The organism is Acidimicrobiia bacterium, assembly GCA_009694375.1.
Taxonomy (GTDB): domain Bacteria; phylum Actinomycetota; class Acidimicrobiia; order Acidimicrobiales; family VFJN01; genus VFJN01.
Map to the genome: position 1 here is coordinate 1 of SHVB01000012.1, position 57,460 is coordinate 57,460.

Sequence of the window (57,460 nt, forward strand, 5' to 3'; positions counted from 1 at the left end):
GTCGAGGTACTTGGCGAACACCTCAACGTGGCGGGCTTCGTCCATCACCTGGGTAGAGGCGTAGTACTTGGCGTCGATCCACGGCACCGTCTCCACGATCTTGGCCGTGCACACCAACGCACCCTGCTCACCGTGCATGAACTGGCTGATGGTCCAGTTCTGCGACTCGATCTTGAACTCGCTCCATTCCTTCTCACCCCAATGATGAAGCGGGCCAGATGGAGCGGTGGCGGCCACGAAGACGGGGTCGGAGGCGAGATCTAGGGGGGCGTTGGCCGCCACCTGCTCGATGTCCACCTCGAGGTGCCAGGGCAGGTCGGTCTCGCCGTTCCACTGCGAGTTCTTGGCCTTCTCGTAGAGCTTGTTGAGGGCTGGACGTTGACCCTTCTCGTAGTTCCAGGTGAAGATCGCATCGGCGTTGTCCTTCACCGCATGAATGACCTCATGTTTGTCCTCGTTAGTAATCGAGAGGATTGCCTCTAGATCGTTTACCTCGGCCCGTCCGAGCATCTCTTCGTTGGTGGTCATGCACTTCCCTTTGGATTGGTGGTCGGAGTTGGTGGTCGGAGGTGGCGGTCGGAGGTGGCGGCGGGCGCAAGAGCGGCCACGAGGCGTGCGATGAGGTCCTCCCATGGCCCGGCCGCGGGGAGGTCGAGTTCGACGGCCCGGAACAGCAAGAAACCCAGGCCCAGGGCGTGGCAGAACCGCACCACCGCCTCGGTGTCCAAGCCAACGTCGATAGCGCCGGTGGCTTTGGCTTCGCTCACGAGGGCGGCCAAGCCATCGCTCCGGAGATCGAACAGGCCTTGCATCAGCAGCCGCACCTCAGGGTCGCGCCGAGAGGCCACCAAGGCTTCCAACAGCAGGGCGCTCTCGGGGTCGTCGTCGGTGACCAAGTGCGAGCCCACGGTGGTGAGGATGTCGGTGACTGCGCCGTCGAAGCGATGCTCGTTGAACAACCGGTCCAACTCACTGTCGGACCTGGCCTCAATGGCGGCGAGGAGCAACTCGGCTTTTCCGGTGAAACGACCGTAGATCGCCCCGGTGGTGTACCCGGCTCGACGGGAGATCTCGGCTACCCCGGCACCCTCGTAGCCCTTCTCGGCGAATACCTCGGCCGCCGCGTCGATCAGCTTTTGGCGGATCAGATCGGTGCTACCGGTGTGGGGCAGGAGTTGTGTCGCTGTATCCATATTGGCCCACAATAACGAGTATTATCCGCACTGTCGAACACTCCGCCTTCAGCCCTCGGCGGCGCGCTCACGCTGAGATACCTCCACCAGGGCGGCGAGGGTGCCGGCGGCGGCTCCAGAGTCGATGGAGTGGCGAGCGAGATCGATCCCCTGTCCCAACTCCGAGGCCAGGCCCGCCGTCATCAAGGCGGCCCCCGCGTTGAGCAGAATAATGTCGCGGTGCGGACCGGACTCCCCCGCCAGCACCCGGCGCGCCAGCGCGGCGTTGAGGGTGGCATCGCCGCCCACCAATTCCTCGCGCTTGGCCGGGGCCAGTCCTAGTTCTGTGGGATCAACCGACCAAGTGTGGACGGCCCCGTCGCGTAACTCGACCACCGACGATGGACCGGTGGTGGTGAGTTCATCGAGCCCGTCGCCGCCGTGGACGATGAGCGCCCGTTCCGCCCCGTTGGCCCGCAGTACGCCGGCCATCCGCTCCGCCATGGTCACGTCGGCCACTCCGATGAGATACCGACGCACTCGCCCGGGGTTCGAGAGCGGACCGAGAATGTTGAACGCGGTGGGGACCCCCAACTCGCGTCGGGTCGGGCCGGCGTGACGCATGGCGGGGTGATAGCGAGGAGCAAAACAGAAGCCCATTCCTGCCTCGGCCACACACGCCGCTACCCCCGCCGGACCGAGGTCGATGGCGACCCCGAGTGCATCGAGTAGGTCGGCGGCGCCACACGCCGAAGAGGCCGCCCGATTCCCGTGTTTACAAACCTTGGCCCCCCCGCCCGCCGCTACGAGTGCCGACAGGGTGGAGACGTTGATGGTGTGCGACAGATCCCCGCCGGTGCCCACCACGTCGATCACGGCGCCCTCGGTGTCGATCTCCACCCTGGTGGAGGCGGCCAGCATCGCTTCCACCATCCCGACCAACTCGTCGACGGTCTCGCCTTTCATCCTCAAGGCGACGATCAGCGCAGCGATCTGCGCGGAAGTGGCATCCCCCGCCAGGATCGCGGTCATGGCGGCGTGCGCCTCGACACGACTGAGTGAGTCGCCGCCGAGTAGCGATTGCAACGCCGGCGTTAGTCGTCCCGGACCGGCGGGTTCTGAGGTGTTCATGCCGTAAAGATAGCGGGCGGAAGTTACGAGGCCCGGCGACGTTGCCGGAGCATGCGGCGCCGTTCCTTCTCCGTGGCACCGCCCCACACACCCTCTTTTTCCCGGCCGTGCAACGCAAATTCCAAACAGATCTCCCGGACTGAGCATTCGGTGCACACCAACTTGGCGACGGTGGCCTCCTCATCCGGGGCGGGATAGAAGATAGCCGGATCCAAACCGGAGCAGGCCGAGTGTCGACGCCAAGTGAGTTCCATGGTTCCGGGGGGCTGCTCTTTAGGTCAAGGGGCAGGGACAGGTCGAAGTATCCGCGCCGGACCCCTGCGGAAGCAAAACGGGGCCCGGCCTGCGGCGCTCCTTACCCCTGAAGATCGATCAACAACTCGCCCACCGTAGCCACATCCAGGATGTGGCTGTGCTGGTAGGCGGAGTGATCCACCACCAGCGACACGGGCCCGCTCGCCACCAAGTCCACCTCGGCGGGGGTGAGTTCCCAGCGCACGTAATGGACCGAGGCGGTGATCTCGTCGCGAGTGAGTTGTTCGGCATGCCCTTCGTCGGCGATGGCCCGCCGACGGGGAGCGTTATCACCCGCCCCTAGTTGCAACAGCAAGCACCCCTCGATTCCCACGAGATTCGGCAGCCACTCCCGCCACTCCTCCTCGCTCGTCAGTTCGATGAAAACAGTGGCGCAGAGTTCACCGTTGGAGGGCACCAGTGGGTTGTAGGTGTCCAACTCGGCCTGAATCGCAGTATCAGTGGTGAGTTTCTCGACGCGCGCCATCTCTTGGATCTGAAAGCGAATGGTGTCGCGATTTTCGAACACGAGGGTAAGCACCGGTCCAACATGAACCCGGCGCCGCTTTTTTAGCTCGATGATCTGGGACCGAAATTCCTGACGCTCGCGCTCGTAGGCACGTTGGTCGGCGATATCGGACAGAACGAGTTTGATGGTCATGGGGGGGGCTACTCCTTGGGGATTCCGTAGGCACGGGCAACGAATGAGATGGGGTGCACGGGCTGGCGCCCGGTTTCTTGGAGGATGCCGCCGTTGGCGAGATGGCAGTCGCCCGCCACGACCGCCCCGTCGGCTTTGGTGATGGCGACCGCCATTTTCTTGGCCACCTGGCGGGCGCGGTCATAGTTTTGCGCTCGATAGCCCCAGGTCCCGTCGATCCCGGAACATTCCGCCACCACGGTGACCTTTGTGCCGGTGAGTCTCATCAGATCCCGTGATTTCAGACCGATGTTCTGGGCCCGAAGGTGACAGGGGGCGTGGTAAGTGACCGTCTCGGGTACCGAGCCGGTGAAGTCGGTATCGAGACGGGTTCCCTCGGCCTTGTGGATCCACATGAGATATTCGGCAGCGTCGTAGGTGTGGGAGGCCACCAGTTTGGCATCGTCGCTCCCGAGGTAGTCCGTGTAATCGTTCTTCAGCACATAACTGCAGGTGGGCTGCGGCACCACCACGGCGGGTTCCTCCCCGCGGGCCAGCGCGTCACGAATGGCCCCGGCCAACAAGGCCACGTTCTTGCGTCCGTGGCGGCGAAAACTTCCAACGTCGCCCGAATGCAACCACGGAGCGCCACAACAAATCTGCCCTTCCGGCACTGAGCACTCAACGCCATTGCGCTCCAGCACCCGCACCAGATCTCGGCCAACCTCCGGAGCCTGATATTCCACCATGCAGGTGGGAAAAAGGATGGCGCTGCCTTGCTTATCACGGAAACGCAGGGCCGACCGGCGCTTCCACCAGGTGGAGAACCGCACCCGGGTAAACGGCGGCAGGAGGCGCTGCGAGGCGATGCCGGCAACTTTCTCAATGACCTGCCGAGCCGCAGATCCCGGCGTGCCCAACGCCCAGTTGCTGAGCGGCGCCAACGCCGAACCGCCAATGCCAGCGAGGTCGGTACGACCGAGGGCCTGGTGGTGAGCCCGCTCGGTGATGGTGGGCTTGGTCCCCTTGAAGATCACTTGCTCCGCTCGAAGCATGAGGCGGGGGAAATCCAGCTCCCACTCGTGTTGGCCGGGGATGTACGGGCAATTCACATAACAGAGTTTGCAGTTGAAGCACTCGTCCACCACCTGGTCTTGCTCACCGTGGGTCAGGCGGGCGGAGTCTTGGTCATCGTGCTGGTCGATGGCTTCGAAAAGGGTGGGGAAGGCCGAGCAGTACTTGAAACAGAGGCGGCAGCCGTGACAGAGGTCGTAGACCCTCGTCATCTCGGCTCGCAGGTCGATCTCGTCGAAATACTTTGGGTGAAATGGGTCGTAGGTGGTGGTCATGATCAAATCCTGGGTGGGGAGATGCGATCCGCACCTCCCCACCCAGATCAACGTCTCAGGAGACGTCCTCCAACCCACGGGAGAATCGACCGGCGTGGCTCTTCTCAGCCCGGGCCAGTGTCTCCAGCCATTCGGCGATCTCCGAGAAGCCCTCATCGCGGGCGGTCTTGGCGAATCCCGGGTACATCTCGGTGTACTCGTAGATTTCGCTGGCGATCGCCGAGCGAAGGTTGTCTTCGGTGGCGCCGACTGGCTCACCGGTGGCGGGATCTCCCACCTCGGCGAGGAAGTCGAAGTGCCCGAACGCATGGCCGGTCTCGCCTTCGGCGACAGATCGGAACAGCGCAGCGGTATCGGGGTACCCCTCAATGTCGGCCTTCTGGGCGAAGTAGAGGTAACGGCGATTGGCTTGGCTCTCGCGCGCAAAAGCTTCTTTGAGGTTCTCTTCGGTTTTAGTGCCCTTGAGTTCAGGCAAGGGTGTCTCCTGGGTTGGGTTGTGGGTTGGAATTAGACGAGGTTCCGCAGTCGCGGCAATGACCACGGAACACGATCTCAGTGGCGGTGACCTCGAACCCGTCAGCGCCCTCCGCCGGGAGTGAAACACCGGGGAAGCAGGCGTGGAGGTCCTCGATGCGGCCGCAGGCGTTGCACACCAGATGATGGTGAGGCTGAAGATTCGGATCGAACCGGGTGGATCCGGTTCCAATGTCGAGCGTGCTCAACTCGCCCATCAAGGCAAGGTCGTTGAGCGTTTGGTAAACGGTGCGCAGGGAGATGGTGGGCATCTCGACGCTCACCGCGGCGTAGACCGCCTCGGCGTTGGGGTGGGCACTCGATACCGACAGCGCCCGGAAGATCGACTGGCGCTGGGGCGTGACCTTGCGCCCGTTGGCCCGAAACTCCTCGGTCAGTGCCTCCACGGACTTCATGAGCAGCACCCTATCGGCAGATCTTGCTAATCGACAATTGTTGTTAGGTATTTGTTGGTCGCCACGGTCCGCTTCGCTCCCGCACCACCGAACGGGAGATGCGGCGACGAGCCCGCCCCGGGTAGCGTCACCGTCGATGGCAATCTACGAGTACCGGTGCTGGCCCTGCGAGAGAACCTTTGAGCTCTCGCGCCCTATGGCCGAGGCCGACTTACCTGCTCAGTGTCCCCTCGGCCACCGCAGCACCAAACGCCTCCTGTCGGTATTCGCCTCCACCGGTGCTGCCGGAGCATCCGCCTCCCCGACCATGGCTAGCGGGGGGTGCTGCGGAGGCGCCTGTGGCTGCGGCTGATGTCCTCCGGCACCTTTGACCGCTCCGCCAACCTGAGGAACTTGGCCGACACCACCTTCGATGTGCTCGTGATCGGCGGCGGGATCACCGGCGCCGGGGTGGCCCTGGATGCCGCCTCGCGGGGCCTGCGCACGGCGCTGGTTGAACGCGACGACTTCGCCAGCGGAACGTCGTCAAAAAGTTCGAAACTTGTCCACGGGGGCCTGCGTTATTTGCAGAACGGCGACATCCGCCTCGTGTACGAGGCCCTACGCGAGCGGCAACGACTCCGTCATAACGCGCCTCACCTTGTGCGCATGCTCCCGTTCCTCATCCCGATCTTCTCGAAGGACGGCCTGATCAACCCGAAGGTGGCCCGAGCACTCGGGAGCGCCATGTGGATGTACGACCTGACCGGTGGTGCGCGCATCGGAAAACTCCACCGGCGCTTGAGAAAAGCGGCGGCGGTGAAGCACATGCCCACCCTGCCGGTGGATCGGCTCGCCGGCGCCTATCTCTACTACGACGCCGCCGCCGATGACGCCCGTCTCACCCTGGCCCTGGCCCGCACCGCCGCCCTTGACCACGGCGCGGTGATCGCCAACCACACCAACGTCGTGGAGATTCTGCACACCGACGGTCGGGCGAGCGGGGCCATCGTGGAAGCCGACGGCACCCGCATCACCGTCCGGGCGCGGGCCGTGGTGAACGCAGCGGGCGTCTGGAGCGACGATGTGCGTGCTCTGGATGAAGGCGACCACCCCGACAGCATCCGACCGGCCAAGGGCATTCACATCACCGTGCCCTGGAGCAAAGTGCGCAACGACATCGCGGTGGTGATACCGGTGCCCAAGGACAAGCGCAGCGTGTTTGTCGTGCCCTGGCTGCCGAAGGACGACGGCGGGTTCCATCTCACCTACATCGGAACCACCGACACCGATTACGAGGGCACCCTCGACGAACCGCAATGCACCCCCGACGACGTGGCCTACCTACTCAGGGCCATCAATGCCGCCGTAACCGAACCGATCACCACCGTCGATGTCGTGGGCACCTGGGCCGGGCTGCGCCCATTGGTGAAGGCGGCCGCCAGTAGCCGCACCGCCGACCTCTCCCGCCGCCACAAGGTGTCGGTCTCGGCCCAAGGCGTCGTCACCATCACCGGCGGCAAACTCACCACCTATCGAGAGATGGCCGAAGACACCGTCGACGCCCTCCTGAAACATGAAACGGGCCTCCCTCGGGGCACCCGCCACAGCCGCACCGCCAAGCTGAAACTGCGCGGCGCCATGGTGCCGAACGCCAAGATCACGGGCCGCCATCGCCACCTAGCCGAACGGTTCGGCTCCGAGGCCCCCTCGCTGCAGGCCCTCATCGACGAAGACCCTTCCCTCGGCGAACCACTCGTACCCGGCCTGCCGTACGTGAGGGCCGAAGCCATCTACGCCATCCGCCACGAAATGGCCACCACGGTGGACGACGTGCTCTCCCGGCGCACGCGTGCCCGCCTCCAGGCGCGCGATGAAACCGCCGCCGTGGCCGGTGCCGTCGCCGCCCTCATGGCCCCCGAACTCGGGTGGTCCGCCGCCGAGGTCGAGGCCCAGGCCGCAACCTATGTGGCCCTCGTCGTCGCCGAACGAACCGCCCCGGGGCTTCCCCTTATCGAGGTCAGTCTCCCGTGAGCGAGCCGTATCCCCTCCCCGAGCCCGGACCGGGCGCGCCGACGGCTCCCATTGCCTTGCGCGACGGAGCCGGGGCCGCCGCCGCCCACCTCGATGGTGCCTTCGTCCCCGTCCCGACCGAGATCGTGGACCAACTCGCCGCCATTGCCCCCACCACCATCGATGGTGATGTGGTGGGCGAGGCCAGCCGCGACTGGTGGCCCCAGGCCATGATCTGGGCGCTCGACGGCCAGGTGGCCGCCCGGGCCGCCGCCGTGGTGCAACCCCACCACGCTGACCAGGTGGCGGCCATCCTGGCGCTGTGCAACGAGGCCCGTATTCCCGTTACCGCGGCCGCCGGGCGCAGTGGTGTGTGCGGCGCGTCGGTGCCGGTGCACGGTGGCGTGGTGCTCGATCTATGCGGGATCACCGGCATCGTGGAGGTAGACGAAACCTCGCTCGTGCTTGATGTCTTGCCCGGCACGTTCGGGGATCACCTCGAGCACACCCTGCGTTCTGATTACGGCCTCACCCTCGGCCACTGGCCGCAATCGGTGGCACTGTCCACGGTGGGTGGGTGGCTGGCGTGCCGCTCGGCCGGCCAACTTTCGGGGCGGTACGGAAAAATCGAGGACATGGTATTGGGTCTGGACGTGACGCTGGCTGACGGGAGCCGTATCTCTACCGGTGGGGCACCCCGGGCGGCGGTTGGCCCGGATCTCAACCAGATGTTTGTGGGCTCGGAGGGCACCTTGGGCATCATCACCGGCGCCCGTCTCCGCCTCCATCCTGCCCCTGTGGCGGAGCGTCGGGCCGCCTACAGCTTCGCCAGTTTCGATGAGGGACTCGGCGCCATGCGCCAGATCATTCAGCGGGGCGCCCATCCGGCTGTGCTGCGCCTCTACGACCCCGCCGAAGCTGACCGCACCTACACGACGGGCGACCGGGCGTTGTTGCTCGTGCTCGACGAAGGCGACACCGCCCTGGTGGACAGCACCATGGGTGTTGTCGAGCACGGATGTGAAGGGGGGCGAGCGGACAACGTGGAGCATGTGGCCCATTGGCTCGAGCACCGCAATGACGTGGCCGCGCTGGAGGCACTCATCACCCGTGGCTATGTGCTCGACACGATGGAGGTGGTCGGCCGCTGGCGCGATCTCCCGGGCATCTACGCCGCCGTCATCGCGGCGCTGACCGGCGTGGAGGGCACCGTATCGGCGTCGGCACATCAGTCGCACAGCTACCCCGATGGCGGCTGTTTGTATTTCACCTTCGCCGCCAAGGTCGAACCGCACGACCGCGACCGCTACTACCGAGCCGCCTGGGACGCCGGCACGCAGGCGGTCCTCGACGGCGGCGGGGCCCTCTCGCACCACCACGGCGTGGGCCTCAATCGCAGCCGCTTCGTGGCCCAGGCCCTGGGGCCGGCCTTCGCGGTGCTGGCGGCCACCAAAGCGGCGCTGGATCCCCGGGGCATTCTCAACCCGGGCAAGCTCGGACTCCCGTCTCCGTTCGGCCCCTCCGGCTACTGACGCACAGGCCCGGGAGAACGCCGCCATGAGCATCCTCGTGATCGATGTGGGCACCAGCGGCCTCAGGGCAGCCGTGGTGCGCCCCGACGCCACCATCGCCGCTGAAGTTCATCGCCCGTTGCTCCCCTACTCCCCGGCTCCGGGCCTGGTGGAGTTCGACGCCAGCGCCATGGCGGCCGCCGCCGTGGAACTGGCCCGGGCGGTGCTGGCCGAAGCGGGCCCGGTGGATGCTGTGGGCATTGCCAACCAGCGCGCCTCCACTATCGTATGGGACCGCGCCACCGGCGCGCCCGTGGGGCCGGGGGTGGGCTGGCAAGACCTGCGTACCGTGGGCACCTGCCTCACGTTGCAAGCCAACGGCATCCGGGTACCGCCGAACGCCTCGGCCACCAAAGCGGCCTGGCTCCTCGACGAGGCCGATCCTGAACGCACCCGCGACCTCTGCGTCGGGACAGTGGATACCTGGTTGGCCTGGCACCTCTCCGAGGGGGCGGTGCACGTCACCGATGCCTCTAACGCGGCCGTTACCGGCCTGCTCCGGCGTGACGCCACGGGATGGGACCAAACGGTGCTCGAGACCTTGCGCATCCCTTCGGCCGCGATGGCCACCGTGGTGGATAGCGCCGGCGTGCTCGGCCGAGCAACGACTTTGGCGGGGGCTCCACCCATCGCCAGCCTGATCGGCGACCAACAAGCCAGCCTCATCGGCCAAGGCGGGGTGCGGCGCGGTCTCGCCAAGATCACCTTTGGTACCGGCGGCATGCTCGACGTTCATCTCGGTGAGGAACGACCTCGGTTCGACCGGCAGGGACACCACGGCTGCTTCCCAATCGTGACCTGGCGCAAAGACGGCATCACCACCTGGGGGGTGGAAGCGATGATGCTCTCGGCCGGGACCAACGTGGAGTGGTTGCGAGACGACCTCGGGATCATCACCACTGCGGCCGACAGCCACACGGTGGCCAGTGCCTGCGAGACCAGCGACGGCGTGGTCTACGTTCCCGCTCTGCTCGGGCTGGGCACGCCGCGCTGGGATTACGGTGCTCGCGGCGCGCTCTTGGGACTCACGCGCGGTAGCGGTCGGCCAGAGATCGTGCGGGCGGTGCTGGAAGGCGTCGCTCAGCGCGGCGCCGATCTGGTGGAAGCCGCCGAGCAGGACAGCGGCGTGACGATCCCGTCGTTGCGCGTTGACGGTGGGATGACGGAAAATCCCACGTTCCTCCAGGCGTTGGCCGACGCCGCCCAGCGCCCCGTGGAGGTCTCCCCCGTGAGGGAGGCCACCACCCTGGGGGCGGCGTTCCTCGCCGGGTTGGCCGTGGGTACCTGGGGAGGTTGGGACGACATCGCGTCCACGTGGTCGCCCAAGCAGGTCATCGCCCCGGGGGCCCCCACCGATCGTGACCGCTGGCGCGCCGCCTGCGAACGGGCGGCGGGCTGGATTCCTGAACTCTCCGGCCTGGAGTTCTGACACCGTGTTCCCTGCTCGCAAGATGTGGCCCACCACCACCCTGGATGCTGCCCCCGGCTCGCGCGCCCCTGAACCCTCACCGACGGCCACGGCTTGTGCTCACCACCGCGAAACTGTCACCGTCGAGATGCCCCATACCGCCATGCCCACCGTCTCTTATTCCCATCCCACCCAAGCCCCAGGAGGCAGCGCCGTGCCGATCAGCGACCACGAACTCCGTCATCTCGCCCACGATGTCGACGACATGCACCACGAAGCCATGCGGAACTTCGCCCCCGAGGCGGCCGAGTTGCATCTCGGAGCGCGGCGGTCCTTCCTCAAGAAGGCGGGGCTAGCGGGGCTGAGCGGCACCCTGCTGGTGGGGGGCGGTGGCGTTACCACGCTGTCCTACCTTGGCAGCGGGATGGCGGCCGCCCAAGAAGGCCTCACCGACACCACCATTGCGGGGTACGCCCAGGGCATCGAACTGGCGGCAGTGGCGGTCTACACCGCCGTGGCGCCAAAACTCTCCGGCGCGGTGCTCGAGGTAGCCACCTTGTTCGCCCGCCATCATCAGGACCACGCCGATGCCTTCGCCGCTCTGGCGGGCGACGACGCCCAGCCCGAGGCCAACCCCAAACTGATGAAGGGCATCGCCCCGAGTCTCTCGTTGATCGCCGCCGGCCAACCCGGCGACGCGTTGACAACCCAGATCCTCGGTTTTGGCCGGGTGATCGAGAACCAGGTGGCCTACACCTATGTGGGTGCTCTGGCCCTGCTCACCGATCCTTCCTACGCGGCCCGTACGTCCACGATCCTGCCGATCGAAACACAACATGCCACGGTGATCTCACTGGCCCTGGGGGGCACGGCCGACATGCTGTTCCCCACCGGGGCCTTCGAGACCGCCAACCTGGGAGACGGCACCGACCCGTTGGCCGGATTCGACCCGATCCTGCTCTCCTGAGCACCGACGCACCCCCGATGGAAAGGAAGAACGATCAGATGGATCTGAACCGTGACGAGATGCGTCGAACGCTGCAGGCGATCGACGCCGACAACCAGGCGGTTATGCCGAAGTGGTACGACGCCCTCGCCCGCATCCTGAGCGGTGGCAGCAACCTGTCGACCGACGAAAAAGCCGCCGTCCTCGGGGTACCCGCTCCGGGGCGGCGCCAGTTCTTTGCCTTCGGCGCCAGCGCCATTATGGGCGCGGCCGTGTTGGCTGCCTGCGGTAGCGACAGCGATAGCGGAGCCGGTGGGGGCAGCGCCGCGGAAACCACCACGACCGAACTGGCCGACAATCTCGATATCGCTCTCGCCCGCACGGCGGCGTCAATCGAAAAACTAGCGATCGACACGTACCAATCGGCTCTCGACAGTGGCCTGTTGACCACCCCGGCGATCGTCGACACGGCCAAATTGTTCCAGAGCCATCACCAGGCCCACTTCGATGCCGTGAACAAAGTGGTGAAAGCGGTGGGTGGCAAGCCGGTGAGCGACGCCAACGAGGCCATCTTCAAAGCCCTGGTGGAGCCTGCCCTCAACGCCGCCACCACCGAAGCCGCTCTCGTAAAGATTGCGCTGGAGCTGGAGTTGGCGGCGGCCCAGACCTACGTCTACGCCGGAGGGGCCCTGTCTTCGATGCCCTACCGCTCCACCATCATGACCATCGGGGGGATCGAGGCTCGCCACGCCGCCGTGCTCATCGTGGCCGGCCAGAGCCTGCCGGCGCCCGCCGTGTTCCCGGATGATCGGGCCTTCTTCCCCGGTGAGAATCCTGTCGCGTCCATCCAGGGCGCAGTGCTCTCCGGCTGAGCGCGCCGCCGCCCCGGTGTCGCATTGTTGGCGGTGGAGGACCAACCGCGAGAGACTGGCCCCGACGGTGAGTCGGCCTGGTGGCCGCGGCGTGGCTTGACCACGTCGAGGAAGGTCGGGGCTCCGAAGGACAGGGTGCTGGTGCGAGCCAGGACGGGGTGACCTGTTGGTTCAGGGCAACAGAAAGCAGACCGCCGATGGCCCGGGTAACCGGGCACAGGCAAGGGTGAAACGGTGCGGTAAGAGCGCACCAGCGTCGGGGGCGACCCCGGCGGCTAGGCAACCCCCACCCGGAGCAAGGTCAAACGTGGGAGGGCCGGTCCGGCCGATCTCCCCAGGTAGACCGCACAGATGGATGGCCACCCCTGAGGCGCAAGCCGAGGGACAGAACCCCGCCTACAAGCCGACTCACCGTCACCAACCCGCTGAACAGGGATTATGTCCCGGCACCACCCGGAGTGGACACAGTTTGGACACGCGACGATCCGAGTACCGCGTCGATCGCGGCGCGTGTGGTGTCCTCTGAGTCGGGCCAGAGGTGCGCGTAGGTGTCCAACGTCTCGGCGGCGCTGGCGTGCCCTAGGCGGGCCTGTACGACCTTCACGGACTCCCCGTGGCGGATCAGGAGACTGGCGTAGAAGTGGCCGAGAGCGTGGAACCTGGTGCCGGCTGGCATCCCCGAGTCTGAGACGGCTTGACGCCACACGTCCGAGAACGTGGTCCGCCTGATCGCTGTCCCGTCCGGGCCAGTGAAGATCAGGCCGTGTTCCCCCGCCGGGTGTACCTCGAGGTGGGCCGCGAGCGCCAGGCTGACGACCTTCGGCATGGGGACGGTACGAACCGATGCCGCGGTCTTTGGCATTCCGACCGCTTGCCGCACGGGGACAGCGCGGGTCGGACTTGGATGATCTCGGGGCGTCGACACGCGCCCGTGCCCGCCGCGCGGCCGGTGCTGCGCGGCGAACTCAACCTGACGGCCTCACTTCCGGCTAGGCACGCCGATCGTTCGGCCGGGTCCCTCGTGATCGGTGCGGCCCACTGATCGGATCGAAGGGGTCGGCCGGGGTCCGTGCGCCGTGGCCCGAGAAGCGCGCGAACGCGCCGACGGGCTCGCCGCGTCGACCGCATCCCCGCCGGGCGGCTCGATCAGGCCAAAGCGGTGGCCGAGCTCGTGGTTTGCACACGGAGCGAGACGCGTCTAGCCATGACGGCGGACACGACGTGGCAGGACGGGGCGGCGACGTCTCCTCTCGTGCGAACCTGGAGGTTCTTGTGCGTTCTCGACATCTCCCCCGACGGCTGAACCTCCGGCTCGCCGTTGCCCTACTCGTGGTCGGCACGGCCGTCGGCGGCATGGTCCTACCGGCGGAGGCTGTCCCCGGACCGGTGTCGGCGCCGGTCACCGGCACCTTTACGACCCCGACCGCCACGAGCAATCTGACAGACACGGTCTTCCAGGGGACGTGGGACCCGGACACGGGCGATCTGGTGGGCAAGTTCATCTTCCCGGTCACCACGTCCTTCGGCGAGAAACCCGTGCCGGCCACGGTCGGGCTGCAGCTCCAGCAGCCCGTGGACGGCACTGGAGTCGTGGACCTCGTCACCAACGAGGCCACCTTCGACGCGGAGCTCGTGATTGCTTTTCTCACCCTCGATGCATTCGGCAGCGGCCCGGTCAGCGTCGCGCCCTGCAACTACTCGATGCCTGCCCACATGACCGGGGCGTTCGATCCCGTCTCAGAGGTGCTCACTCTGTCGGCCGCCAACCTCGTGACCTCCGTGGTACCGGACCCCAACCGATGCTTCTGGGCGGCCCTCGGCGTCAGCGTCGCCTCCACGATCGATCCGGCCATCCTCAACGCCGAGAACGCCTTCGCTGCCAGCTTCAACGTCGGGGTCACGGATGCAGAGCCCCCACCGCCACCGCCACCGCCACCGCCACCGCCACCGCCACCGCCCACCACCGTGCCCACCGCGCCTCCGGCGGCCGTTCCAGCCGCAGCGGTGCCCAGCTACACCGGCTGATCCCGCCGCCGACGGCTGCCGACTCCGGGGTCGCCCCACCCACCGTCGTGTGATCCCCAGCTCGCCCTGCCGTCTCCGCGTCTGGCCCGTTCGCCCCACGGCGCCCCGCCGGGCAACTTGCAGCCGAACAGCCTGAGACCAAGGCCGAGCGCTACCACCACCTCGGGGTGATGCTGGAGTACACGCTCGACGGATGGTTGCCGTGCAGGCTCACGTCGTTCTCCGACCCGCCTCGCGGATGGCCAAGGTCAGCGTCGTATCGTCCAGTCGTCGCGGTTGTCCTGGGCGCGCACCAGCTCGTCGATCGCTCCCAGAGCACCAGCCACCCTGCACGGTGGCGTAGGTCGAGGTGGGCGACCTGGTGAACCCGGAGGACTGCCGGCACGCGACCTGCCGCACCGTCGAGCTTGGCTTGGTTGAGCTGGTCCGCTGAACTCCTCGTCGCACACATGGTGCCACTTGGGTCCGCGCGGGGAGACGTGTCGCGTCTCGCTCCCGCAGTTGTGTTCGGCCCTGGCACGCGTTTCCCTGGGTCCTGCCTACGGCGGCGGCCTCGGCCAGCGTTGATGTAGCGTTCCGCTGTTGTCGGCATGGGGTGCGGCCCCGGTCGGCGCGTGGGCTAGAATGTCGCTGGCATGGGAAGGTTCTTGAGAAGTCGTCGCGCGCCGCGGGATGGGACGGGAACGTTTGGTTGGCGTTGGGTCGTTGGTGCTGTGGTCATTGGGGCTGCGACGCTGAGCGGTGCGCCATCTGCCTATGCAGCGGTTCTCCACCCGACGGTCAACGGCAATTACATCCCAATCGTTGGGGACTTCGACGGGAACGGCGTTGACGACATCACCTGGTACGCGCCAGGAACCATTGCTGACTCGACCTGGTTCTACGGGCCCGGCGGCACGCACACGACCCGCGGAACGTCCATCATCGGGACGTACTTCCCCGTCGTCGGTGACTTCAACGGAGATGCCTTCGACGACATCCTTTGGTACGCGCCGGGGACCGCGGCGGACTTCCTCTGGACCTACGGCGCGGGAGGCACCCACGTGAGTCGCGCCACCGGCATCAGCGGCAGGTACGTGCCGGTGGCTGGCAACTTCAACGGCGATGCCTTCGACGACATCCTTTGGTATGCGCCGGGGACCGGCGGCGACTACCTCTGGACCTATGGCCCTGGCGGCTCGCACACCAGCCGATCGACCTCGATCAACGGGACGTACACGCCGGTCGTCGGTGACTTCACCGGCAACGGGTACGACGACGTCCTCTGGTACGCGCCCGGTACCGGGGCCGACTACCTCTGGACCTATTCGGCTGGCGGCGCCCATTCGAGCTACCCCAGATCGATCAACGGCGCCTACCGGCCAGTCGTCGGTGATTACAACGGCGACGCACGCGACGACATCATGCTGCACGCACCCGGCCTTCCGACTGACTACCTCTGGACCGCGACCAGCGCCGGCAACTTCTCATCGAAGCCAGGGAGTGTCCTCGGAACCACCTACCGGCCCTTCGCCGGCGATTTCAACGGTAACGGAACCTCAGACCTGTTCTGGTACGCACCAGGGACTGGTGTCGACTCCATCTGGACCGACGTCCCAGCGGACTTTGCGCCGCTCGCTGCCTGCGCGCTGCTGCTCACGGGCTGTTACGCCGACACGCTGCCGCCGCGCGAGGTCGGCTCGACGTCGGCGCGACTCATGGCGAAGGGCTATCCCGCCTGCCATCCCGGCGGCGTGGGACGCTTCGAGTACTCCACGAGCTTGGCGACGCTCGAGGCCGGGAGCGGCACCGTCGCGGGGTCGATCAACTTCCCCGCCATGTCCACGTCGTGCGGCGCGACGCCGACGAAGTACGAGTTCGAGGCGCGCGCGGCCGGCCTCGCGGCCAACTCCACCTACCAATACCGCGTGTGCGGCCAGTACGACGGTGTCACGGCGTGGTCGTGTTCCAACGTCACCACCTTCACCACGCTCCCGACGCCGGCGGATTTCGTCGGCATGCAGGGCTCGAGCTTCACGCTCAACGGCGTGCCGTTCCATCCCTACGGCGGCAACCACGAAGCGTTCGGCGTGAACGGGACGAGCACGTACCTGGAGACTCCGTCCAAGGGCCTCGAGGCGATCCGCCAGGACTTCACGGAGGTTCGGGCGATGGGCTTCAACGCCGCGCGCCTGCACCTCGAGCTCTTCCACTTCGTGCAGCGCGACGCCGCCGGCAAGGTCTCCATCCGACCGGCGACGCTCACGGCGTACACCAACCTCCTCGCGCTCGCGCAGGAGTTCGGGCTCAAGCTCGACGTGACCGGCAACCTCGTCTGGCTACCGGGCAGCGCGCCCGCCTGGTACGACGCGATGTCCAACCAGGCGCGGTGGGAGGTGCAGATGTTGTTCTGGCGCGAGCTCGCGCGCGTCGGTGCCAGCTCGCCGGCGATCATGTCGTACGAGCTCACCTCCGAGCCGGTCATCTCGGCCGACCCGAACCCCCCTTGGTACGGCGGGCTCTTCGGTGGCTACAACTTCGTCCAGGTGATCGCCAAGGGCGTGCCCGAAGCCTCGCAGGTCGGCGTGGTGCGCGACTGGGTGTCGCACCTCAGTGGGGCCATCCGCACCTACGACCGGCACCACCTCATCACGGTCGGGCAGCTGCCGATCAGCGACGGTCCGTTCGCGGCGAAGAACCTCGCGAGCAACCTCGACTTCATCACCGTGCACATGTACCCGAGCGGGAAGGACGGGGATGCGGCGTCGATCGCCGCGGACCGTGCGATGCTCGACTCGTTCAACCTGACCGGCAAGCCCCTGTTGCTCGGCGAGAACTCGTGGTTCACGGGTGGCCTCGAGACCAACGAGGCGATCCTGCGCTACCCAGGGATCGACGGGGTGTTCTCGTTCTACGACGGGCGCACGATCGAGGAGGCCAAGGCCGTCGGCGACATCAAGTCGGCGATCTACTGGCTCAACCTGGAGCAGTTCCTGGCGCTGCGGGACGTGCTGCAGTCCTAGGAGCTAGGCGCCGTGGGGATGAGCGCTCGGCGCTGCGCGAGGAACGCGGTCTCGAGCACGGAGAGCTTCGTCGCGATGCGTGCGTCGACCTCGCCCACGGGCGACACGAGCACCACGCCGCCGTGGTCCACGGTGTCGTCGGGCCGTCCCACTCTGCCGAGTATGCCGAATCCTGCATAGGTGCGGTCGGCGGATGGCCCCGCCGCTCTGTCGCCTGACCGAGAGTGGACACAGTTTGGACACAAGAGCAGTCGAAGACCGTAGATATCGGTAGATCCCTGTCTGGGCTGTTTCCCCTGGTCGGAGAATCGGCGGACCGTGTTCCCCGCTGGCGTGGCGCGCATCGAGCGGGAGGCCGGATGGCCAGCATCGAGCGACGACCCAATGGGCGGTGGCGGGCCTGGTACCGGCCTCCCAGGCCGATCACCAACCGGCGTCCGCCCAAGTCTCTCCGATCTGGGGCGCACTGACGGCAGGGATGCTGGCACCTTCAGAGAAGGGCAGCGAGGATCAGGAAGACAGCCCGCTCGACACTCACCCGGGTCGTGAGGCATGGGACCAGGCGGACCTTCTGGCCTAGTTGTCGCCGAGGTGGTGGAGGCCTTCTCGGGGGACGGGTGCTAGCACCCTCCAAGAGTGCACCCCTGTTGTGTTGAGATGATCCGGTGACCTCGCTGGATCAGTCGTGAGCGCGACCTGGGCGCTCTCGCGCTCGATGCTGCGTCGCCAGGGCTTGGCGCTGCTCGTCGTGGCGATCCTCGGAGGGCTCGGTCTGGGGCTGGCGATGACGGCCGCGAACGGCGCTCGGCGGGCCGACACCGCGTACACCCGGTTGAGGCAGGCAACGCTCGCTCCCGATGTGTTGCTCGACGGGACCGAGCTCGATGACGGAGACGTGCGGACGCTGGGGGCGATCCCGGAGGTGACCGGCGTAGCTCGGTTCACCTACACGCCGGTCACGCCTAGCTCGTTGAGACCAGGGGTGGACGGCGGGGCGTTCGTCGGTCTCGACCCCGACATCCTGGCTCGGGTGTATCGGCCCCTCGTCCTCAGCGGTCGACTCGCAGATCCAGGAGCCAGCGACGAGGTCGTCGTCAACGAGGCCCTCGCCGAGGCAGCCGGCCTGCGGGCCGGCCAGCGGGTCGAGCTTGTCTCCGGCTTCGAGGAGTCGAGCCCGATCGGTGAGGCGACGGTCGTCGGTGTGGTGCGGGGCATCTTCGATGTGGGTGCCAACTCCGGGAACCCCTCGATGCTGCTCAGCAAGGCCTTCCTCGATGCGCGTGAAGAGCAGCTAGAGCTAGGTCCCCAGCCGTCGGTGCTCGTCCGCCTCGACGGGGGCGACGAGGAACTGCTGGCCTTCCTTCGCGCGGCGAGCACGGCGCTGGGTCGCAACGTGGTTGCACAGGCCTCCGGCGACGAGGAGGCCACCAGCACGGAGCGGACCCTCGCGGTGCAGACGATCGGGCTCGGCCTCCTCGCCGCCGTCGCCGGTCTCGCCACGTTGGCCGCCGTGGTGCAGGCCCTCAGCCGCCTCATCGATCGAGCGTTGATCGACCTGCCGGTCCTCGTGGCGATCGGTGTTCGGCCGCGCCAGCGGATCACGCTGGGTGGGGTCCTTGCCCTGCCGGTCGTCGCCGTCAGCGGCCTGGTTGCCGCCGGGTTGGCGTTCCTGGCCTCCCCGCTCATCCCCACAGGCTTTGCTCGCGCCGCCGATCCCATCAGGGGCCTTCATCTCGATGCCATCGTCGTTGCGGGCGCGGTCGCGCTCTGGGCGCTCGCCGTTGGCGGGGCGTGTGTCGCCTTGGCGTGGTGGCATCGCGACAAGGCCGACCGAGAACACCGAGCCGTGCGCACACGGCGGCTGCTCCGGTCGCTGCCGCCCCGCGTCCGCCTCGGCGGTGACGCGGCGCTCGTTCCGTTCAGCAGTCGCGGTGGGGTGGCCTCGCGATCCGCCTTGGTGGCCTGCGTGATCAGCGTTGCGGGGGTGGTGGCGATCGCCACCTTCGGGGCCTCGCTGGCGCACCTGCTCGACACTGCCTCGTTGCAGGGCTGGAGCTTCGACGCCGTCATCGACAGCGGCGATGCTGACCTCGACTCCTTCCGACGATCACTTGCGCCGCTGATGGAGGACGATGCGGTCGGCGAGGTTGCGTGGGTTGCGGTGGTCGAGATCGAGATCGACGGCCACGCGTTCGAGGCCTATGCGTTCGATCCCGACGGCGGACGTCTGCATCCGACGATGCGATCCGGTCGCCCTCCACTGGCCGACGATGAGATCGCGCTGGGCGCGGACCTCCTGCGCGGAGGAGACCTCTCCCTCGGAGACACCGTCAGCGTGTCCGGTCCGCTCGGGAAGCAGACCTCGTGATCGTCGGCTCAGCCACCTTCCCAGAGCTCGGGAACAATGCCGACATCGGTTCTGCAATGTCGATCACTCGGGCCACCGCCGAGCAGATCGGTGCACCTGAGTACGGCGCAGCAGCCCTGATCGACCTTGCCCCTGGAACGAGCCCAGCCGTGCTCGGCGACTACAGCCGGAGCGGTGAGCTCATCACACCGTTTCGGGTCGCCAGGGTCCGCAACCTCGAACAGGTCGGGATGCTGCCCTTCCTGCTCGCCGCCTTCGCCGCCTCAGTCGGGCTGCTCGCGGTCGGGCACGGCCTGTGGGTATCCATCAACGCTCGCCGGCGCGATCTCGCGGTGCTCGCGACGCTCGGGTTTCGGCCCCAGGACATCCGGACCATGCTCCTCTGGCAGGCCACGTTCATCGCCATCGTGGGCACGCTCCTGGGAGTCACTGTCGGGATCATCCTCGGGACCAACGCCTGGTCTGCAGTCGCTTCCTCCACGGCCGTCATCGATCAGGCCGTGGTCCCAGGAGTCGCCCTGGTCCTCATCGTCGGTGGCACCTTCCTCGGCTGCAACCTCATCGCGCTCGTCGCCGCCCGCGGCACACGCCGGACCGGCACCGCGCAGGCCCTCCAAGGCGAGTGACGTGAGCACCTGGACACGTGCAGACGTGAACGCGTTCTTGGACCCGGTTGGTGAAGTCGGGCTCGTCGGGCATGGCGCTGCTCATCGATTCCCGCCCGCGCGGACGAAGGACGTGCGCATTCACCTCTGGCTGACATTCCCCAGCGGCTCAAAGCCTCCGTGGCGCTTGGTCCTGCGATCGGGGACGCTCACGCCAGGGGCACTCCGGCAGCAACGCACGCCCGGAGGCGTGCCTCGGCTCATGAGAACCGCGGTGGATTGCTCGTGATCTCGTGCTCGGCTGGTCGGTAGCCTGGTTCGTCCTCCCTCTCATCTGCTCGTCGGTAGCGGACGTCTCAGTCGCGGGCGTACGAGTGGCCAGTCGCTCCAGCGTCGCCGCGGAAGCTGGCGGGGTGGCCACCTGGCAACCGCGCCTTCCGAGGCGACCCCTCTAGATGTCACCCAGCAGCAGGCGAGCGATCATCCGGTCGGCCTGCGCCTCGGTCTCGCCGTGTCCGGTCACCACCTGAAGGAACACGCGGCGATCGATGGCCCGCAAGACAAGCTCGGAGGTGGCCCGTACCGTGGCCTGGCGGGGAACGTCACGCAGAAGGGCAATCTCGCCGAAGCTCCCTCCGTGCCCGAGGAGTGCGCTGCGCTCCTCGGTGATCACCACCTCCGCTTCACCCGAGGCGATCACGTAGAACCGATCGCCGCTGTCGCCGGCGTGGAACACCTCCTGACCCGCCGCAATCGTCACCACCTCGGAGCACCGCGCCAACCGCTCGATCCCCCGCTCGGGCAGCGGCGCGAACAGCGCCACCGAACGGATGAGCTCGAGGCCATCGGGGGCGAGGGCGACGCGATCGATGCGCCGTAGCGCTCCGAACGAGGCGATCGCCACACTGCTCACGGAGGCCCCGAGGACGAGCAATCCGGGGCGTAGCCCGATGGTGTTGATCAGCAGCGGCATCGCCAGCGATCCCAGAGCCATCCCGGCGATGAGGGCGCTCTCGAGCGCGCCGAAGACTCGGCCCATCACCTCGTCCGATACCAGGCGTTGCATGATCGTGTAGGCGTTGATGTCGACGAGCGAGTTGCCCAGTCCCAGGATCGCCATGACGACGAGCACTGGGCCCAGCCGGGGCCACACCACGATGAGCAGCAGAGGCGCCGACCACAGCACTACGCCGACGCCGAAGTCAACGGCCAGCCGGCCCCGTGTGGCCAGCACCAGCGCTACGAACCCGCCGAGGAGAGCACCCACCCCCACCATGGCGTCAAGCACGCCGACGCTGGACTGGTCCATGCCGATGCCCTTTCGGGTGCAGCGGTCAGGCCGGGTGAAGGCCGCTCTGCTTCTCCCTCGCTTATGAGGAGAGCGACGGAGAAGCAGAAGCGACGTGCGCTTATCTTCCTCGTTCAATTCCCCTGGCGCTAGGGCCTTTTGACCCAACTTTGACCCCGGAGGGACCAACCCCCGGGCGGGCGGGCCTCAGGGGGATGTGCGCACGGCAAACAGGTCACAGGCATGGAATAGCTCCGGAATCGGACCCGCGCCAAGCCCCTGTCCGGGTCGCTCAGCAATCGGGATGTGCATGTTCCCCTGGATGAGTTCCACTTCATTGAGACCAGCGTCAGCCAGCATCGAGCGGAAGACCCCGACGTCATAGGCCATCGACATGTTCTTCCTCCTGGGGAAGATCGTGTGCACCCCCGGAGAAATCTCCACGTAGGGCCGGGACCTGTTTTCCAGCGTCGGCTCACCCGGGTAGATCGCCACCAAGGTCAGCACCGCCAGACCGCCGGGACGCAGCACCCGAGCGATCTCATGCAGGTAGTTGGCGATCCCCTGAAGCGATACGTGCATAAACACCTCATACGCGCACGCCACATCGAAGGAATCGTCGTCGTAGGGAAGGCGCACCGTTTCCGGACTCACCCCGGCGTCGGGACGGTATCGCTCGCTATGGACATCCAGCAGATCGAAACGGAAGCCGGGAAGCCGGGGCGCGTAATGGGTGTTCAACCAGTCGATGGGAACCGGCGCGATGTCGAGACCGGCATAAGTGGCATCGTCATCCAGGTACGACGCGCACTCATGGGCCAGTCTTCCGATCCCACAACCCACATCCAGAATGTCCGACGACGGCGTCATCCCAAAGTGTTGAAGCATGCGCAACTCATGGACGCCGCGTTCCAAATCAACATGCCCACCACTGCCGGTTGAATGGAGATCGGGCTCGGGTCGACGTAGGTCACCTCTTTTCCAACGCATCCTCCATCATCGTACATTCCCGTCCGTTTCGTCGAAGGCTGGGCCCCTGCGCTGATCAGTGACTTTCCAAATGGGCCGTATCGTTGAACCCCTGGAGCGACACTCGGGGCGAGGTGGCCACCCTCGTAATGGAGGCCGGAGCCACGAACGATCGCCACGCCACATCGTCGCCCACGCCCAGAGCCCAGGCCATGGCCGCCTTGATCGGCGATACGTGGGTGACCACCACCACATCCGAGCCCGCCGCCGACGCTGCGAGATCTTCCGCCGCCGCTCGCACCCGCACCCCCAGTTGGGCCAGGGACTCCCCTCCCCCGGGGCGAAAGTTGATGTCGGCCTGCCAGGTGGCCCATAGGGCCGGTGAAACCTCGGCGAGTGGGGTGCCATCGAGCGTGCCGTAATCCAACTCGATCCAGCGCTCATCGATCTCCACCGGAAGGCCAAAGACCGCCGCCGTCTCCTGCGCCCGTCGGAGGGGGCTCGCCACCACCCGGACCACGCCGGGAAGCGCCGCCGCCAGGGCCACCGCCTGGCGCTGCCCTAGGGCATCGAGGCCCGGATCGATCCGGCGCCCCTGCAAAAGCCCCGACGCGTTGGCCTCGGTGCGACCGTGACGAAGGATGATCAGCATGGGTCCTTCACCACGGCGGAATGATGTCTCGGCCAACCTGACCGGAGCGCAGAAACACACGGCGGCGCGCCGGTTCCTCCAGACGGAACCGGTGGTACCCCCAGCCACAGGCCGCCAACCCCACCAATTCAAACATCCCGTTCAGAGCCAACCCCCGCCCCCCCTCACCGAGGGAAGCAGTCGACCACGCCGTGCCGAAGAACGGCCACCAGAACGCCTGCGTGTCGGCCCAGGCCCCGTCGAGCACCAGATGAAGCAGCATGCCAATCGGCAGACCCAACCAGCGCCGCTGCCGCCGACGCTGACCCCTGGCGCCCAGCATGACCACCGCCAACACGATGGCCGCCCCGCTCAGGCTATGGGCCAGGCGCGGCCCCCCCAGAGGAACCTCGCCGAGGGGCACGATGCTGCCGAGGGCCACCAACCGATAGTCCACCGACGGGCTCCCAAAAACCGCCCACACAATGAGAATCGACGGGCCGACAAACCAGAACAGCACGTCAGCGCGCCAAGAGGCGACCGCACTCCTCGCAGTGGGCCGTTTCATCAGGGGAAAGTTTCTTCAGGCGATCCACCTCTACCGCCGATAGCCCGAGGTGACAACCGCCGCATGACCTCCCCACCAGTCGGGCGATCCCGATACCGCCACCTTGGGTGCGCAGCGTCTCGTATTCCGTGATCAACTCCGCATCCACCCCGCCGGATAGTTCAGCCCTCTCCGAGCGAAGCCGCCCCAGCTCACTGTCGATACTCACCTCGGCCTCAGCGATGCTGGCCCGCAACAACACCGCCGCCTCATCGCCGGCCCCCTGCGCATCGGCGAGACGAACCAGATCAGCATCCAGCGGCTCGATCTGCTCCATGAGTTCGAGTTCCTGGTCCTCCAGTTGGCTGATCCGCCGCCGGAGCGCCGCTATCTCCTCCTGCATTGTCTGCAACTCACGGGGATTGGTGACCGATCCGCTGTAGAGCGCCTTGTCGTGCTGGGCAGCCTTGTCGACCAGCGTGGAGATTCCGTCCTCGAGGCGCTGCTGATCTCGGCCCAGGTCATGGCGGCGCCCCTCCACCTCCGCCGCCTCGCGCTCGATGGTCCCCAACGCCACCATCACCTTGTCGAGTTCACCCCGGGCCGGCAGGGCCATTCGCCGGTGCACCGCCTGGTCGATCTGTGTGTCGTGCTCCTGCACCGACAAGAGAATGTCCCAGCGACTCATCGGTGCGGCTCGTTCATCACACGCCATCCTCACACATGGCGCTACTCGATCTCTTCGGGGGGAGGCGGATCGGTCGTGGAGGGCGCAGGAGGGTCGTCGGGAGGGATGGTGCTCGAGGTAGTAGAGGTAGTCGGCTCGGTGGGGATCGCGGGCCGATCCGGGCGACTGGTAGGCGGGGATACCTCGCTGCGGTAGCCCCCGCCGCTGGAGTCGAACTGGCTATCCATCACCAGATAGCGGCTCGATCGATTGCTCGGGTCGGCGTCGACAAAATCTTTCTCGGGGAGACCTTCATGCCAGGCCCGCATGTAGCGCCCCCAGATCTCGGCCGGATACGAACCCCCGGTGATACCCGTGCCCCCGATACGCACCTCGAAGTTGTCCGACGGCGAGCCGATCCACACCGCGGTGGCCATGTAGGGAGTGAACCCCACAAACCAGCCGTTACCCGCATTTTGGGCGGTGCCGGTTTTCCCCGCCGCGTGTTGGCCCGAGATGCGCGCTTTCGTGCCAGTGCCGCTCTGCACGTTTTTCTCCAGCACATCAGCGGCCAAGCGGGCCGTCTGAGCCGAGGAGGCCCTACGAGGATTAGGGGCGTGGGCCAACACCACCTTCCCTTCCGGATCCTCCACGCGCTCCACGAAGTACGGCGCGTTGTACATCCCATCGGCCGCGATGGCCGCTACCGCGGCCGCCATCTCAATCGGGTGCACCCCCTCGGTGCCCAGCGGCGTGGAGACGAAACCCTCGAGGGGGGTGGTGACGCCCATGCGGCGTGCCTGCTCAACCACGTTGTCGATCCCCACGATCTGACCCAGTCGAACAAAGGCACAGTTCGACGACCGCAGGGTTTGCGAAGTGATCGTGCCGCTACCACCCCCGCTGTTGCCAAAGTTCTCCACCTTGTAGGGGTTGGGGACCATCCCGGGAATATCCGTGAAGGTGCAGGCCCCGCGGCCATTCACACTGTCGTTGAGGCTGTAGCCGCGTTCGAGAAGGGCCATCAGCACAAAAATCTTGAACGTTGAGCCGCCGGAGCGCAGCCCCTGAGTGGTCACGTTGAACTTGTACTGATCAAACCCCGCGCCGCCCACCATGGCCCGCACCGCCCCCGTGCCGGGCTCCACCGATACCACCGCCGCGGTGGCATTACGCGCCGCGCCGGTTTCCGGATTGGGGGCGAGCGGCACCAGCCCCGCTGGCGTACCAGCCGGGGCCGCCGCCGCGAGCACCTCGTTGCGGGCGTTCACCGCCAGCAACTGCGCTCGCGGCTCCAAGGTGGTGTAGATCCTCAACCCACCTCGGAATACCTGATACTCCCGCTCGGCGGGGGTAGTACCGAGTTGCGGGTCATCCAACAACTGCTGCTTGACCTCCTCGGCGAAATAATCCTCGGTCGTCGGAAGCACCTGATTGATCACGGTAGGGAGCGGTGTGGCCCCCAAATAGATCTCGTCGACATCGGTCAAGCGGCCAACCTCCACCAAGCGACCCAGAGCAACCGACCGCCGGGCCTTGGCGTCCTCGGGATGGCGGAGCGGATCAAAGGCACTGGGATTAGCGATCATCCCCGCCAGGAGCGCTGACTGCCCGATGTCGAGGTCGGCGGCACCGATGCCGAAGTAGGTCTCCGCCCCCGCCTGCACCCCGTAGGCGCCGTTACCCAGATACACCGTGTTGAGGTACCGCTCGAGAATCTCCGCCTTCGACATGACCTTCTCGAGCCGCCGAGCCAGTAAGGCCTCGCGCGCTTTGCGGCTGATGGTCTGCTCGTTGCCGTACTCCGCCTTGATCACCTGCTGGGTGATCGTCGAGCCACCCTGCACAACCCGGCCCGAGTCCACGTCCCGCACCAAAGCCCGCACCATGGCCCGCAGGTTCAGCCCTGTATGGCCGAAGAACCCGGCGTCTTCCACCGCGAGCACGGCCGCAATCGTGTCGGCTGGGATGGTGCTCAGCGCCACCGGCTGACGATCCACTTCGGCCCGAAAGGTGGTGAGCACGGAACCGTCGGAGGCATAGACGTACGAACGCTGATCGAGGGGGCTGAGCACGATCTCCCCCGCCACCGAGGTGGAGGCGTAACGCAGGTAGTGGGCGACCGGTAGCAGCGCCACAGCAACGATGGCGAGGCCGAGGCCCGCCAGCGCGGTGATCAGAGTGAAGCGGAGGAAAGATCGCACAATGAAAAGATGTTGACCATGGGCAGCCCACCCATCGTACCCATGCACCCTGGTCCATCCCCGTCACCACCGGGCATGGCCGGCGGTGAGCACCGCCAGGAACTCCTGGGCTGAACCGCCCTCGTTTCCCCCGCCCCCGGTATCGTGCCCCGGTGGCCCACGATCGACGATTCCGCTTCGGCATCCAACTCAGTACCGCCGCCTCGGGGAGCGAATGGGCTTCCGCCGCCCGGACGGCCGAGGACCTCGGGTACTCCACCCTGTTCATGCCCGATCACTTCGGCGACCAGCTGGCCCCGGTGCCTGCGTTGATGGCCGCCGCCGACGCCACCAGTGAACTTCGAATCGGTGCCTTGGTGTTCGACAACGACTACAAGCACCCGGTGGTGCTGGCGAAGGAACTCGCCACCATGGATGTGCTCTCGGACGGTCGCCTCGAAGTGGGCCTCGGGGCGGGCTGGATGAAAAGCGACTACGACCAGGCTGGCATGACCTACGACGCCCCCGGTGTGCGGGTCTCGCGTATGGAGGAAGGCATCGCCGTGATCAGGGGCTGCTTTGCCCCCGGGCCCTTCTCTTTTCAGGGCGAGCACTACACGATCACCGACTACGACGCCTTCCCCAAGCCCACCCAGACCCCCCCGCCGCTGATCATCGGGGGTGGCGCCCGACGCGTGCTGTCCATCGCCGCTCGCGAAGCCCAGATCGTGGGGATCAACCCGTCGATCCACAGCGGCGCCGTAGACGCCGCCGCGGCCCAGAACGGCGCGTCGGACGAAACCGATAAGAAGATCGGCTGGGTGAGGGAAGCCGCCGGCGACCGTTACGCCGACCTCGAGATCAACCTCTTGCAGTTCGCGGCCATCGTCACCGACGACCGGGAAGGCACCGCCGAGATGATGGCGCCCCTCTTCGGCCTCCCCGTGTCGGAACTCCACACCTACCCCCATGCGTGCATTGGCACCATCGAGGAGATCGTGGAATCCCTCCAAGCCCGCCGGGACCGGTGGGACGCCTCCTACATCGTGTTCCAGGGCGACACGATGGAGACGATGGCCCCGGTCGTGGCCAAACTTCGCGGCACCTGAACCGACCCATGACCACCCCTGCCACCGTGGATCTCGCCTTCGCCGGTGCGGGGTGGATTGCCGCCGTCCACGGCTACGCGGCGAGCCACGTGCCGGGCCTACAGATCACCAAGGTTGCGTCCCGCGACCCGGCCCGCGCGAGCGCGGCGGCTGAACGAATGGGGGCCGAGCCCTGCACCTACGCCGAGCTCCCCGCCGATGCTCACGGGGTGGTGGTGTGCACTCCTCCTGCCCTCCACCTCAACCACGCCCTGCACGCCATTGAGCGCGGGGCGGGAGTGCTCATCGAAAAACCGTTGTGCACCACCCTGGCCGACGCCGATGCACTCGTGGCCGCCGCGGCCACCGGCGGTCAGATCGCCTACGGGGAAAACCTGCTCCATGCCCCCATCGTGCGCCTCGCCCTGACCCACACCGCCCAGTTGCAGGCCATCGATCTGGTGGAAGTGCGGGCCCTCCAAGGGCGCCCGTCCTGGGGCGATTTTCTCAACGAGGACTGGGGTGGCGGTGTGCTCTTCGACCTCGGCGTACACCCCCTCGCCGTGGCCCTGGTGCTGGCCGCCCCGGCGGTACCAGTGGAGGTACGAGCCACGCTCGTCGGCGCAGCAGACCACCCGGTAGACGAGCACGCCGAGGTGACGATCCACTTCGACACCGGCCTGCTCGCCCGGGTCACCGCTAGTTGGCGCCACGCCGATTCCCCCCTCTGGGATGCCCAGATATCAGCCCCTGATGGGGTGGTGCGGATGGAACTGCTCCCCCGCGCGCTCCTCGAACGCAACGGCGTGGAGGTGCCCCTCCCCGGCACCAGCCAGGGGGTACCGGCTCAACTCGAAGAATTCGGCTACCTCCAGCAGATCGAATCCTTCGCCCTCGACCTCCAAGAGCACCGAGCACCGACGCTTGGCCCCGCCTTCGGGCGCTCGGTCCTCGACCTTGTCTGTGCTGCCTACGCCTCCGCCGGTCAAGCCAGCGCTTGGGTGGACCTCCCCTTTCGCGGCTCACGCCACCAGACCCCGCTGCAACTCTGGCGAGGTTGAGGATGCCCACCGCCCGCCTCGGCGGTCATGCGAGATTTGTAACACCATCCAGATAGGTTCAGAGGCCGTGACAACAGCCGATTCCAAGCCAGGGATGATGCGCCGTGGCGGTGCGCTCCTCTGGTTGTCTGTGCGAGCCCAGGCTGGCCCGTTCGCGCTCGCCATCGTGGGGGCCACATTGTTTGCCGTCATGGCGGTCGGCGGCACCGTGGTGATCGGCCGAATAACCGACAAGGTAATCATCCCGGCCTTCGAGGAGGGGGGCGTGTCGAACCGTGCCGTCGCCCTGGCTGCCGCCGCGGTGATCGCCGCCTCGCTCCTGCGGATCGTGGGCGTGGTACTGCGCCGCTACTTCGGCCAGATGGCCCAGCGGCGCATGCAGATGCTGTGGTTCAAACGGGTAACGGACCGCTACCTCGCCGTGCCCCTCAGTTGGTTCGATGATCAGCCCACCGGCCAACTACTCGCCCATGCCGACGCCGACTGCGAACGATCCACCATCGCCATGCAGCCGTTGCCGTTCTCCATCGGGGTGCTCATCATCATCATCATCTCGATGACCCTGCTGGCCTTCGTGGATCCCGTGCTGTTAGCGGTGGCGGTCGGCCTGTTTCCCGGCCTGGCCCTGATCAACAAGGCCTATACCAAGCGGGTGGAGGGCCCCGCCGCCGCCACCCAGGCCCGGGTGGGCGACGTGTCGGCCGTGGCCCATGAGAGCTTCGAAGGCACCCTGCTGGTAAAGACGCTCGGCCTCGAGGCCCGCGAAGTGGCTCGCCTCAAGGACAAAGCCGACCAACTCCGTCAGGAGCGGCTCATCGTAGGTCGTCTGCGAGCCGGGTTCGAACCGGGGCTCGACGCCTTGCCCAGCCTGGGGACGATCGCTCTGCTCTGGCTCGGGGCGGGACGACTCGCCAGTGGTGCCATCACCACCGGGCAACTTGTGCAGGCCATGGTGCTCTTTGGTATTTTGGCCTTTCCTTTTCGCATCGTGGGCTTCCTCCTCGAGGAGCTACCACGGGCAGTGGTGGCCAACGATCGGGTGCAGCAAGTGCTCGTCGCTCCCAAACGGTTGCTGCCCACCACCGTCGTGGCTCTCCCGGCCGGCCCGCTGGATGTGGTGCTCGATGCGGTGAGCTTTACCCACGGCCCCGACGCGGTGCTCCATGACGTCTCAGCCCGCGTCGCCCCCGGCGAGGTGGTGGCGCTGGTGGGCGCCACCGGTTCCGGCAAGAGCACGCTGTGCAGCCTCATCGCCCACCTGATGGACCCCGATACCGGATCGGTCCTCATCGGCGGCGTACCTCTACCCGAAACCGACCCGGTCGAATTCCACCGCACCACCGCCTTGGTGTTCCAGGAGAGTTTCCTCTTCTCCGACTCGGTGCGAGAGAACCTCTCCCTCGGTGAGGACATCGACGACAACGTGATCTTCGCCGCCCTCGACATCGCCAAAGCCCGCAGCTTCGTGGAACGACTGCCCCATGGGCTCGACGAGAAACTCGGTGAACGGGGGGTCACCCTGTCGGGCGGCCAACGCCAGCGCCTTTCCCTGGCCCGCGCCTTGCTGCGGCAACCCCGCGTCCTCCTGCTCGATGATGCGACCTCGGCGGTAGACGCCACCGTGGAGCGGGCCATCCTTGACGGATTACGCCACTCGGTGGCCGCCACCACCGTCATCGTGGCCCATCGGATCTCCACCATCGCGCTGGCCGATCGCGTCCTCATGCTCGATGGCGGCCGCATCACTGCGGAGGGCACCCACCACGAACTCCTGCACCAGCCCGCCTACGCCGCGTTGGTGCAGGCGTATGAACAGGCCCCGCTATGAGCCATCCCGAAGAGGACCTGGGGGAACTGGAGGAACTCGACGCCATCGTGGATGTGCTCGTGGATTCGGCTCCCCCCGGAAGCCACGACCAGGAACGCCGTCACAGCATCACCAGCAACGAGGAGGACGCACTTAGTGCTGCGGGCGCCATCGCGGTACTCCGGCGTGGGTTGGCCGCTACCCCCGAACTGCGCCAAGGGGTGGCCCTCACCCTCGCGCTGGCGGTGGCCACCGCCATCGGCAAACTCGCTGTACCCATTCTCATCCAGCAGATCCTCGATCGCGGGGTGTTCGGAGAAGATGGATACCGCCCGGGCTTTGTGGCCGCGGCTTGCTGCGGCGCGGCGGTGGGCATCATCGCGCTCTACTTCATCAGCCGGGCCACCTTCCTGCGACTGGTGCGTTCAGCGGAGGCAAGCCTGCTCGGTCTGCGGGTACGTACCTTCCACCACATCCAGCGGCTTTCCCTGGCCGACCACGTAGAACAGCGGCGCGGCGCCCTGGTAGCCCGGGTAACCAGCGACATCGAAACCTTGGCCCAGTTCACCGAATGGGGCGCAGTCGCCTGGATCGTGGACACCGTGCTCATTGTCACCACCGTCGCGGTGATGTTCGTCTACTCACCCCCCCTCGCCGCGGTGGCGGTCGCCGTGTTTCTGCCACTTCTCCCCGCCCTGGGGTATCTGCAGCGCCGCCAACTGGCGGCCTACGACGAACTGCGTACCGCCGTAGGGGGCACACTGTCGGAGGTATCCGAACTCGTGACCGGCGCCTCAGTGGTGCAGGCCTACGGGTTGCAGCGTCGTACGCGCCGGCGTCTCGATCGGGCGGCCCGAACGCAGTACAAGGCCCAAATGGGGGCGGCGAAATGGTTCGCCATCATGTTCCCGCTGTCGGACTTCTTCGGTGCCCTGGCCCTGGCGACGGTCATCTCCGTGGGCGCCCTCAACGGACCCGCCTGGGGGCTCGACCTGGGCAAACTCGTGGCCTTTGTGTTCCTCGTGAACCTGCTGCTCGCCCCCATCGCCGAACTGAGCGAGATCCTTGACCAAACCCAAACCGCTATTGCGGGTTGGCGGAAGATTCTTGGGGTCCTCGCCACGCCGATCGACGTCACGGAACCGGAGAACGGCATCACCCTGCCCACCGGTCCCCTGGCGGTGGATTTCGAAGACCTTCGGTTCACCTACCGGACCGGCGACGAAGTGCTTCGGGGCATCAACCTGCACCTCCCGGCGGGGGCCTATGTGGCGGTGGTGGGCGAAACCGGTTCGGGCAAGACGACCATCGCCAAACTCCTCTGCCGTCTAGCCGACCCCACCGCCGGTACCCTGCGGGTCGGGGGCACCCACCTCCGCCAGGTGGCCCCGGAGTCGCGTCGATCGGCGATTCGCATGGTGCCGCAAGACGGCTTTCTCTTCGATACGACCATTGCGGAAAATGTGCGGGTCGGCACGCCCGAGACGAGCGACGAGGCAATCCAGTCCGCCTTCGACTCCCTCGGGCTCGGCGGCTGGCTGGAGGACGTCCCCGGTGGGCTCCACGCGCCAGTGGGCGAACGCGGCGGCAGCCTGTCGATGGGCGAGCGCCAACTGGTAGCCCTCGCCCGGGCGCAACTCGGAAACCCCGGCCTGCTGGTACTCGACGAAGCCACCTCGTCGGTGGACCCAAAGACTGAACAAGCCCTTGCCGAGGCGCTCGAGCGGTTGACGGCCGGACGCACGGTGGTGAACATCGCCCATCGCCTCTCCTCCGCCGAACGAGCGGACCTGGTGGTGGTGGTGGACAACGGCAACGTGGTGGAAACCGGCACCCATGCCGAATTGGTCGCCGCCGGCGGCACCTACGCGGCGCTCTACTCGAGTTGGCTCGGAAACACGAGGGTGCTGCGCGACGGCTGAAGTGGCAGGCTCACTAGATGTCCGACATCGATGTCTCCGCCGCCGACCATCTCCTCAAGACCACCAAGCAGGTTCGCCAGCGCCTCGACCTCACCCGGCCGGTTCCCGCCGAACTGATCCTGGAGTGCATCGATGTGGCGAGCCACGCCCCGATGGGCGGCAACCAGGAACGCAACCGTTGGTTGGTGATCGACGATCCCGATCTGAAGGCAGCCATCGCCGAGCCCTACCAGGCCGTGGGCCGGCCCTACCTCGCCGCCGGAGCCGATAGCACCGCTACGGCCCGTCAGCAGCGGGTGGTCGACTCGGCGTCGTACCTCGTTGAACATATCGCGGAGGTTCCCACCATGGTGATCGCCCTGCGACTCGATCGCCTTCCCGAGACAGCCCAAAACTTTGAGGTGGCTGGCTATCACGGATCGGTCGCGCCGGGCGTCTGGAGCTTCCAACTGGCGGCCCGGGCCCGCGGTCTCGGATCGGCATGGACCACGTTCCACCTCGTCCACGAACAACAAGTGGCCGAGTTGTTGGGCATCCCCGACACCGTCACTCAGATCGCGCTGCTGCCGGTGGCGTATTACACCGGCGATACCTTCTCACCGGCCCCGCGCCGCCCGGCGGAGGAGATCACCTACTTCAACCGGTGGAAGAGCCCCCGCTCCTAGCCCCCGTCGGCCACCCCCGGGGCCGCGGCCTCAGTGGGCCCCGCTCAGCCGCTCCCGGATCCAACGCCCCGTATGGGCCCGGAGTTGCTCCCCCGCCTCGGACAGCAGATGTCCGGCGCCTTCGCACACCACCACTTCGGCGGGCCCACCTACCAACTCCGCCACCACTTCGCTGGCGGCCCGCGGAATGATCTCATCACGATCCCCGTGGAAGGCGAGCAACGGAGCCGTCATTCCCCCCGCCTGTTCACAGCCCGCCGACTGTGTGGCGAAGGTGACTACCCCTTTCGTCCACTCCCCCATCGCCAGGGCCGCCCGCACCGCGATCGCCCCGCCAAAACTGTGCCCGCCGGTCACAAATCGCTGCGCACCGCCCCGAGCCGCCAAATCGGCCACCGCCAGCAGATCGAGCGTACAAAGGTCGATGTCGTTCGGACGCCGCCACCCAACGCGCAAGACCCCGATCCCACTGCCCGCCGGCGCCAACTCCTCGCCGAGCCAGTGATACAAACCATCGGCCGGTCCCAACAGCCCCCCCATGGCCCCGCCACCGAGGACGACCGCGGCGGCGGCATCGGGGTCGCCGTGCCACAACACGGTGAGCAGTCCCCGCATCGTGAACACCTCGAGATGACGCAAGGTAGGGGTGATCACCAACTCTTGACGGGCCAACGCCTCCAGGAGAGCGAGTGGAGAGGCCATGAGGGCTAGGGCGCCGTCGGGGCGGGCGCCACGATGGCATCGACCTCGATCTCCACCTTCCAGCGGGGATCGAGGAGAGCCGCCACCACCACCGTGGTGTTGGCCGGGCGCACGTCGCCGAACACCTGGCCGTGTACCGCCGAGATCGGGTCGAAGTCTGCGGCATCCACCAGGAACACCCGGGTGCTCACCACATCGGCCAGTGAGGCCGCCGCTTCCTCCAACGCCCCACCAATGATCTCAAAGCATCTTCGGGCCTGCGCTCCCGGGTCGGGGTCGACATTGCCATCGGGCCATTGCGGCGCCGTACCTGACACCATCACCTGGTCCCCCACCCGCAGCGCCCGGCTGTACCCAACCGTCTGCTCATAGGGCGACCCTGAGGAAATGCGCTGCCGATCGCTCATCTCACCAACCTACCGCTGGCCTGCAACCTCCCTCGTCGGCCATCCTGGGGGGGTGACGTTGTCTGCCCGAGCCCGTGATGTGGCCGCCGCCATGACCCACCGCGGCTGGCGAGCCCTGGTGTGGGCGGGCACAGTGGGCCCCCATGACCGGGTGGCTCGACGCTATGGGGAGTTCGGATCCGGTGCCTTCATGGCGTTCCCCCCGGGAGACATCTTCGGGGAGGAGCACATCGCCCTCGGACCGGGATGCCTGATCGGGGCCGAGGTGAGTCTGTCGGTGGGGATGGCCCCAGGACTGCCGCTTCCCGAAGGGGTCACCACTCCGGTGTTACGCATCGGCGCCCGCACCTCGATCGGCAGGGGTAGCCACGTGGTGGCCCACCGGTCGATCGTGATCGGCGACGATGTGATGACCGGACCACGCTGCTACATCACCGACCAGAATCACGTGTACACCGACCCCACCATCCCCATTGGCCAGCAATGGCCTGCCAACGATCCGGTGGTGGTGGGCGACGGCTCCTGGCTCGGCGTGGGCAGCGTGGTGCTGCCCGGCACCCACCTCGGCCGCCACACCGTGGTGGCGGCGGGAGCGGTGGTACGCGGCCACTTTCCGGACCACGCCGTCCTGGGGGGCGTACCCGCCCGACTGATCCGGTGTTATGACCCCGACAGCGGGTGGCAGCCCAAGCGGTCTCGCTAATCCATCAACCACGTTTCGCACAACCCCGTCGATCCCATCCCACACCGGTGGTCGCCATAAGGTGCATTAATGCACCCCGCTGAAGCCATCATTGCGCTCGTGGTGATGTCGGGGGCGTGTGCCCTGCAGGGCTCACTCGGCTTCGGTGCCAATCTCGTCGCGGCCCCGATACTCGTGTTGCTCCACGGAAGTTTCGTGCCCGGGCCCATCATTGTGGCCACCGCCGTACTCAACCTCCTCGTGATGCGCCGCGAGGGTCCCCAACGGGTGGACAACACCATCAACTCCGCGATCGCTGGTCAGATCCTGGGCATTCTTTCCGCCGGCCTCGCGCTGAAACTACTGGCCCAGAAACCAGTCTCTTTGCTCTTTGCGGGCCTGATTCTGCTGGCCGTGGCCCTGAGTGCATCCGGATGGCATCTGACCAAGACCCCCGCCAACCTGACGGCAGTAGGTCTGCTGTCGGGCTTCATGGGCACCGTGTCGGGGGTGGGCGGCCCGCCGATTGCCCTGGCGTACCACGAGGCCGAAGCCCCTATCCTGCGCCCCACCCTCGCCCGCTTCTTCACCGTCGGGAACCTGGTGGCCATCGCCGCTCTCATCGTGCTGGGGCGACTCGGTGCGTCCGACCTGCCCGCTATCGGGATACTCGTGCCGGGCGCGCTGATCGGATACCTCCTATCGAACCGGCTGGCCCATCGCCTCGATGATCACACCATTCGACCACTGATCCTTGGCTTGTCCACCCTGGCGGCCGTCGCCGTGATCGTACGCGCCATCCTCACCTAGCCGCCCCGCCGTTGGGTCGAAGACCCATAACCTGCTTGCCATGGTTGAACTGCCCATCATCGACGTCACCGCCCTGGTCACCGGAGTGGGTGATGCGACCTCGGTGGCGGAGGCCCTCGACCGGGCCTGTCGAGGACCCGGGTTCTTTTATGTGTCGGGCCACGGTGTCTCCCCCGACCTGCAAGCCCGTCTCGAGCGTGAGGCCCGCGCCTTCTTCGCCCTTCCCGAGGCCAGCAAAGCAGCGGTGTCGATGGCCAGCGGCGGCCGGGCCTGGCGGGGCTGGTTCCCTTTCGAAGGAGAACTCACCTCGGGCACGCCCGACCGAAAGGAGGGCCTCTATTTTGGAGCCGAGTTGAGCCCCGATGATCCGCGCGTGCAGGCGGGCACACCGCTGCACGGCCCCAACCTCTTTCCCCCAGAACTGCCGAACCTTCGCGCCGCGGTGCTCGCGTACCTCCACGCCCTGACCACCTTGGGCCACGCCTTGCTGCAGGGGCTGGCGCTGGGTCTAGGCCTGCAGGCCAGCTGGTTCGACGATCACCTCACGGCCGATCCGCTCACCCTCTTTCGCATCTTCCGCTATCCCCCCGAGGTTGGTCGGCCCCACCCCCACTGGGGGGTAGCCGAGCACACCGACTACGGGCTGCTCACCATTCTGGGCCAGGACGCCGGCGGCGGTCTGCAGGTACACACCCCCGATGGCTGGATCGATGCCCCTGCCCTTCCTCACACCTTCGTGTGCAATCTCGGTGACATGCTGGAACGCATGACCAGCGGCCGATACCGCTCCACCCCCCATCGTGTGCGTAACACCGGCCCGAGCGATCGGCTCTCCTTTCCCTTCTTCTTCGACCCGTCCTGGGACGCCGAGGTACGGCCCATACCCGTGGATGACGAAACACCCAGACAGGCCCGCACCCGCTGGGACGGGGAAGATGTGCACGCCATCACCGGCACCTACGGCGAGTACCTCTGGGCCAAGGTGGGGCGCGTCTTCCCTGATCTGCGGGCCGACACCGCTCCCTAGTTGCGCTCCGCGCTGGCTCGGGCTCGCTCTGCGTGGCGTTGGTAGGCCCAGCCGGGGCCACGCAGCACAAAGGACCAGCGCTGCTTCCAAGTCGTACTGGCGCTCACATCGCGCACAATGTCGCGGTACTCGTGGGTAGAAATGACCACCGGGTTATCGGTCTTGATGTTCTTGGTGAGGCCGTAGACCACCGGCTCCACCTCCCGCTGAAAGGTGCCAAAGATCCGGTCCCAGATGATGAGGATGCTGCCGTGGTTGCGGTCGAGATAGGCGGGGTTGCTGCCGTGGTGCACCCGGTGGTGCGACGGGGTATTCAGCACCGCCTCGCCGGCACCGACGGTTCGAATCATGTCGGTGTGAATCCAGAACTGATAGATCAGGTTGATCGCTCGGGCTTGGACAACGAGCCTGGGCCGCACACCCAGCCAGGCCAGGATGCCGTAGGGGAGGTACACGCCGGCGACATCGGCCACGGGCTGACGCAGGGCCGTGGAGAGGTTGTAGTGCTCACTGGAGTGGTGGGGCACATGGATCGCCCACATACCCCGGACCTCATGCATGAGGCGATGGTTCCAGTAGTAGATGAAGTCCCACCCGGCCACGGCGACCGCCCACCCCAGGGGGCCCTCGCCCAGATCGCGATCCCGACCCCCGCGCTCCCATAGCCGCGCCACGCTCGTGTGATGACTCACCCAGGTAGCCGTGGCTGCTATCGCGGTGCTCACCGCCACCGGGCCGCTCACCCGCCGCACCCGCCGAGCCCTCCGCTGCCGGTCCGACAGTTCCTCGTCGGTCGCATCATCAACCGGTCCGGCCAACCGGTCGGCCACGGTGGTCACCGCCACCGCCCCCAGCGCCGTGGCCACCAGCACTCGCCCGTACTTGCCCTGCCCGGGCACGATTTTGGCCACCAATCGCGACGCCACCAGCGGAGCCAGCAACGAGGCCAGCCCCATCGTCAGGCTGGCCTGGGTATCCCCACGGATGTAATCCGCCGGGCTGGCTCCGTGCAGCTCGGCCCGCCGTTGGAGTTGGCGTCGCTCCCACTCGATGGATCCGACATAGAACGGAATCGCCACCACGGTGAGGTCAGTACCCATCGATTCCATCGTGCCACCTCCGCGCTCCAGAAGCCAGATCCGACGAGGGCCAGCGGCGCGGAATTTCCCTTGACTGAACGCGCCCGGGGCGCGATGTTCACGATAGGAGTCCGAGAGGAAGGGGGTTACCCACTCCGCTCGGTCCTCCTCGAACCAGGCGCCGAAAGGAGGTCCTGAGGATGCGTGTCGGATCTCAGACCATGGAGCGTTCTCCGCCCGCTCAGTAACTCGCTGGCGTCGGTGTCGACGTACCTGGCGGACCCGCCCACTGCATGCAGCACGCTACGTCGGCTGCCTCCGCGGGACTCGCGAATGGCCTCGACCGTCACCGATGCTGGCCGATGAGGCCGGGCCTCGGCAGCGCGGCGGATCTCTCCAGATCCGCGCCCGCTGCCGGGGCCTCGTCGCGTGGGGTCGTAGTCTCAGCTGTGGAGTGACCGGCGAGTGACCTCGAGACTGACCCCACCGGTTGTGCATGGTGTGCGGCGTTTCGATGCGAGGTCTCGATCAGCGCGCTTGGATCCCATCATTGCGGGAGCATGTCCGTTCATTGAATCGGAGTCGTCGACCCTGCGTCAGAGATGTTCTGCTCCATTTCGATCTCGCCCGGCCAGCCGCATCGGGAGGTAACCGGCGACCGGTCGGGGCGAATCCGTTGCGCTTGTACAGGGATGGGCGGCGTCGTTGAAGTCGTACACCTGGACCCTGGCGATAAGGGCGCCGCCCGTTCGACACCAGGACAGCAGGGCCTGCACGAGGGAGTCGCCGACCCCGGATCCGCAGACCGACGGGGATACCCACATAGCGGCGAGCTGTCTCACATCCGGCTCGTCCTCGACCCGGATGACAGCCACCATGCCGACCGTGTCCCCAAGTGTGATCTCGAAGCAGAAGGTCGCGCCCGGAGAAAACCACGCCCGCCACTCCACTGGTGTTCGCGCCTCGTTCTTCTCGTAGTCAGCCGAAAACGCATCCGGCACATCCTTCAACGCCCGCAGGCGGACGGCCCGCAGTTCGATCTCGTCCCCAAACCCAGCTCTTCGGACACCCACCCCCTGATCGTAAGTATTTCCATTGACGCACACGGGGGACAGCGTCGGATGAGACCGAGCAGTTCGTCGACCGCGTGGACATCTGATCGATCTTTCGGAACGGCAGGAGGCTCCCGTTGCCGGGAGCCTCTCCGCGTTTTGGTCTGTGGCTGGGTTCAGGACTCTGCAAAAACCGGGGTCAGAACCACGCCGATTCGCATCAGCTGTGAAAGTGCAGGAAAAGTCCGGGAAAAGTGCATCTGTGACACCGGGTCCCTGCTGGCGGCCCGAGCTGTGAACTCGGTGCTGTGCGACGGCGTGTTCACAGGGCACTATTGGCAACGTGACCGACAGCCACGCATCTCTCGGTCCACCCGGCCAAGCACCTTGGGCAATGCTCGCCCACGCTGCGATGAGCCAGTACCCGGGAGGTGCCGGCGGAGCGCACCTGGCCGCCGAGTCGTTCAACACCATCGTTCAGGTTGACCAAGGGCACGGCGCAGCCCGAGCGCTCCGGATCTCTCCCGAGACCCGGATCCACTTCGCGGGCACCGAGGACATCGAGGCCACCTGGCTCGACGAGCTCCGTGCTGACACCGCCATCGACGTCCCCAGCGTGTACCGCAACGTGCGGGGCGAGGCCGTCACCCACGCCTCGGCTCCGACCATCGCAGGTGTGCGGACGTGCGTCCTCTTCAGCTGGGTGCCAGGAGTGCCGCTGCGGCAACTGGCCAGCGGCGACAACATGCGTCGAGCCGGAGGGCTCCTTGCCGAGCTCCACGACCAGGCCGCGGGCCGTGGCGACCGCACGCCGCCCCGAGGGGTGGCCGAGGCCCGCAGCGTGCTGCAGTTCCAGATCGACGACCGCCTGGTGGAGTGCCGTCAGCGCTACGGCGCCTTGCTCGACGACGCTCGCCAGGTAGCTCAGGAAGCGCTCGATGAGCTGTGGGCCGATCCGCCGCACCACCCGCACCTGCTGCACGGAGACTTCTCCTGGGACAACGTCCTCGTCAGCGAAGCGGGGCAACTGGCCGCCCTCGACTTCCAGGACCTGCAGTTCGGATTCGCAACCCTCGACCTCGTCAACGCCGTCTATCCACTCGAACATGTGGCAGAAGGGCCAGCCCTCGGCGACGCTTTCCGAGCCGGGTACACGGACGTCCGCTCCTGGCCTCTCGATGACCCCGAGCTCTTCGCCGCGTTGATCGGGGCTCGACGAGTGATGCAGGTCAACCTCTCGCTCACCCTTCGCAAGCCAGGCCTCGACGAGCACATCGCCCGGCACGCTCGCCTGCTCGAACGATGGCTCGAGCACGGCCCAGACCCGGAGATCCACTCCCGGTTCACACGATGGTGCTGAACCGGGGTTGGGACTGCGGCAGTCCCGACGCCACGGCGATTCTCGGAGCGATTGCGGTGCCCAAGGACTCGGAGAGCTGAGGGTACGCCGAAGGGCCCGCGGCACCCGCCGCGGGCCCTCTCAAAGACGTGCTCACCTCGGTGTCACAAGTGCACTTTCGGGTGTCACTCGTGCAAAATCCTGTGACAAATCGTGCACAAACGCAGTGACAACCCGTGCACTTTCACATCAGCTGCAGCCGCTGGTACTCCCGCAACTTGGGCAGGCATGACAAGAACCGGCCCGCTGCATTTGGACACCACATTGCATGCAGTACGGGGCGTCCGAGTGGCTGACCGCGGCGCGCACGTTGGGGTTGGGTTGGGCCGGGGCGACCCCTTCACCGGTGACGCCCGCCCGTTCCAAGAGGCTGAGTTCCTTGGGAGCGTCGGAAGCCGATAGCAGCGGTGAGTTGGCATCCATGCTCGGCGGGTCGGCCGGGATGTCGGTGCCCTGACGGGTCTCGGTGACCGTCTCCTCCACTCCGGGGAGGGTGGGTTGGGTGCGCTCACCGGTGGTGAGGATGTTGAGTTCGCTTCGCTCCTCAATCGAGAGGTAGTCCACCGCAAGCCGCCGGAAAATGTAATCAAGGATCGAACTGGCGATCCGCAGATCCGGGTCGTCGGTCATGCCGGCTGGCTCGAAGCGGGTGTTGGTGAGGGTTTCCACGTAGACCCGCAACGGCACCCCGTACTGCAGGCCGTAACTCACCGAGATGGCAAAGGCATCCATGATGCCGGCGAGGGTGGAGCCCTGCTTGGAGATACGCAGGAAGATCTCGCCCGGACGGCCGTCGTCGAACTCACCCACGGTGACGAAGCCCTTGCAGTCCGCTACCCGGAAATCAAACGTGCGCGAGGTGCGCCGTCGGGGCAACTTTTCCCGGGTGGGCACCTTGATGACCCTCTCCACGATCTTCTCCACGATCTTCTCCACCACCACCGGCTCTACGCCGGTGGCGGCGAGGGCCTCGGTGAGAGGCTCGACGGCACTCTCCTTTTTAGCCGTGGACAGCGGCTGACCGACCTTGCAGTTATCGCGGTAGATCGCAATGGCCTTGACCCCGAGCTTCCAGGCATCGATGTGGAGTTGCTCCACCTCGTCGATGGTGGCTTCCTGGGGAAGATTCACCGTCTTGGAAATGGCCCCCGAAATGAAGGGTTGCACCGCCGCCATCATCCGAACGTGGCCCGAGTGGTGGATCGTGTTGTCGCCCATCGAGCAGGCGAACACCGACACATGCTCCGGGGCCAGGTGGGGAGCACCCAGAATCGACTTGTTCTCGTCGATGTAGGCGATGATCGCCTCGTTCTCGGCGGCGGTGTAGCCGAGGCGGGCGAGCGCACGGGGGACGGTCTGGTTCACGATCTGCATCGTGCCGCCGCCCACCAACTTCTTGACCTTGCACAGGCCCAGGTCAGGCTCGATGCCGGTGGTGTCGCAGTCCATCATGAGCCCGATGGTGCCGGTAGGGGCCAGGACGCTGGCCTGGGCGTTGCGCACCCCAACCTCACGGGCCAATGCGGTGGCATCGTCCCAGCACTCCTGGGCGGCGCTCAACAGGTGCGGCGGCACGAGTTCTTCGTCGATGTGGGCGGCGGCCTCTTGGTGTTGACGCAACACGCGCAGCATGTGGTCCTCGTTGTCGGCGTAGCCGGCGAAGGCCCCCATCCGTGAGGCAGTACGGGCCGAGGTGGCGTAGGAGTGGCCGGTCATCAGCGAGGTGATGGCCCCGGCGTACGCCCGGCCCTCATCGCTGTCGTAGGGCAGGCCCAGGGCCATCAGCATGGCCCCCAGGTTGGCGTAACCGATGCCTAGTTGGCGGAAGGCACGAGAGGTATCGCCGATGGACTGCGTGGGGTAGTCGGCCCGGCCCACCAGGATCTCCTGGCCGGTAAACATGACCTCCACAGCGTGCTTGAACCCCTCTACGTCGAAGGTATCGGTGGTGCCGGTGCCGGTGTCGTCGGAGAGATCGAGGAACTTCAACAAGTTGAGGCTGGCCAGGTTGCAGGCGGAGTTGTCCAGGTGCATGTATTCGCTGCAGGGGTTCGACCCGTTGATGCGCCCGGTGTTGGCGGCGGTGTTCCAGTGGTTGATCGTGGTGTCGAACTGCATGCCGGGATCGGCACACTCCCAGGCGGCCGTGGAGATCTGGCGCATCAGGTCGCGGGCCTTCACCGTGCGCACGATGGCCCCATCGGTTACGGCCCGAAGGTGCCAATCGGTGTCGTCCACCACGGCCTGCATGAACTCGTCGGTGACCCGCACGGAGTTATTGGCGTTTTGGTACTGCACCGAGGCCATGTCTTTGCCGTCGAGGCTCATGTCGAACCCGGCCTCTTCGAGGACCCGAATCTTCTTCTCCTCGCGGGCCTTGACCCACACGAACTCCTCTACGTCGGGGTGCTCGACGTCAAGGATGACCATCTTGGCGGCGCGGCGGGTCTTGCCACCGGACTTGATGGTGCCGGCGGACGCATCGGCTCCCCGCATGAAACTGACCGGGCCGGAGGCGGTGCCGCCCCCCTTGAGTAGCTCCACCGACGAACGGATCTTCGACAAGTTGATACCCGAGCCCGAACCACCCTTGAAGATCGTGCCCTCCTCCACATACCAATTGAGGATGGAATCCATCTGGTCATCCACCGCCAGGATGAAGCAGGCCGAGGCCTGTTGCGGCACACCCGGGACGCCGATGTTGAACCACACCGGCGAGTTGAAGGCGGCCTTCTGGGTGACGAGAAGGTGCTTGAGTTCGAGGTTGAAGGCATCGGCTTCGTGCTCGTCAACGAAGTAGCCACCCTCAAGACCCCACTGCGTGATCGTGTCGGCGACACGATCGATGACCTGCCGCAACGACCACTCCCGCTCCGCCGTGTTCGGGGTACCCCGGAAGTACTTCTGCGCCACGATGTTGGTGGCATTCAACGACCACGACGTGGGGAACTCGACCCCGAGTTGCTCGAAGGCCACGGTGCCATCTCGGTAGTTCGTGATGCGCGCATCACGTTCTTCCCAGTCCAGCTCGTCGTAGGGGTGCACCCCGTCGGTGGTGAAGTGTCGGCGGATGCCGATGCCAGCCTGCTCGGGTGCCATTGCCATGGGGGTCCTTCGATCTTACGGAGAGTGAGTTGTGTGAGAGGGGGAAACGGGGCCAAACGGACCCGTAAGGATACCGGTGGCCACGGCTACGCCGTGACCACTAGGTCTTGTGGCTACTGCACCGATCGGCACCCCCGAGCCACAAGATGTAGGGAGAACTACACCACTGTAACTACGTGTCTGTCAACGATTTTCACCACAAATCTCAGAAATATCGTGCCAAAGCCGTGGCGTGACCCCAGGGAGGGCATTACTCGCCCAAGGAGCCGTGTAACCCACCACACCAAAAAACCGACTGCCACCAATCCGGATTGGTCACACCACGGCCTCCGGCACGAAAACCGACCCTAGAGAGGTCCACTTGTGGACCGCTAGGGGAACATCCTGTGAATTTCCCCGGTACTTTTCCCCTTCCAATCCACAGATGGTCCAGCAGGCTGGGGACGACGGCACTGCTCATCCTCAGCGAACCGCCACTACCTCCACGGGGATGCCATTGAGCACCGCGTTACCCGAGATCGGATCGAAGAGCGTCTCGTCGCTGAGCAGGTTGCTGTTGACACCCGAGTGCTCCCGGGCCACGCCGAGTTGCACACCCTCCATGTCGTGGCCCCACCCGTGCGGAATGCTCACCACTCCCGGGCGGATGGCATCGGTTACCTCCACCGCCACGGTGACCTCGCCCACCCGTGAGCGCACCCGCGCCCACTCACCATCGGCGAGGCCCAGGCTGGCCGCGTCGTCGGGGTGCAGGTGCATCGTGCACTGGGACTTACCCTTTACGAGCACCTTGACGTTATGCATCCAGGAATTATTGGAGCGCAGGTTGCGTCTACCGACCAGCACAAACCGATGGTCGCGTCGTCGGGTCAGGCCCTCCTGTAGCCGAGCGACATCGGCCGCCAACATCGCCGGGGCCAGCGCGATCATACCGTCGGGCGTGCGTAGCACATCAGGCAGACGCGTCTTCAGGGCGCCGTAGTCGATGCCGTGCGGGTGGGCGAGCAGGACGTCGAGGGAGACACCGTCGGGGTCGGCACCGAAGCCCTCGCCATAGGGCCCGGTGCGCAGGAGAAAGTCCACGATACGTTCAGGGCCCGAACGAGGGGCCAGTTCCTCGAGGATCTCCTCCGGCTCGCGACCAAAGATCGCGCTCGTCTCATCAGTCACGCTGCCCTGCACCATCGAGCTGATCATGAGGTCATCCACGATGGCCGGATCGGCCTCGGGCCCCGCCCCCTGGAGCACGAGCGCCAGGCGGGCCAGCACCTCCCACTCGCTGAGCTCACCGTCCTCGAGCGGGAGCACCGGCTCGCTGTAGTTCGCCGTGTCCCGCAGGGCGAGCTGCAGCAAGGCGATGTCGTAGTGCCCTTTTTGCAGCGCCGAGGGCGAGGGCAGGATGACGTCGGCGTGGCGGGTGGTCTCATTCACGTAGATGTCCACCGACACCATCGCCTCCAACCCACCGAGTGCCGCATCAAGCCGGGCGGCGTTGGGGGTGGAGAGCACCGGGTTCCCGGCCACCGTCAGCAGCGCCTTCACCTGGCCCGGGCCCGGGGTGTCGATCTCCTCCGCCAAGGCCACGGCTGGCAACTCGCCCATGGTCTCGGGCAGCCCACGCACCCGGCTGGTGCGACGATGCAACCGGATCTCGCGACCGAATCGCCGCTTGCCGCGGGTGTTGGAGGCCCCGGCGGCGGCCGTCGTGAACATGGCGCCGCCGGGCCGGTCGAGGTTTCCGGTGAGCACGTTGAGCACGTCGACGAGCCACGACGTCAACGTGCCGAACTCGACGGTGGTGGTACCGATGCGGCCATAAACACATGCCGTCGGGGCGGCGGCGAGTTCACGAGCCATCCGACGGATCGTGTGGGCCTCCAAGCCGGTGACGTCGGCCACCACCTCCGGCGTGAAGGGGGCGCTGAGGGCCTCCACCTCATCGAGGCCCGTTACCAGCTCCGCTAGCGGTCCGAGGTCTAATAAACCCTCGGCGAAGAGCACCTGCACCATCGCCATCAACAGGTAGCCGTCGGCCCCGGGACGGATCGCCACCCACTCTGAGGCCGCCTCGGCGGTGCGGGAACGCCGCGGATCCACCACCACGAGCTTCCCGCCGCGCCCGGTGAGCCGCTCGATCCGTCCGGGCCAGTCCGGAGCGGTGGCGAGGCTGCCGTTGGAGGCATACGGATTGGCCCCCAGCATGAGGAGATGACCGGTGCGGTCCACATCCGGTACCGGCACGTTGAGGCCACCGCCGAACATCAGGGCCGACGAGATCTCCTTCGGCCGCTGATCCACCGTGGAGGCGGAGAAGATGTTGGTGGACCCAAGCGCCCGCAGCACCGCCTTGTTGTAGAGCATGCCCGCGAGGTTGTGGGCGTTGGGGTTTCCCACGTAGACGGCGCAGGCATCGCGGCCATCGCGCTCGAGGATGGGCAGCAGCAGCCGTTCGACCTCCTCGAAGGCCTCGGTCCAGGTGACCGCCACGAAGACCCCATCACGCTTGATCAGCGGCGTGCGCACACGGTCAGGGTCTTCGTGGAGCTGTTTGAGCGTGGAGCCCTTGGGGCAGATGTAGCCCTGGCTGAACACATCCTCCCGGTCGCCCCGGATCCGGAGGACCTCCTCAGGGCCGGCGGCGGTGCGTTTGAGCGTGATCTCCAAACCGCAACTCGCCTCGCAGAGCGGGCACGTACGAAACACCGTGCGATTCGCAGGCCTTGCATCCGTGACGCTCATGGCGGGCTCCTAGGTTGACGAGGGACGCCATCATGCCCTCTCTTAGCCGAAGGTTGCGTTGGTGAGTCGGCCCACCGCCATGGTGACCGCCATCGCCAGGCTTCCACCCACCGCCACTCGCACCATCGCATTGAGCCGGGGGGCGCCGCCGAGGGCCGCCGCCAACACCCCTAAGGCGGCCAGGACCACCAACGCCACCGCGATGGTCACCGCCGATCGACCCGCTGCGGGGGCGAGCACATAGGCACTCAGGGGCAGGGCCGCCCCGAGGGAAAAGGCCACCGCCGAGGTGGCGGCGGCCTGCACCGGCCGAGCCGTGGTCACTTCGCTGAGGCCGAGTTCGTCCCGGGCATGAGCCACCAGAGCGCCAGCCTCGGTGAGTTGGCGGGCCACCTCCGACGCCAGTTCGGGCTCCAGCCCCCGCTGACGCCAGATCGTGGCCAGTTCCTCCAACTCGGCTCGCGGGTGGTCACGCAACGCCTGTTCTTCCATACGGAGATCGGCTTGTTCGATGTCGCGCTGGGAGGCCACCGAGACGTACTCCCCTGTTCCCATGGACAGCGCCCCGGCCACCAGGCCAGCGAGGCCGGCAATGCGCACGTCACCCGTGGAGGCCCCACTGCTCGCCACGCCCACGATCAACGCCGCGGTAGACACCACCCCGTCGTTGGCCCCCAGGACGGCCGCCCGTAGCCACCCCGACCGGTGTGAACGATGCGACTCCGTGTGGTGGTGATGATCCGGCGGCAACCCCGCAGTGGGAACATCATTTGTCTTGCGCATCCCAACAGCCTGCCACCACTAGCGTCACTTCCATGCGACGGTTGTGGCCTCATCCAGGCGAGGTCGAAGACATTGCCCCCTTGGTGGCCGCCGAGGCCCGCCCACCGTGGCCCACGCGCCCGTGGCTCCTGGTGAACATGATCACCTCCCTCGACGGCGCTATCGCCATAAATGGCCGCTCCGGTGGCCTGGGCGGGCCCGCCGACGCCGCGTTGTTCGCCGCCTTACGGGGCATCGCCGATGTGATCCTCGTGGGTGCCGGAACAGCACGAGCCGAGCACTATGGGCCCCCCCGGCCTTCCGCCGCCACCCGCCGCGCCCGCCAGGACCGGGGGCAAGCACCGGCCCCGCGCATCGCGGTGGTTACCCGGTCTCTCAACCTCGACCTGGCGGCCCCGCTGTTCACCGAGGCGGAGCAACGGCCCTTGATCATCGCTCCCGCGGCCGCCGACCCCGCTCGACTAGCGGAGGTGGCGGCAGTCGCGGAACTGGTGCTCACCGGCGGGGCCGAGGTTGATCTCACTGCCGCCCTGGCGCAGTTGCGCCGGGGCGGCGTGGCGGTCGTCACCGCCGAAGGCGGGCCCATCCTCAACGCAAACCTGGCGGCGGCGGATCTCATCGACGAGTGGGCCCTGTCGGTCGCCCCGCGGCTGGTGGGCGGGGATGCCGCTCGCGCCGTGACGGGCGCACCGCCGGTGGACCACCGTTACCGCCTGGAGCGCCTGCTGGAAGGCGACGACATCCTTCTGAGCCGATGGGTCCGCCAGCGCTGAGGCCGCCTAGCGACGCTTGGGTTCCGTGCGTTTGGACAGCATCGTCACCTCGCGCTCAAAGTCGCTGAGATCATCGAAGCCGAGGTAGACGCTGGCGAAGCGAACGGCGGCCACCGGGTCGACCTCCCGCAACTGCTCCAGCACCGCCTTACCCACCACGTCCGAGGGGATCTCGGGCCCACCCTCCAGCCGGAGGGCATCTTCGATCGTCGTGATCAGCGCATCGAGCGACCCGCCTCCATCCGCGTCGATCGGCCGCCCCTTGGCGGCCAAGCGGATTCCCATCGCCACCTTCTCTCGCTCGAAGGGCTCACGCTCGCCAGAGCGCTTCACCACCACCAACGACGATTCCTCCAGCCGTTCGAAGGTGGTGAAACGATGTTCGCACTGCACACAGGCTCGGCGCCTACGGATGGCCGACCCATCGTCGGCCTGCCGGGAGTCCACCACCTTGTCGTCGAAGGAACCACACCCGGGGCATCGCACCCCTTGCACGTTAGTGGGGTGCTGCCCTCAGGTGACCGGCAGCTCCAACTCCTGGCCGACCACGATCTGCTCGCCACCGTTGCGGGCCACGATCTCATCGATGGTGGCCCGTATATCGGCGGTGGGTGCCGCCGTGGCGGCAATCGACCAGAGCGTGTCACCGGTTTGGACCACCACGGTGCGAGCAGCCACCCCAGGCGTGCCAGTGGCCGCGCCCAGGGTGGGCGAAAGTTCGCCGGCGGCGGGAGAGGGGATACCGCCGGCGATCCTGGCCAGGGCAGTGATGGCCAGGAGAGTGAGCGCTACCACCACGGCGAGCGCCACCAGAGCGGCCCCCACCCGGCGGCGGCGGAAGGTGGCCTGGGCGGCGAGGCGAGCCGGGGCACGGCCGCCTTCGAGCACCCGAAGGGCCGGACGAGCAGGCGCTGCCGGACGATCCGGAAGGGCGGCGGGTTGGAAGGCAAGGGCGGAGGACATGGGGCTAAGTCTCCTCAGGGGGTGTGACAGGCCGGGATGGGCACTACGGGAACACTCGTTCGCTCCCCTTCACCATACCCCCGAACACCCGTTCGAAGTCAAGCGGCAAGATCGCACAGCCGTTCGACGAACGAGTGTTCTTGCCATCACCCGCCCTCGGTCGTAGGCTCCCGAACGTCCGTACGCTTCCGGAGGATCCCCACCATGGCTGATGTCACCCTCACTCCTCGCCAACGCGAGGTCCTCGAGGTCATCGAGAAGTTCCAGCGTGAGCGCGGCTTCCCGCCCTCGGTGCGTGAAATCGGTCTGGCGGTGGGCCTCACCTCCCCCTCCACCGTCCATGCGCACCTCTCTACGCTCCAAAAACTTGGCTTCCTTCGCCGCGACCCGTCTAAGCCGCGAGCCATCGAAGTGCGCTTCGATGCCACCTCCGGCGCACCGGTAGAACGCCGCCCGGTGCGCCACGTGCCCCTCGTGGGCGATGTGGCCGCCGGCACCGATGTGCTCGCTCAGGAGAACATCGAAGAGACCCTCCCCCTCCCGGCCGATTTCACCGGCGAAGGCGACCTGTTCATGCTGCGGGTGCGCGGCGATTCGATGGTGGACGCCGCCATCGTGGACGGGGACTACATCGTGTGTCATGCCCAGTCCACCGCCGACAACGGCGACATCGTGGTGGCGGGTATCCCCGGCGACGAAGCCACCGTGAAGACCTACACCCGCAAAGGTCGCAAAGTGATCCTCCTCCCCGCCAACGCCCGCCTCTCCCCCATGGAATTCGATGCCGACGAGGTCGCCGTGTTCGGCCGGGTCGTCACCGTCCTGCGCCGCCTCTAACCACCCCCGACTACCGCTATCGGCCTCACTGACTCACAATGGAGCCAATGACGGTCATTCGCCGCTGGGCGCTCTCGTTGCTGGCGGTTGGCCTGGGGGTGGCGTGGGCCGGTCCTTCGGCGCAGGCTGTATCCACCCCCGTCGATGATCCGATCTTCACCCAGGGCCTCCAGTGGGGTTTGGAGCAGATCCACGCACCGGGAGGGTGGGGCACCGCCACCGGCGAGGGCATCACCATCGCCATCATTGATTCGGGAGTCGACCTCACCCATGAGGACCTCCGCAGCAAACTGACCGCCCAGGCCAACTGCGTGGGTTCCAAGGGGGATTCTGCCCGGTGCACCGGATCAGCGCAGGACGATCACGGCCACGGCACTCACGTGGCCGGCATCGCCCTGGCCTCCACCAACAACGGCGTGGGGATGGCTGGGGTGGCCCCCAACGCCCAACTGATGGCCGTACGAGTCCTCTCCAACCAGTGCGAAGACACTACCCCCGCTTGTGACGCCACCGGCACCTCCGAGGACGTGTCGGCCGGGATTCGCTGGGCCACCGATCACGGCGCCGACATCATCAACCTCGCGCTCGGGGGCGGGGCGCAACAATCCGACTTGGGCTGCTCGTTCTGCGAGGCCATCGACTACGCCTGGAGCAAGGACGTCATCGTGGTGCTCGCGGCGGGCAACGACTCCGTCCTGCCAGAAACCTTCGCCTCCAAACCGGCGGTCATCGTGAGCGCCACCAATCGCGCCGATACCCCCGCGTCCTACTCCAGTGCTCGCCAGGAGTTCCTCCGCTCAGCCCGTTGGGCGGTGGCCGCTCCTGGTGGCGAGGGCGATGCTCCCGGGCCAACGGACTGTTCCACCGGCGGAAATCCCCAGGGCATCATCTCCACGTACTGGGTGCCAGAGGAATCCAACCGCTACGCCTGTCTGGCCGGTACCTCGATGGCCAGCGCCCACACTGCGGGCGCCCTCGCCGTACTCCTCAGCACCGGTCTCACCCCCGAGGCCGCCATCGGCCGCCTCCTGGCCACCGCCGACGATCTCGGAGCACCCGGCCGTGACGACGACTACGGCGTGGGCCGTATCAACCTCGCCGCCGCCGTAGATCCCGCCGTATCCGGCGTGGCTGACCCCGGCCCGAGGAGCCGGGAGGAGGCCGTGGCGTTCGTCGACACCTCCACCGGCGCCAACCACCTCACTACCGCGGAGATAAGGGCCATCCTGGCGATCCTGCTCGCCACCGCCGGCGCCACCGCGCTCGGGGCCTCGCAACTGGTCAAACGCCAACACTCCTGAGGTGGCACCGCCACCGCACGCGAGCCGGACGAAGCGGGTCTAGCCCACCAACGGGGTGGTCAAGACAGCCGCCAAGACCGCATAGGACCGCTCGAGCGAAGCCCGATCAACCCGCTCGTCGGCGCGGTGAGCCAGGACGGCATCACCCGGACCGAGGTTGCAGGCCGGGATGCCCGCCGCCGCAAACCGCGCCACGTCGGTCCACCCCAACTTGGCCTGTACCGCGAGGTGGTGGTCCTCCACCAGAGAACGCAGGACCGGGTGATCCAGACCGGGCAGGGCTCCCGCGGCCACCTCGATGAGGTCCACCTCGTCGCCGTCGTCCAGAACGGGGGCCAGCAGGGCCCGCACCTCCGCCTCGGCCTGCTCGGGGCTGCGATCGGGGGCGAACCGCCGGTTGATCACCACGACCGCCTCATCGGGGACCACGTTGCTGGCAACTCCCCCTGTCACCGACACGGCTTGCAGTGCCTCACGGAACTCGCACCCCTGAATCACCGGGGCCCGCTCCTCGAAGGCCTCCACCGCCTGGAGCACGGCACCGAGGCGGTGGATGGCATTACGGCCCATCCACGGTCGTGCGGTGTGGGCGCGCTCGCCACGCACCGTCACCTGCATCCGCAGTGTGCCCTGGCACCCAGCCTCCACCTCACCGCCGGTGGGCTCGCCGAGGATCGCCACATCCCCCGCCAGTAAATCGGGACGATCCGCCATGAGATGGGCGAGCCCGTTGTGCACCGCCGCCACCTCCTCGCCGGCGTAGAACACGAAGGTCACCTCCACCGCGGGATTCGGGATGGCCTCGGCCAACGCCAACATCACCGCCAAGCCCCCCTTCATGTCCGATGCCCCGAGGCCCCAGAGCACATCGCCCTCGATCCGAGCGACGGCATTTCCGCTAGCCGGCACCGTGTCGGTGTGACCGGCCAAGATGACCCGGTGCCCGTGCCCACCCTCGGTGCGGGCCACGAGGTTGGCCCCCACCCGCTCTACCACGAGGTGAGGAAGAGCCCGCAGACGAGCTTCGAGATAGGCCGTGAGGGCCGCCTCGTGGTGACTCTCGGAGGGAATGTCGACCAACGAGGCGGTGAGGGCCAGCAAATCGACGGAGGGCATCCCTCCAGGTTACGAGGTACGACCCCTCCACCGATACGGTTAGGTCGGATGAGTACAACCGACCTCGCCTCTGGTGGCGCCCGCGCCGTTGGGCTAGCCACCCACACCCCCCACGGCGGGGTGCTTGACACCTGGTTCCCGCACCCTGAGCGCACCGAAAGCGAAAACACGGCCGGCACCGAGGTGCTCACCGCCGACGCCGCAATCGCCGCTCTGGGCGAGGCCGCCGGTGACGCCCTCGGCCCCGATGCCGGTCGCAACGTGAAGATCGTGGCCGTGCACACCACCATCGCGGCGCTGTCGGATCCGCCGGTGGACACCCACGATGTCTACCTCCGTCTCCACCTTCTCTCCCACCGACTGGTGCGCCCGAACAGCATCAACCTCACCGGCATCTTCGCGCTGCTACCGACAGTGGCCTGGACTCAACTCGGCCCAGTGGCGATCGACGAACTCGCCGCTGCCCAACTCCGGGCCCGAGCGTCGGGCACGGCGTTGTACATACATTCCCTCGACAAGTTTCCGCCGATGGCCAACTACGTAACTCCCGCCGGGGTGCGCGTGGCGGACGCATCCCGGGTGCGCCTCGGGGCCCACCTCGCCGAGGGCACCACCGTGATGCATGAGGGTTACGTGAACTTCAACGCCGGAACCCTGGGCACGGCCATGGTGGAAGGCCGCATCAGCCAGGGGGTGGTGGTGGGCGACCAGTCCGACATCGGCGGCGGTGCCTCCATCATGGGCACCCTCTCCGGGGGCGGTACCGAGGTGGTGCAGATCGGCGAACGCTGTCTACTCGGGGCCAACAGCGGCATCGGTATCTCGCTGGGTGACGAGTGCATCGTGGAGGCCGGCCTCTACATCACCGCCGGCACCCGCGTCACCCTTCCCGATGGTCAGGTGGTGAAAGCCCGCCAGTTGAGCGGGCGCTCCGGACTGCTGTTCATTCGCAACAGTGTCAGCGGTAGCGTGGAAGCCCGAGCCCGCTCAGGAGGGCCAATCCCTCTCAACATGGATTTGCATGGCCACAACTGAAAACCCACTAGATTTTGGCGCAATGGACGACCCGAACTCGCGGCGCGATGGCGCCACCCAGGCCGCGCTCCTGGGCTTCAGTCGCCAATTCGACACCGTATCCAGTTCCATGGCGGCCATCGCCGTGGGTCAGCGCGAACTCCTCGGGCGGATGGCGGAAGCGGAAACAAAACGCCGTCAGGACGCGTTGGAGTTGGGCCGTCGCCTGGAGGCCGTCGAACGTCTGCGCCTCGATCTCGGTCTGGCCGACCGCCTCGACGACCTCCTCGCCGCCCACCAGGAGCACCAGGCCACCCTGCAACATCTCAGCGAGAGCACTGCCGTGCTCACGGCGATGCTGGGTGAGTTGGTGGAGCGCCCCGGCGCCCCCAGCCCGGTGCCTTCCCCGGCGGGCGCGTTCCCCGAAGTGATCGTGCCCGACGGGGTTACCCTGCCCCGTAACATTGACGCCGACCTGGCCCCCTTGCGCGGCCAACTGTTGGACCTCGCGGTCACCGCTGCTCATCAACGAGACGACCTTGCCCGGGTGGCCGATGCGGTGGCCACCCTCGGAGCCCGCCCGGCCGACATCACGGCCATGGGTCCGGTCATCGCCCGGGTCAACGACTTGACCAGTGCCGTGCAATCCATCAGTGGTCAGCTCCCCCAACTGGGTGACAACGTTACTCACCGCCTTACCGAGCACACCGATACGGCCCTGGCGGGGGTGCTGCGCCTCCTCGACGGCCGTCTCGCCGCCCTTCGCCGGGCTCTGGCCGACGCCGGGTCACCGAGCACCTCCCCCACCGGCGAGACCACCCTCGATGCCGAAACCGTGATGGGGATGGCCCAGGCCAGTTGGAATCATCTGGAACAACGGATCGACACGGAGTTCGACGACCTCGGCCGACAGCTTCAGGCGATGGCCGCCTTGATCGAGGCGGTGGTCGTCTCCAATGAAGATTTGGCCAACCGACCCATCGTGACGGGGGAACAGTTCCGCCGAGCCGCCACGTCGGTCAAAGAGACCGTGGTGACCGCCAACCGAAACCGACGCCAGCGCCGGGGTGGACCCAAAAGTCTCGAGTCCTAGCGGAGATGCCCTAGACGCTCGACCACGCGAGCGATCTGCTCATCGGACTGCACCGCCGCCAAACGGATAAAGGTGGCGCCATCGGGACCATAGAACTCTCCCGGCGATACCAGCACGCCCCCGCGGTCGGCGAGGAGGCGAGCCAGGGCCCAGGCATCCCCATCGGGGGCAGGGCTCCACAGGTAAAACGCCCCGGCGGGCAGGGGCGTTTCGATGCCGATGGACCCAAGAGCGGCGGCGAGTTGTTCGAGCCGGCCCCAGTAGCGGCGCCGCTGATCATCCACATGAACGTCATCGGCCCACGCTGCCACCGCCGCCGCCTGCACCGGGCCGGGCACCATAAACCCCGCGTGTTTGCGGAGTTCGGAGAGATAGCGCACCAGGTCGGCGTCGCCCACGTAGAACCCGGCGCGCACCCCGGCCAGGTTCGACCGTTTCGACAGCGAGTGCACCGCCAAGACCCCTTCGGCACCGTGCTCGAGAATGGTGCGGGGCGGCCCTTCCCAGGTGAACTCTATGTAGCACTCGTCGGACAGCACCGGCACATTCCGGTGGCGACCCCACGCCGCCGCCGCCCCCAGATCGACGAGTTCCCCGGTGGGGTTGGCAGGCCCATTGACCCAAAGGCACAGCGCTCGATCGGCGTCGGCCGGGCTGATGTCGGCCAGGCTGCGATACGGCACGGCGCGACACCCCGCCAGGGTGGCCCCCATGGCATAGGTGGGATAACTGATCGCCGGATACAAGACAGTGTCGCGATCGGGGCGACGGAGACGGAGCCACTGGGGCAGACCCGCCACCAGTTCCTTGCTGCCCACACAAGCCGCCACCCCCGACGGGTCCACCTCCACGCCCAGGCGACGCGCCATCCATCCCGCCGCCGCGGTGCGGTAAGCCAGCGTACCGATGGACGGCGGATAGCCCCGCTCCGCCCCGGACCGGGCGAGCGCTTCGATCACCGAGGCCACCGGGGGATCACCCGGGGTGCCGATCGACAGGTCGATGAGACCACCGTCGTGGTGGGCGGCGTACCCCTTCAGTTCGTCGAGCCGGTCGTAGGGATACGGCGGGGGAAGAAACGGCTCGGTCATGAGCGCACCAAAAAGGCCGAAAAGTGACCGAGGGAGGCATCGTCGAAACGCACCCGGAGACGCATCGCGTCATCATCGGCGGCTTCGCTCAGGACCTCCCCTTCCCGGTGGACCTTGGCCAGCACGTCGCCGCGGTCGTAGGGGATGAGCAACTCCACCACGTTGGTCAGCGCCCGCAACCGGGCGGCCATGGTGAGGAGCAAACCTTCCACGCCCTCGCCGGTGGTGGCACTAAAGGCCACCGCACCCTCGTGGGCCGCCGCGAGGCGAGCGGCATCGGCCGGGGCCCGGTCGGCCTTGTTGAAGGCGTAGAGCACCGGCACCTCATCGGCCTCGATCTCGCGAAGGACAGTGCGCACCGCCCTGATGTTGCCGTCGATGTCCAGCGCCGAGGCATCGACCACGTGGACGAGGAGATCGGCATCGGCGGCCACCGAAAGGGTGGACGTGAAGGCCTGCACCAACTGATGGGGCAGGTTGCGAATGAAACCCACGGTGTCGGTGAGCAACACCTTCTCTCCCCCGGGCAGGTCGAGCCGGCGCGTCGTGGCATCCAGGGTGGCGAAGAGGCGGTCCTCCACCAGTACCCCGGCATCGGTGAGTTGATTCAACAGAGTGGACTTACCGGCGTTGGTGTAGCCCACGATGGCCACCCGCTGGGTGCGGCTGCGGTGCTGCGACTTCCGCTGCGTGGCCCGGTGCTTATCCAGTTCCCGCAACTCGGCTTCGAGCTTGTGAATGCGCCGTTGGATCCGACGCCGATCCACCTCCAGCTGGGTCTCCCCCGGGCCGCGCGTGCCGATCCGGGCACCGCCCGCCGACGCGCCACCCCCTTGCTGGGACAGCGCCAATCCCTTGCCCCGAATGCGTGGCAGTCGATATCGCAGCAGGGCCAGTTCCACCTGCGCCTTGCCTTCCTGGCTGTGCGCGTTCTGGGCGAAGATGTCGAGAATCACCGCAGTGCGGTCGATGGCGGTGCGCCCGAGGAGCTTTTCGAGATTCCGCTGCTGGGCGGGGGTCAGTTCGTTGTCGAAGACCACGGTGTCGCAGTCTGTTTCGAGAGCGATCTCCCGGAGTTCCTCCACCTTGCCCTTGCCGATGTAGGTGGGCGGATCGGGAGCGGACCGGCGCTGCAGGAGGCGAGCCACCTCATCAGCCCCGGCGGTGTCCACGAGTTGAGAGAGTTCGTCGAGACCGGCTTCGGTGTCCTCCACTCGTCGTGGTGGCAGGGTGACCCCCACCAGGACGATCTTCTCCCGAAAGGCGCGTTCAATCAGCGACACGAGCAGGCCTCGCAGTTCGTCACGGCCACGGGGTTTCGATGGTGGCGACCGAGCGGGTGTCGCCGGTGAGCAAGACGGGCTCGCCGAGGGTGATCTCCAGGGCACCGCCGGGCATATGTACGGAGGTGTGCGCCCCGGTGATGCCCCACTGCTGGGCCGCCGCGGCCACGGCGCAGGATCCGGTGCCGCAAGACAAGGTGGGGCCCACCCCTCGCTCGTACACCACTGCGGCGAGCCCGTCAGCCCGGGGCCGGAAGATCTCCACGTTGGCTCCGCCGGGCGTGGAGTGATCGATGGGGGACCCCAGGGTGATCAACTCATCACGATCGGGTAGTTCGGTGCCGCCCCACAGCAGCACGATGTGCGGGTTCCCCAGCTCCACGCGAACGGCGCGAAGCACCTGGCCCTCCACCCACTCGGGGGTTTCCTCCCCCACCTGAGCCAACCCCATCTCCACGCTCATCCGGTGGAGGTCGGGATCGGAATGAGACAGGACCCGCACGGTGCGCACTCCCGCATCGGTGGCCACCTTCACAACCGGCGGCGCCACCAAACCAGCCTGAAACACCGCCTGCGCCAAACAGCGGATGCCGTTACCGCTCATCTCGGCCGATGAACCGTCGGCATTCAGTAAGCGCATGGTCACATCGGCATCGCCATGACCGTCGGTGACCCACAGCAACCCATCGGCCCCGATGCCGGTGCGCCGGTCGCACAGCGCGATCGCCATTTCCGGCCCCACCGGGTGCGCGGCGGCGAGGTCGATCACGACCAGAAAGTCGTTACCCAGCCCGTGGTGCTTGGTGAGTTGCATGCCGTCAGCAGCCTAGGTGCGCGGCCAGGTCGTCTACGAGCAGGTTGGCCTCACCGGGGGCGTCAAGCCAGGAAATGCGCGGGTCTCGTCCGAACCACGCTCGTTGCCGACGGGCGAAGCGGGTGGTGCGGGCCACTGCTTGATCAACGGCGTCAGACAGGCTCACCTCACCCGCCTGGAAAGCAGCCAACTCCAGGTAGCCGAGGGCCTGCCGAGCGGTGGGAGACATCGGGCGCGGCGCCGCCATCAGACCGGCCA

At 66.9% G+C, this 57,460-nt stretch carries 52 protein-coding genes, 1 other RNA gene and 1 pseudogene (1 of these 54 cut by a window edge); 25 read left to right on the forward strand and 29 right to left on the reverse strand.

All coding sequences use genetic code 11. The features are described from left to right. The 8 genes from EXQ71_08430 to EXQ71_08465 form a co-directional block, all read right to left on the reverse strand. Positions 1-528 (reverse strand): ferritin-like domain-containing protein (locus tag EXQ71_08430; GenBank protein ID MSO87533.1); only part of this gene is annotated, 528 nt, incomplete at its 3' end. Beyond that, positions 525-1,193: a TetR/AcrR family transcriptional regulator gene (locus tag EXQ71_08435; GenBank protein MSO87534.1), complete on the reverse strand. Its 669-nt coding sequence runs from the start codon at positions 1,191-1,193 to the stop codon at positions 525-527. The genes EXQ71_08435 and EXQ71_08430, both read right to left, overlap by 4 nt. A gap of 48 nt (positions 1,194-1,241) precedes the next feature. Beyond that, positions 1,242-2,303 carry an anthranilate phosphoribosyltransferase gene (trpD, locus tag EXQ71_08440; GenBank protein MSO87535.1) on the reverse strand — a complete coding sequence of 354 codons (1,062 nt, stop codon included), beginning with the start codon at positions 2,301-2,303 and terminating at the stop codon, positions 1,242-1,244. A gap of 23 nt (positions 2,304-2,326) precedes the next feature. Continuing rightward, complete coding sequence (locus tag EXQ71_08445) at positions 2,327-2,557, reverse strand: WhiB family transcriptional regulator (protein ID MSO87536.1); 231 nt, start codon at positions 2,555-2,557, stop codon at positions 2,327-2,329. Positions 2,558-2,658: 101 nt separating this feature from the next. Beyond that, positions 2,659-3,258 (reverse strand): DUF3501 family protein, encoded by a 600-nt coding sequence (locus EXQ71_08450; GenBank protein ID MSO87537.1) that lies wholly within the window; start codon positions 3,256-3,258, stop codon positions 2,659-2,661. A gap of 8 nt (positions 3,259-3,266) precedes the next feature. Next, entirely contained in the window at positions 3,267-4,742 is a 1,476-nt protein-coding gene (locus tag EXQ71_08455) for a ferredoxin (GenBank protein ID MSO87538.1), read from the reverse strand. Beyond that, a complete protein-coding gene (locus EXQ71_08460) occupies positions 4,642-5,061 on the reverse strand; it encodes a rubrerythrin (protein MSO87539.1) in 420 nt (139 codons plus the stop codon). Before EXQ71_08460 ends, EXQ71_08455 begins: the two co-directional genes overlap by 101 nt. Beyond that, positions 5,054-5,515, reverse strand: a complete 462-nt coding sequence (locus EXQ71_08465; protein ID MSO87540.1) for a transcriptional repressor — start codon at positions 5,513-5,515, stop codon at positions 5,054-5,056. Before EXQ71_08465 ends, EXQ71_08460 begins: the two co-directional genes overlap by 8 nt. Positions 5,516-5,651: 136 nt before the next feature. On the opposite strand from EXQ71_08465, the gene EXQ71_08470 reads away from it, so the two are divergent. From EXQ71_08470 to rnpB, 7 genes are all read left to right on the forward strand, one after another. Further along, positions 5,652-5,867, forward strand: a complete 216-nt coding sequence (locus EXQ71_08470) for a zinc ribbon domain-containing protein (protein MSO87541.1) — start codon at positions 5,652-5,654, stop codon at positions 5,865-5,867. Further along, a complete protein-coding gene (locus tag EXQ71_08475) occupies positions 5,867-7,528 on the forward strand; it encodes a glycerol-3-phosphate dehydrogenase/oxidase (protein MSO87542.1) in 1,662 nt (553 codons plus the stop codon). The genes EXQ71_08470 and EXQ71_08475 overlap by 1 nt, the downstream gene beginning before the upstream one ends. Beyond that, a complete protein-coding gene (locus tag EXQ71_08480; protein ID MSO87543.1) occupies positions 7,525-9,039 on the forward strand; it encodes an FAD-binding oxidoreductase in 1,515 nt (504 codons plus the stop codon). The genes EXQ71_08475 and EXQ71_08480 overlap by 4 nt, the downstream gene beginning before the upstream one ends. Before the next feature lie 25 nt (positions 9,040-9,064). Continuing rightward, a complete protein-coding gene (locus EXQ71_08485) occupies positions 9,065-10,507 on the forward strand; it encodes a glycerol kinase (protein ID MSO87544.1) in 1,443 nt (480 codons plus the stop codon). 4 nt (positions 10,508-10,511) lie between these two features. Beyond that, a complete protein-coding gene (locus EXQ71_08490) occupies positions 10,512-11,453 on the forward strand; it encodes a hypothetical protein (protein MSO87545.1) in 942 nt (313 codons plus the stop codon). A 17-nt stretch (positions 11,454-11,470) separates the two neighbouring features. Beyond that, positions 11,471-12,304 carry a hypothetical protein gene (locus EXQ71_08495; GenBank protein MSO87546.1) on the forward strand — a complete coding sequence of 278 codons (834 nt, stop codon included), beginning with the start codon at positions 11,471-11,473 and terminating at the stop codon, positions 12,302-12,304. A 68-nt stretch (positions 12,305-12,372) separates the two neighbouring features. Next, positions 12,373-12,719: RNase P RNA component class A (gene rnpB / locus EXQ71_08500), an RNA gene on the forward strand. A gap of 21 nt (positions 12,720-12,740) precedes the next feature. Here rnpB and EXQ71_08505 read toward each other — a convergent pair. Further along, positions 12,741-13,166 carry a hypothetical protein gene (locus EXQ71_08505; GenBank protein MSO87547.1) on the reverse strand — a complete coding sequence of 142 codons (426 nt, stop codon included), beginning with the start codon at positions 13,164-13,166 and terminating at the stop codon, positions 12,741-12,743. Positions 13,167-14,209: 1,043 nt separating this feature from the next. Here EXQ71_08505 and EXQ71_08510 point away from each other — a divergent pair. The 4 genes and pseudogenes from EXQ71_08510 to EXQ71_08525 all read left to right on the forward strand — a co-directional run bounded on the left by EXQ71_08510 (position 14,210) and on the right by EXQ71_08525 (position 20,325). Further along, positions 14,210-14,329: pseudogene (locus EXQ71_08510) on the forward strand (energy transducer TonB). Positions 14,330-14,964: 635 nt separating this feature from the next. Beyond that, positions 14,965-17,331 (forward strand): hypothetical protein, encoded by a 2,367-nt coding sequence (locus tag EXQ71_08515; protein MSO87548.1) that lies wholly within the window; start codon positions 14,965-14,967, stop codon positions 17,329-17,331. A gap of 685 nt (positions 17,332-18,016) precedes the next feature. After that, positions 18,017-19,699, forward strand: coding sequence for a hypothetical protein (locus tag EXQ71_08520; GenBank protein ID MSO87549.1), 1,683 nt, complete (start codon positions 18,017-18,019; stop codon positions 19,697-19,699). Between the two features lie 56 nt (positions 19,700-19,755). Next, positions 19,756-20,325 (forward strand): ABC transporter permease, encoded by a 570-nt coding sequence (locus EXQ71_08525; GenBank protein MSO87550.1) that lies wholly within the window; start codon positions 19,756-19,758, stop codon positions 20,323-20,325. A gap of 430 nt (positions 20,326-20,755) precedes the next feature. Here EXQ71_08525 and EXQ71_08530 read toward each other — a convergent pair whose 3' ends face one another. The 6 genes from EXQ71_08530 to EXQ71_08555 form a co-directional block, all read right to left on the reverse strand. Then, positions 20,756-21,613 (reverse strand): MFS transporter, encoded by an 858-nt coding sequence (locus EXQ71_08530; protein MSO87551.1) that lies wholly within the window; start codon positions 21,611-21,613, stop codon positions 20,756-20,758. Between the two features lie 186 nt (positions 21,614-21,799). Continuing rightward, positions 21,800-22,582, reverse strand: coding sequence for a class I SAM-dependent methyltransferase (locus EXQ71_08535; GenBank protein ID MSO87552.1), 783 nt, complete (start codon positions 22,580-22,582; stop codon positions 21,800-21,802). A gap of 55 nt (positions 22,583-22,637) precedes the next feature. Beyond that, entirely contained in the window at positions 22,638-23,213 is a 576-nt protein-coding gene (locus tag EXQ71_08540) for a histidine phosphatase family protein (protein ID MSO87553.1), read from the reverse strand. Between the two features lie 7 nt (positions 23,214-23,220). Next, entirely contained in the window at positions 23,221-23,760 is a 540-nt protein-coding gene (locus EXQ71_08545; GenBank protein ID MSO87554.1) for a hypothetical protein, read from the reverse strand. After that, complete coding sequence (locus tag EXQ71_08550) at positions 23,714-24,454, reverse strand: hypothetical protein (protein MSO87555.1); 741 nt, start codon at positions 24,452-24,454, stop codon at positions 23,714-23,716. Before EXQ71_08550 ends, EXQ71_08545 begins: the two co-directional genes overlap by 47 nt. A gap of 14 nt (positions 24,455-24,468) precedes the next feature. Then, positions 24,469-26,658 carry a hypothetical protein gene (locus EXQ71_08555; GenBank protein MSO87556.1) on the reverse strand — a complete coding sequence of 730 codons (2,190 nt, stop codon included), beginning with the start codon at positions 26,656-26,658 and terminating at the stop codon, positions 24,469-24,471. Positions 26,659-26,762: 104 nt separating this feature from the next. Here EXQ71_08555 and EXQ71_08560 point away from each other — a divergent pair, with 104 nt between their 5' ends. The 5 genes from EXQ71_08560 to EXQ71_08580 are packed head-to-tail and all read left to right on the forward strand — an operon-like array spanning position 26,763 to position 33,132. Then, positions 26,763-27,698: a TIGR03621 family F420-dependent LLM class oxidoreductase gene (locus tag EXQ71_08560; protein ID MSO87557.1), complete on the forward strand. Its 936-nt coding sequence runs from the start codon at positions 26,763-26,765 to the stop codon at positions 27,696-27,698. A gap of 8 nt (positions 27,699-27,706) precedes the next feature. Beyond that, positions 27,707-28,738, forward strand: a complete 1,032-nt coding sequence (locus EXQ71_08565) for a Gfo/Idh/MocA family oxidoreductase (protein ID MSO87558.1) — start codon at positions 27,707-27,709, stop codon at positions 28,736-28,738. After that, entirely contained in the window at positions 28,410-30,566 is a 2,157-nt protein-coding gene (locus tag EXQ71_08570) for an ABC transporter ATP-binding protein (protein MSO87559.1), read from the forward strand. The genes EXQ71_08565 and EXQ71_08570 overlap by 329 nt, the downstream gene beginning before the upstream one ends. Beyond that, positions 30,563-32,467, forward strand: coding sequence for an ABC transporter ATP-binding protein (locus EXQ71_08575; protein MSO87560.1), 1,905 nt, complete (start codon positions 30,563-30,565; stop codon positions 32,465-32,467). Before EXQ71_08570 ends, EXQ71_08575 begins: the two co-directional genes overlap by 4 nt. Positions 32,468-32,493: 26 nt before the next feature. Next, positions 32,494-33,132, forward strand: coding sequence for a nitroreductase (locus tag EXQ71_08580; protein MSO87561.1), 639 nt, complete (start codon positions 32,494-32,496; stop codon positions 33,130-33,132). A gap of 30 nt (positions 33,133-33,162) precedes the next feature. Here the strand turns inward: EXQ71_08580 and EXQ71_08585 are convergent, their stop codons facing one another. Further along, positions 33,163-33,834 (reverse strand): hypothetical protein, encoded by a 672-nt coding sequence (locus tag EXQ71_08585; protein MSO87562.1) that lies wholly within the window; start codon positions 33,832-33,834, stop codon positions 33,163-33,165. 5 nt (positions 33,835-33,839) lie between these two features. Continuing rightward, complete coding sequence (locus EXQ71_08590) at positions 33,840-34,241, reverse strand: RidA family protein (GenBank protein MSO87563.1); 402 nt, start codon at positions 34,239-34,241, stop codon at positions 33,840-33,842. A 91-nt stretch (positions 34,242-34,332) separates the two neighbouring features. Between EXQ71_08590 and EXQ71_08595 the strand changes: the two genes are divergently transcribed. The 3 genes from EXQ71_08595 to EXQ71_08605 all read left to right on the forward strand — a co-directional run bounded on the left by EXQ71_08595 (position 34,333) and on the right by EXQ71_08605 (position 36,760). Further along, positions 34,333-34,944 (forward strand): acyltransferase, encoded by a 612-nt coding sequence (locus EXQ71_08595; protein ID MSO87564.1) that lies wholly within the window; start codon positions 34,333-34,335, stop codon positions 34,942-34,944. A 69-nt stretch (positions 34,945-35,013) separates the two neighbouring features. Continuing rightward, positions 35,014-35,733, forward strand: a complete 720-nt coding sequence (locus EXQ71_08600) for a sulfite exporter TauE/SafE family protein (GenBank protein ID MSO87565.1) — start codon at positions 35,014-35,016, stop codon at positions 35,731-35,733. Positions 35,734-35,773: 40 nt separating this feature from the next. Beyond that, complete coding sequence (locus EXQ71_08605) at positions 35,774-36,760, forward strand: isopenicillin N synthase family oxygenase (GenBank protein MSO87566.1); 987 nt, start codon at positions 35,774-35,776, stop codon at positions 36,758-36,760. Here the strand turns inward: EXQ71_08605 and EXQ71_08610 are convergent. Together EXQ71_08610 and EXQ71_08615 are read right to left on the reverse strand one after the other, a co-directional pair. After that, positions 36,757-37,860, reverse strand: coding sequence for a fatty acid hydroxylase family protein (locus tag EXQ71_08610; GenBank protein ID MSO87567.1), 1,104 nt, complete (start codon positions 37,858-37,860; stop codon positions 36,757-36,759). The genes EXQ71_08605 and EXQ71_08610 overlap by 4 nt on opposite strands. A gap of 575 nt (positions 37,861-38,435) precedes the next feature. Next, the gene (locus tag EXQ71_08615) at positions 38,436-39,365 is read right to left on the reverse strand and encodes a GNAT family N-acetyltransferase (protein MSO87568.1); all 930 of its coding nucleotides are present in this window, start codon (positions 39,363-39,365) and stop codon (positions 38,436-38,438) included. Between EXQ71_08615 and EXQ71_08620 the strand changes: the two genes are divergently transcribed. Further along, entirely contained in the window at positions 39,286-40,251 is a 966-nt protein-coding gene (locus EXQ71_08620; protein ID MSO87569.1) for a hypothetical protein, read from the forward strand. The two genes, EXQ71_08615 and EXQ71_08620, sit on opposite strands and share 80 nt — an antisense overlap. 228 nt (positions 40,252-40,479) lie before the next feature. On the opposite strand, the gene EXQ71_08625 is transcribed toward EXQ71_08620, so the two are convergent. From EXQ71_08625 to EXQ71_08635, 3 genes are all read right to left on the reverse strand, one after another. Then, positions 40,480-43,395, reverse strand: a complete 2,916-nt coding sequence (locus tag EXQ71_08625) for a vitamin B12-dependent ribonucleotide reductase (GenBank protein ID MSO87570.1) — start codon at positions 43,393-43,395, stop codon at positions 40,480-40,482. A gap of 462 nt (positions 43,396-43,857) precedes the next feature. Then, positions 43,858-46,134 (reverse strand): molybdopterin oxidoreductase family protein, encoded by a 2,277-nt coding sequence (locus EXQ71_08630; protein MSO87571.1) that lies wholly within the window; start codon positions 46,132-46,134, stop codon positions 43,858-43,860. A gap of 42 nt (positions 46,135-46,176) precedes the next feature. Beyond that, positions 46,177-46,917, reverse strand: a complete 741-nt coding sequence (locus EXQ71_08635; protein MSO87572.1) for a VIT family protein — start codon at positions 46,915-46,917, stop codon at positions 46,177-46,179. 32 nt (positions 46,918-46,949) lie between these two features. Between EXQ71_08635 and EXQ71_08640 the strand changes: the two genes are divergently transcribed. Beyond that, entirely contained in the window at positions 46,950-47,690 is a 741-nt protein-coding gene (locus EXQ71_08640; protein MSO87573.1) for a pyrimidine reductase family protein, read from the forward strand. A gap of 6 nt (positions 47,691-47,696) precedes the next feature. Here the strand turns inward: EXQ71_08640 and nrdR are convergent, their stop codons facing one another. Together nrdR and EXQ71_08650 are read right to left on the reverse strand one after the other, a co-directional pair. Further along, complete coding sequence (gene nrdR, locus EXQ71_08645; GenBank protein MSO87574.1) at positions 47,697-48,176, reverse strand: transcriptional repressor NrdR; 480 nt, start codon at positions 48,174-48,176, stop codon at positions 47,697-47,699. 27 nt (positions 48,177-48,203) lie between these two features. Next, entirely contained in the window at positions 48,204-48,653 is a 450-nt protein-coding gene (locus tag EXQ71_08650; GenBank protein MSO87575.1) for a LysM domain-containing protein, read from the reverse strand. Between the two features lie 204 nt (positions 48,654-48,857). Here EXQ71_08650 and lexA point away from each other — a divergent pair, with 204 nt between their 5' ends. Both lexA and EXQ71_08660 read left to right on the forward strand, forming a co-directional pair. Then, complete coding sequence (lexA, locus tag EXQ71_08655; GenBank protein MSO87576.1) at positions 48,858-49,490, forward strand: transcriptional repressor LexA; 633 nt, start codon at positions 48,858-48,860, stop codon at positions 49,488-49,490. Positions 49,491-49,528: 38 nt separating this feature from the next. Beyond that, complete coding sequence (locus EXQ71_08660) at positions 49,529-50,791, forward strand: hypothetical protein (GenBank protein MSO87577.1); 1,263 nt, start codon at positions 49,529-49,531, stop codon at positions 50,789-50,791. Positions 50,792-50,830: 39 nt separating this feature from the next. Here EXQ71_08660 and EXQ71_08665 read toward each other — a convergent pair whose 3' ends face one another. After that, positions 50,831-51,907: a succinyl-diaminopimelate desuccinylase gene (locus tag EXQ71_08665; protein MSO87578.1), complete on the reverse strand. Its 1,077-nt coding sequence runs from the start codon at positions 51,905-51,907 to the stop codon at positions 50,831-50,833. Positions 51,908-51,955: 48 nt separating this feature from the next. Here EXQ71_08665 and dapD point away from each other — a divergent pair, with 48 nt between their 5' ends. After that, positions 51,956-52,942 carry a 2,3,4,5-tetrahydropyridine-2,6-dicarboxylate N-succinyltransferase gene (dapD, locus tag EXQ71_08670; GenBank protein MSO87579.1) on the forward strand — a complete coding sequence of 329 codons (987 nt, stop codon included), beginning with the start codon at positions 51,956-51,958 and terminating at the stop codon, positions 52,940-52,942. A 22-nt stretch (positions 52,943-52,964) separates the two neighbouring features. Then, a complete protein-coding gene (locus EXQ71_08675) occupies positions 52,965-54,014 on the forward strand; it encodes a hypothetical protein (protein ID MSO87580.1) in 1,050 nt (349 codons plus the stop codon). Here the strand turns inward: EXQ71_08675 and EXQ71_08680 are convergent. The 4 genes in view from EXQ71_08680 to miaA are tightly spaced (at most 4 nt apart) and all read right to left on the reverse strand, a layout consistent with a single transcriptional unit that may run on beyond the window. After that, entirely contained in the window at positions 54,011-55,105 is a 1,095-nt protein-coding gene (locus tag EXQ71_08680; protein ID MSO87581.1) for a succinyldiaminopimelate transaminase, read from the reverse strand. The genes EXQ71_08675 and EXQ71_08680 overlap by 4 nt on opposite strands. After that, positions 55,102-56,403 carry a GTPase HflX gene (gene hflX, locus EXQ71_08685; protein ID MSO87582.1) on the reverse strand — a complete coding sequence of 434 codons (1,302 nt, stop codon included), beginning with the start codon at positions 56,401-56,403 and terminating at the stop codon, positions 55,102-55,104. Before hflX ends, EXQ71_08680 begins: the two co-directional genes overlap by 4 nt. A gap of 4 nt (positions 56,404-56,407) precedes the next feature. Further along, the gene (gene dapF, locus EXQ71_08690) at positions 56,408-57,202 is read right to left on the reverse strand and encodes a diaminopimelate epimerase (protein ID MSO87583.1); all 795 of its coding nucleotides are present in this window, start codon (positions 57,200-57,202) and stop codon (positions 56,408-56,410) included. Between the two features lie 4 nt (positions 57,203-57,206). After that, a protein-coding gene (gene miaA, locus EXQ71_08695; GenBank protein MSO87584.1) for a tRNA (adenosine(37)-N6)-dimethylallyltransferase MiaA crosses the window boundary here: on the reverse strand, positions 57,207-57,460 show its 3' end. 661 nt of this gene lie beyond the right edge of the window; the window shows 254 of its 915 coding nt (coding positions 662-915); the start codon falls outside the window, past its right edge; the stop codon is at positions 57,207-57,209.

Bases quoted from the DNA above. Each gene is read 5' to 3' on its own strand.
- EXQ71_08435 (MSO87534.1), bottom strand. From the start codon at position 1,193: ATGGATACAGCGACACAACTCCTGCCCCACACCGGTAGCACCGATCTG.
- trpD (MSO87535.1), bottom strand. From the start codon at position 2,303: ATGAACACCTCAGAACCCGCCGGTCCGGGACGACTAACGCCGGCGTTG.
- EXQ71_08445 (MSO87536.1), bottom strand. From the start codon at position 2,557: ATGGAACTCACTTGGCGTCGACACTCGGCCTGCTCCGGTTTGGATCCG.
- EXQ71_08450 (MSO87537.1), bottom strand. From the start codon at position 3,258: ATGACCATCAAACTCGTTCTGTCCGATATCGCCGACCAACGTGCCTAC.
- EXQ71_08455 (MSO87538.1), bottom strand. From the start codon at position 4,742: ATGAGGGCTTCTCGGAGATCGCCGAATGGCTGGAGACACTGGCCCGGG.
- EXQ71_08465 (MSO87540.1), bottom strand. From the start codon at position 5,515: ATGAAGTCCGTGGAGGCACTGACCGAGGAGTTTCGGGCCAACGGGCGC.
- EXQ71_08470 (MSO87541.1), top strand. From the start codon at position 5,652: ATGGCAATCTACGAGTACCGGTGCTGGCCCTGCGAGAGAACCTTTGAG.
- EXQ71_08475 (MSO87542.1), top strand. From the start codon at position 5,867: ATGTCCTCCGGCACCTTTGACCGCTCCGCCAACCTGAGGAACTTGGCC.
- EXQ71_08485 (MSO87544.1), top strand. From the start codon at position 9,065: ATGAGCATCCTCGTGATCGATGTGGGCACCAGCGGCCTCAGGGCAGCC.
- EXQ71_08495 (MSO87546.1), top strand. From the start codon at position 11,471: ATGGAAAGGAAGAACGATCAGATGGATCTGAACCGTGACGAGATGCGT.
- EXQ71_08505 (MSO87547.1), bottom strand. From the start codon at position 13,166: ATGCCAAAGACCGCGGCATCGGTTCGTACCGTCCCCATGCCGAAGGTC.
- EXQ71_08515 (MSO87548.1), top strand. From the start codon at position 14,965: ATGGGAAGGTTCTTGAGAAGTCGTCGCGCGCCGCGGGATGGGACGGGA.
- EXQ71_08525 (MSO87550.1), top strand. From the start codon at position 19,756: ATGTCGATCACTCGGGCCACCGCCGAGCAGATCGGTGCACCTGAGTAC.
- EXQ71_08530 (MSO87551.1), bottom strand. From the start codon at position 21,613: ATGGACCAGTCCAGCGTCGGCGTGCTTGACGCCATGGTGGGGGTGGGT.
- EXQ71_08535 (MSO87552.1), bottom strand. From the start codon at position 22,582: ATGCGTTGGAAAAGAGGTGACCTACGTCGACCCGAGCCCGATCTCCAT.
- EXQ71_08540 (MSO87553.1), bottom strand. From the start codon at position 23,213: ATGCTGATCATCCTTCGTCACGGTCGCACCGAGGCCAACGCGTCGGGG.
- EXQ71_08545 (MSO87554.1), bottom strand. From the start codon at position 23,760: ATGAAACGGCCCACTGCGAGGAGTGCGGTCGCCTCTTGGCGCGCTGAC.
- EXQ71_08550 (MSO87555.1), bottom strand. From the start codon at position 24,454: ATGGCGTGTGATGAACGAGCCGCACCGATGAGTCGCTGGGACATTCTC.
- EXQ71_08565 (MSO87558.1), top strand. From the start codon at position 27,707: ATGACCACCCCTGCCACCGTGGATCTCGCCTTCGCCGGTGCGGGGTGG.
- EXQ71_08570 (MSO87559.1), top strand. From the start codon at position 28,410: ATGCCCAGATATCAGCCCCTGATGGGGTGGTGCGGATGGAACTGCTCC.
- EXQ71_08575 (MSO87560.1), top strand. From the start codon at position 30,563: ATGAGCCATCCCGAAGAGGACCTGGGGGAACTGGAGGAACTCGACGCC.
- EXQ71_08585 (MSO87562.1), bottom strand. From the start codon at position 33,834: ATGGCCTCTCCACTCGCTCTCCTGGAGGCGTTGGCCCGTCAAGAGTTG.
- EXQ71_08590 (MSO87563.1), bottom strand. From the start codon at position 34,241: ATGAGCGATCGGCAGCGCATTTCCTCAGGGTCGCCCTATGAGCAGACG.
- EXQ71_08595 (MSO87564.1), top strand. From the start codon at position 34,333: ATGACCCACCGCGGCTGGCGAGCCCTGGTGTGGGCGGGCACAGTGGGC.
- EXQ71_08600 (MSO87565.1), top strand. From the start codon at position 35,014: ATGCACCCCGCTGAAGCCATCATTGCGCTCGTGGTGATGTCGGGGGCG.
- EXQ71_08605 (MSO87566.1), top strand. From the start codon at position 35,774: ATGGTTGAACTGCCCATCATCGACGTCACCGCCCTGGTCACCGGAGTG.
- EXQ71_08610 (MSO87567.1), bottom strand. From the start codon at position 37,860: ATGGGTACTGACCTCACCGTGGTGGCGATTCCGTTCTATGTCGGATCC.
- EXQ71_08620 (MSO87569.1), top strand. From the start codon at position 39,286: ATGCTCGCCCACGCTGCGATGAGCCAGTACCCGGGAGGTGCCGGCGGA.
- EXQ71_08615 (MSO87568.1), bottom strand. From the start codon at position 39,365: ATGGTGTTGAACGACTCGGCGGCCAGGTGCGCTCCGCCGGCACCTCCC.
- EXQ71_08625 (MSO87570.1), bottom strand. From the start codon at position 43,395: ATGGCAATGGCACCCGAGCAGGCTGGCATCGGCATCCGCCGACACTTC.
- EXQ71_08630 (MSO87571.1), bottom strand. From the start codon at position 46,134: ATGAGCGTCACGGATGCAAGGCCTGCGAATCGCACGGTGTTTCGTACG.
- EXQ71_08635 (MSO87572.1), bottom strand. From the start codon at position 46,917: ATGCGCAAGACAAATGATGTTCCCACTGCGGGGTTGCCGCCGGATCAT.
- EXQ71_08640 (MSO87573.1), top strand. From the start codon at position 46,950: ATGCGACGGTTGTGGCCTCATCCAGGCGAGGTCGAAGACATTGCCCCC.
- EXQ71_08650 (MSO87575.1), bottom strand. From the start codon at position 48,653: ATGTCCTCCGCCCTTGCCTTCCAACCCGCCGCCCTTCCGGATCGTCCG.
- lexA (MSO87576.1), top strand. From the start codon at position 48,858: ATGGCTGATGTCACCCTCACTCCTCGCCAACGCGAGGTCCTCGAGGTC.
- EXQ71_08660 (MSO87577.1), top strand. From the start codon at position 49,529: ATGGAGCCAATGACGGTCATTCGCCGCTGGGCGCTCTCGTTGCTGGCG.
- EXQ71_08665 (MSO87578.1), bottom strand. From the start codon at position 51,907: ATGCCCTCCGTCGATTTGCTGGCCCTCACCGCCTCGTTGGTCGACATT.
- dapD (MSO87579.1), top strand. From the start codon at position 51,956: ATGAGTACAACCGACCTCGCCTCTGGTGGCGCCCGCGCCGTTGGGCTA.
- EXQ71_08675 (MSO87580.1), top strand. From the start codon at position 52,965: ATGGACGACCCGAACTCGCGGCGCGATGGCGCCACCCAGGCCGCGCTC.
- EXQ71_08680 (MSO87581.1), bottom strand. From the start codon at position 55,105: ATGACCGAGCCGTTTCTTCCCCCGCCGTATCCCTACGACCGGCTCGAC.
- dapF (MSO87583.1), bottom strand. From the start codon at position 57,202: ATGCAACTCACCAAGCACCACGGGCTGGGTAACGACTTTCTGGTCGTG.